Source organism: Lysinibacillus sp. UGB7 (genome assembly GCF_049058285.1).
In the GTDB taxonomy this organism is placed as follows: Bacteria; Bacillota; Bacilli; order Bacillales_A; family Planococcaceae; genus Lysinibacillus; species Lysinibacillus sphaericus_B.
In genome coordinates, this window is the sequence record NZ_JBMGUV010000021.1 from 1 (window position 1) to 57,671 (window position 57,671).

Genomic DNA, 57,671 nt, shown 5'->3' on the forward strand with positions numbered 1-57,671 from the left:
TATTGTACGATTGGAGTTTTTTTTTTGTCCATAGCTAAAAGCTTTCCGGAACCCCCCGCATAGCAGGGGGTTTTCAAAGAATACAAAAAAACCGTCTGTCAAAAATGACAAACGGTTTTAAAATCATGACATTAAAAATTAAGCATGGATCTCATGATTTTTCATGAATTTTTGTAGTGTTTCGTAGAAAGCATCGAATGTCGGAATATCCATTTGTTGTTGTGAATCAGACAGTGCTACAGATGGATCTGGATGCACCTCTGCCATTACACCATCTGCACCGATAGCAATTGCTGCCTTCGCACATGGTAATAATAAATCACGTCGACCAGTTGAATGCGTTACATCTACAAATACCGGTAAATGCGTTTCTTGTTTTAAAATTGGTACAGCTGAGATATCTAATGTATTACGTGTCGCTTTTTCGTACGTACGAATACCACGTTCACAAAGGATGATGTTTTCATTTCCTTTAGACATAATATACTCTGCTGCATGAATGAACTCATCAATTGTTGCCGCTAACCCACGTTTTAAAAGGACAGGCTTGTTCGTTGCACCCGCTGCTTTTAATAATTCGAAGTTTTGCATATTACGTGCACCAATTTGGATAACATCAATATATTCTAGTGCTTCTTCTAAATGACCTGGTGTGACAATTTCAGTAATTACACCTAAACCATATTCTTCAGATACACGTTTTAAAATCTTAAGTCCTTCTAAACCAAGACCTTGGAAGTCATATGGAGAAGTACGCGGTTTATATGCACCACCGCGAATAAGTTTTTCGCCTTTCGCCTTAATAGACTCTGCTACAGCGGCTACTTGTTCGTATGATTCAACAGCACAAGGACCGAATACAAAAGATGGTTTTCCTTTGCCAATTAGTTCACCGTTGATATTTATAATTGTATCTTCTGATTTTTTCTTACGAGATACAAGTAATTCTTTCTTTTTATCTGCCTCTAATTGTTTTAGTGCTGTTTTGAAGATTTGTTTAAAAATATAATCAACCGTCATTTGGTTTAATGGTCCGTTGTTATGTTCTTTAATCAGATCAAGCATGTGTCGTTCACGCAGTGGATCATAACGATTCACACCTTGTTTTTCTTTAATTTTACCGATTTCATCTACTACTGCTGCACGTTCGTTAATTAGACGAAGAATTTCTAAGTTTAATCCGTCAATTTGACTACGTAAGCTTTCTAAATCTTTCTGGCTCATGCTTCTTGCTCCTCTCCCATGACAGACACTTTCAGAACTCTGAAATGTATGTTACATTTTTAGATATTAGCATTATTATAATCAATGTTGTTCAGAATGTCACGCATTTTTAATTTAGCGCTTCAACTCGCTAAATTATTTTGAGATATATCAAGGAAGGAAGCGATTACATTGAGTTCAAAATTATTTGCGCTTGATATCGGTACACGTTCTGTTGTCGGCATTATTTTAGTAGAAAATAACGACCATTATCACGTACAGGATATTTTAGTAAAAGAGCATAAAGAGCGGGCCATGGTGGATGGTCAAATACATAATGTCATGTATGTGGCAGACTTAATCAATGAAATTAAACATGAGCTGGAAGAACAGCATGGTCCTTTAACAAAGGTGAATGTAGCTGCTGCCGGTCGTTCATTAAAAACTGAACAAGCGAGTGTGACAATTAGTATACGCAATCGGCCTATTTTTACAGAAGAAGATATTAGCCGTTTAGAATTACAAGCCGTTCAACAGGCACAACAGCAACTTTTACAGCAGAAAGAGGATGCAAAAACGAGCCACTATTACTGTGTAGGCTATTCTGTCCTTTATTATCGACTTGATGGTGAGGAAATTGGTAGTCTTCTCGATCAGCAAGGCGACGAGGCACAAATCGAAGTGATTGCAACCTTCTTACCACGCGTAGTGGTGGAATCTCTCATTGCAGCACTAAAACGCGCCAATTTAGAAATGGAAGCACTCACACTAGAGCCGATTGCTGCCATCAATGTGCTAATTCCGCCAACGATGCGTCGCCTTAATGTTGCGCTCGTCGATATTGGCGCTGGGACATCTGATATTGCGATTACTGATAAAAGTACAGTTGTGGCCTATGGAATGGTGCCAACAGCAGGTGATGAAATTACGGAAGCCCTTAGTGACCATTATTTACTAGACTTCCCAGTAGCAGAAACGGCTAAGCGTCAACTACAAACTGAAGACGAAATATTAATTCAAGATATATTAGGCTTTGATCAATATTTTGCAAAAGCCGAGGTGTTAAAAGCCATTGAACCTGCTGTTAAACAACTTGCAAAAGCCATTGGGGAAGAAATCTTACGTCTCAACAATCGAACTGCCCCAAAAGCAGTCATGCTTGTAGGCGGAGGGAGTTTAACTCCAGATCTTACAACAGAACTTGGTCTTGTGCTCGATTTGCCTACAAATCGTATTGCGGTACGTGGTGTTGACGCAATACAAAACTTAACAAAAGAAGAACATATAAAGCCTTCACCTGAATTAGTCACACCTATTGGTATTGCAATTGCCGCAAAGAAAATGCCCATCCAATATATGAGTTTAACTGTTAATGAGCAAGTTGTACGCCTATTTGAGTTAAAGGAAATGACAGTTGGAGACGCATTTTTAGCTGCCAACATTCGTGCCAAACAATTGTATGGCAAGCCCGGTCATGGTTTATCGGTAAGTGTCAATGGACAGGATATTTTCATACCAGGTGGCCACGGACAACCAGCACAAATTTTAGTTAATGGTCAACAGGCCTCAACTAAAACCACTATTAAAACGAGCGATGCAATCCAATTGATAGAAGGTCAGGACGGTCAAACTGCACAAGCGACAGTTCGAGATATTGTTGATGATGCAGCGATCAAAACAGTTACCATTCATGATACAAAGTATGTTATTGAACCAAAAATTACTGTCAATGGTGCACCAGCATCACTCGATAGCGTATTAAATGATCGTGACGTTATTGCCTTTGAAATTGCTGAGACAGTCGAAAACGTATTTAAATTTACAAATAATTGGGATTTACTAAAACGATTTGAATCTTATTATATTCATGTTGACGGTAAGCCACTGTATTTACCAGAGTTTTCGCCCTCTTTATTGATAAATGATAAACCATGCAAATTGTCATATGCAGTCCATAATGGCGATGTTATTAAATTCCAGCAACAAGCATTACCGACTGTTCAACGAATCGCTGATCAGATGAATATTTTACTCGAGGATAAAATCATTATTCATTTTCAAAAAGAAATTTTAGAGCTACATAAGACGGCCCATGAAGTGTTTGTCAATCAAGTTATCATACCAGCACTTTCTACAGTGCCAAATGGAGCAACAATTTCGTTTAAAGAGAAAGATCAAAGTCGTTGGATTTATCAAGATGTGTTTCGTTTCTCAAGCTGGCAACTCCCAACTACATTTAAGGGCAACTTTACGATCCTCCGAAATGGTCAGCCCGCAAGTTTTGACACGGAAATCTTCGGTGGTGATAAATTAGAAATATTACTTGAAGAAGCTCACCTATCATTGTAATGAAAAAAGGGATACCATACGTCTTTGTTATGACGTACGGTACCCCTTTTTAGTTAAATTTATGCACGAACTTCCTCAGCTTTATCTTCAACAGCCTGTTCTACAGCGTCTTCTGCTTTGGCATCTGACTTATCGGTGAAGTCTTCAAGTGGCTCTTCACCCTCAAACGAAACAGTACCATCGTCAAAAACAGTTGGCACCTTTGCAGATTTCAATGTTTTTACTTTTTCTACCAATTGTGTAGATTGCTCTTGAATTTGTTTTGATAACTGAACAGTTTTATCTTTAGCTGTTAATGATAAATCCGCACTCTTATCTTTTAAGTTAACAGCTTGTACAGCCACATCACTACGTAAATCTTTGCCTGGTTTCGGAGCTAGTAATAAGCCTGCAGCAGCCCCTACAATACCTCCAACTAATGCGCCAATGACAAAATCTTTCATGTTCACACGCTCCTCTTCATAGATTGATTCTTGTGAATGATAAAGCTGTGGCAATGAACTTTCTAATTGTTGTTCTTTCACTTCATTAAAATTCGGTTTTTGAGTTGTCATGCTACAATTCCTCCCCATTTATCTATTGCGCCTTGGCGTATTTATGCCAGCATTTCTTGTGTCCGACAAATAAACATACGCATGAGGCTTTATTTTTATTCAGATAGCAGGTAAATGCCATCCAAATAATAATTATTTTTTACGACCCCATTTTCTTTTCGGCTTGTCCTCATATATTGTTTCGTAAGAATATGGGTCTTCTTGCACAACTTCTTGAGCTTGATCGATTATTTTACGCTTCTTCCACTTATCTGCAATGCCCATTGCAACATTACTCCATTGAACAACCTGTGCAATTTTTTCTTCATTTTGCTCAATATTTTTTGAGATAGATGAAGTAATTTGCTGTACCGAAGTATTTAAACCGTTCACAGAGTCCCCAATTCCTTTGACTGCATGAACAACAGAATTTAACTGTTTAGATTTATCTTGAATATCCTCAGCTAAGCTATTTGTTTTGGATAATAAAGAAGTCGTTTCGCGTGTAATACCTTCCATTTGTCCCTCGATGCCACTTAAAGTACCCGCTAAACTATTAAGAATCGATTTGAGTGAAAATAACGTCATACCGATGCTCACACATAAAACTAAAAAACCGATCGCCGCAATAATTGCAGCAATATACAAAATAACTTCCATACAAAGACCTCCCGCTAGTAAGAATTACATTACTATTACTTTCCCTATCTTCGACAAAAAAAACTGAATTCCTTCTCATTTTTGAGAAAAAACAGCTTATCCCTTGCGGATTAAGCTGTTTCGTTGTTCTATCATTACGGCTAGAAGTAATTTTGTCACTTTTAGAAGCAGGGACTGTTACTTGTGCCGATACGTTACACTATCCTATTGCCATATAAAACTGTTGTGAATCATTTTAGCAATTTTTCAAAAGCATCTTGGAATTTATGGACATCCCCAGCACCCATAAATAAAAATACAGCGCCTTCATGCTTCATTAACACATCAATGCCTTCCGTAGTAATCACAGCACTTCCCTCAATCAGTGAAGCTAAATCTTGAATTGAAAGGGCACCTTGTGTCTCTCTTGCCGAACCGAATATATCACATAAATAGGCTGTGTCTGCAAGGCTCAAACTATCAGCAAAGTCTTGTAAAAATGCTTGTGTACGTGTAAATGTGTGCGGTTGGAAAATAGCTACAAGTTCACGTTCAGGAAACTTTTGACGAGCTGATTGGATCGTCGCACGAATTTCTGTTGGATGGTGTGCGTAATCATCTATTAATACATTATTGCCAATATTCGTTTCTGTGAAACGTCTTTTTACACCTTTATATGTGTTCAGACGCTCTTGAATAATCTCTGGTGAGATACCTTCATATTGACAAAGTGTAATGACAGCTAAAGTATTTAATACCGCGTGATCACCAAATAACGGAATAAAGAAAGTGCTATAAAACTCATTACGAACAAAAACATCAAATGTTGTACCCTCTGTTGTTTTTTCGACATTACGTGCTTCAAAATCATTTTCAGCACCAAATCCATAATAAACAACAGGTACTTTCGCTTGAATACGTTGAAGATGTTCATCATCACCACATGCAATGATGGCATTTTTCACTTGTAATGCAAGTGATTGGAAAGCTGAATATACATCTTCTATGTTTGCAAAATAATCTGGATGATCAAAATCAATATTAGTCATTACTGCGTAATCCGGATTATACGCTAAAAAGTGTCGACGGTATTCACATGCTTCCATCACAAAGAAGGCTGCATCCTCATGTCCAGCACCTGTACCATCACCGATTAAATAGGATGTTGGTTTATAGCCACCTACAACATGGGCCATTAAACCCGTAGTAGATGTTTTACCATGTGCACCCGTAATTGCAATTGATGTGTAATTTCCAATATAATCGCCTAAAAACTTGTGATAACGAATAATTTCAACACCGATTTCACGCGCACGCACTAATTCAGGATGTTCGTCAGGAAAGGCATTTCCCGCAATTACCGTCATACCTTGTTTAATATTATCTGCATCAAATGTAAAAATTGGAATATTACGATCACGTAACGGTTGCTCCGTGAAAAAATACTTATCAATGTCTGAGCCCTGTACTTGTTCACCAGCATCGAATAAGATTTGTGCAAGTGAACTCATGCCAGAACCTTTAATGCCTGTGAAATGAAAAACTGTCATTAATTAAACCCCCCGGGAAATACTAAATCCCATCTATCATCTATTAAGGTGTAGCATATTTTTTATGCTCCAAATATTAGGTATTAATACCTTTTCAAGCACGAAAAAATACGTACTAATCAAAACATCTTGTCTATTATAGCACTATTTATGCACAAGGATAAATGTGCAACTTTTCTAAAAAAACTAAATTTGACGAAAGTCAGATAATCTAGACGAAAACACTGCGATTATTATTCAAACATAGCAATTAAATCTTGCTCGGTAATATAACTTTCACGCGGTTTACTACCTCTTGCCTCTGACACAAAACCATGAGATTCTAACATATCAATTAACCGTGCAGCACGGTTATAACCGATATGATACTTACGTTGAATTAGGGACGTAGAGGCTCCACCTTGTTCATAAACAAATCGACATACATCTTCAAATAGATCATCTTGCTCTGCGGAAACTTCAATTTTCTTTAAAAGCTCCTCTTGATCGAAAATATAATCCGGTTCACCTTGCTCACGAACATGGTCTATGATTGCTTCTATTTCATCATCTGTCACAAATGTCCCTTGTAAACGTACTGGTGCAGACATTCCATTACCTAAATATAGCATATCGCCTCGTCCAAGTAATCTTTCCGCTCCTTGCCCATCTAATATTGTTCGCGAATCAATTTGTGAAGACACCGCGAAGGCAATACGTGTGGGGATATTTGATTTGATGAGCCCTGTAATAACGTCCACAGACGGTCTTTGTGTTGCAACAATTAAATGAATACCACAAGCACGTGCCTTTTGGGCAATACGACAAATGGCCTCCTCCACATCTGCAGGAGACATCATCATTAAATCGGCTAGCTCATCAATGACAATTAAAATATAAGGTAATTTTAAACTATGCTCATTATTTTTATCGGCTAATGCATTATAGCGTGTGATGTCACGCGCACCTGCATGCGCAAATAACTGATAACGACGCTCCATCTCCTCAACTGCCCATTTTAATGCCGCTGTTGCAGCCTTAACATCTGTAATAACCGGGCTGACCAAGTGAGGAATATGATTAAACGGAGCAAGCTCTACCATTTTGGGATCAATCAGCATAAGTTTTAACTCATGTGGTGCAGCCTTATATAATAAGCTAACTAAAATAGAATTAATACAAACTGACTTCCCTGAGCCTGTAGCTCCGGCAATTAAGCCGTGTGGCATTTTTCGTAAATCAATCGTTACTGGCTTTCCTGTTAAATCCAGCCCTAGTGCTGCTTCAAGCGGTGAATCCGAGTCGAGGAAGGAAGCACTATTTGTCACTTCTGATAATCGAACAGCTCGAGATACGCGGTTTGGAATTTCTATGCCAATTGAACTTTTACCAGGAATCGGTGCTTGAATACGGATGTCTTTTGCTGCTAATGCTAGCTTCAAATCATCAGCTAGGTTACGTATTTTACTTACCTTTGTTCCATGACTTACTGTTATTTCAAATTGCGTAACAGCTGGCCCTTGCATAATAGATTCAATTTGAGCTGATACCTGGAAATAAGAAAGAGCTTCGACTAATGTATCTCCCTGTTGTTCCATCCACTCAGTGTCTTGTGTTTTTTCCTCAGGCGGTTCTAAAAACTCTTCACCTGGTTTATGATACACTCGAACAGGTTTCAAAGGTTTAACGGCTGGCTCTTCCTTTTCAGGTAACACTTCAATCATTTGAGACTGCTCTTGTGGCATATCCTCAACTATTTCAGCATTCCCCAGAACACTTGGGATATCAATCTTTTCTTCTACAAATGCTTGAGCAGTAATTACCTTTGCATCCATTAGTGAAGTCGCTGCAATTTCATCGGCTCCTTCTACTACCTCCATCGCTGTATTTTCTACAGTTGATGGGCGGTCCATTGTTGCTACAGGCGACATTGTAATCTCTGCTACTCTTTCTAGTGCTGTATTTACAGATTCCATCTTTGGAAGAGTGAGCTCTGTTTCCTTCATCACAGACGACGAAGCAGACTCTGATACTTCTTCAGTTGACTTAACGTTTTCAGTAATATGAATAGATTCAGTTGTCTTAACGTTTTCATTATTTGGAATAGCAACAGCTGATTTAACGTTTTCATTATTTGGCATCGCTACAGCTGATTCAACGTTTTCATTATTTGGCATTGCCACAGCTGTTTCAACGTTTTCATTATTTGGCATCGCTATAGCCGATTCAACGTTTTCATTATTTGGCATCGCTACAGCCGATTCAACGTTTTCATTATTTGGCATTGCCACAGCTGTTTCAACGTTTTCATTATTTGGCATCGCTACAGCCGATTCAACGTTTTCATTATTTGGCATCGCTACAGCCGATTCAACGTTTTCATTATTTGGCATTGCCACAGCTGACTCAACGTTTTCATTATTTGGCATCGCTACCGTCCTATGAATATCATCAGAAATAAATTGTGGTGTATCCTTAAGCTGTTGGCGGTTTTGCCACTTCTCTTTATCCGTTTTTAACATTAAAACATTAAAAGGAATGCGGCTTTTTTCTTGTTTAATTGTTGCTTTATTAGCTTGCTCATCCAAAACCGCTTGCTCTGCTTCCTCATCTGCGGTCGGCTGTACAACTGTCACTTCACCAATGTGGATTGTTGAGTTTTCTATTTGTACTTGTTCCACAATAACTTCTTTCACATGAATATCAGATTCATTTGCAGAGAGTTGATCGAGAGCGAGTTCTTGCTGTACAGCTTCCTTCACTTGCTCTTCAAAACCGACTGCGAACGATGTCGTTGGCGGTACTGCCATATTAGAAAGGTCTTTTGTTTGAAGTTTTTCTTCAGCTTGAACTTCATCAAAAGTAATTGGTTGCTTCTGTGCGTCATAATCTGCATCAAATGTAATCGTTTGTTTTTTTTCAGCCTGATCTTCATTAATTGTTTTCGTTTGTTGTGGTGTAGCTTCCATATCGTTAGGCTCATTAACCCGATCAATTACATCATTTCGTGTCAGGCTAGGCACTTTTTCTACTAGTATATTTTCAATCGCCTCATTTGTTGTCGTTTCTTTTACAGTCGCAGGTGTTGAAGGTCTTTCAGCATCATTTTCTTCCATACGTTTGTTTAATAATTGCTCAATTGGGCTTGGCTTAGCGAAGCCATACACTGGAGAAGGTACATCCGTTGGTACAAAACGTTTACGATTCGGTGGTAAACTACTTTCAACAGTCGGTTCTTTCTTAGGAGGAGCAGCCTCCTTTTGAATAACCGGTTCATATTGTGCATCACGAAAAATCATCCGTGCCTTTGAACGATTCTCTTGCTCTGGCTGACTTCGTGTAATTGTCGTTCGACCTGTACGTTTTGTACGATTTTCTAAAAGCTCACGAATCCCCGAAACCTCCACATCGTAAACTCGTGAATCTACGATATGATTATGTAAATGCTTCGGTAACGATAAATCTTCAATTTGTCCATAATAAGCATCGTCCATTTGATTGAATGCCTCTTTTGGTTCATTTGATGACTCCGCTTCTTTGTCTTCAATTAATGGAAAACGAAAGGTCTTTTGCTTATTTACAGGGTTTTCTTTCAACGATTGTTGTTGCTCATGTTGTTCCTGATAGTTTTCATATTCATAGTTATCTTCATATTCATAGTCATCTCTATTTAAAATTTTATCTATTTGTTTTTTAAACCAATTCACGTTGTTTCACTCATTTCTCATACACTTCGTTTATAGCGTTGTCTATGATTTCAAAAGAGAGCCTTTTAAAAACAAAGCTACGTCTATATAAAAAAGCATACCATAAAAGTGTTATAGAAACTTGCATTTATAGGCCCAACCTTCACAAAAAAATCGTTACGCTACCAACAACATTGGTAACATAACGATTTTTGCATATATAATATACTTTTAACGAGTTGGCGCTTCAAAAGCACTGCCAATTTCCGCTTCTTCTGGTAATACTAAGATTCCTTTTTCAGACGGTGCATTTGGAATCGCTAATTCACGAGCCGAGCATAACATCCCGAATGAATCGACGCCTCGTAAATTACCTTCTTTAATGAGCATACCTGAAGGCATAACTGCTCCAACTTTGGCTACTACTACTTTCTGACCAGCTTCAACATTCGGTGCTCCACAAACAATTTGTAAGTTCTTGTCACCTACATTTACAGTACAAATACTTAACTTATCAGCATTTGGATGTTTTTCCTTTGTTTCCACATAGCCCACCACGAATTTTGGTGAAAAATCAACATCAAGACTGATTGTAGCGCCATTTTTTGTAATAGCAGCCTCTAGTTGTGCTACAAATTCTGGTGTAACTTCGACATTACCTTGAGCTTCTGTTTGTACATAATTGCTTGCATTAAATAGGTTAAAAGCTTTAATCTCTCCTGTTTGAGCTTCTTTTAAAATGGCAATATCGCCAGCACGTTCAACCACTGTTTTCACAATTGCCTCTGTCGCTAATTGCACTAATAATACGTCTCCTACATACGCTTTGTTGTAAAATACATTCATTGTTCTTCTTGCTCCTTTTTCACTCTGTTTTTCGCTAGAATAAAGATCGGTTCTAAGTCACCGTCTTCATATATAAATGATAACGACGTAATCGGTACTGTTCCGACAGTAAAGAAATGCATCGTCATCTGTGCTAATACATCATAACCTGTTTCATTACGAATATCACCTAGTATTAATACATCTTGATGAGGGACAGATATCGTCATATCCCCCTCTATTTGTCCACGCATGTCTTTTAAAAAGTTTTCATTTAAAATACGACTTGCATCATAGCCATCGTTGACATTAACAAAATAAAAGAAATTTCCAGCCACTTCATCTTTCTTATAGACTGTCGGTAACTGCTTGACCGAAAAACGTGCCATTTCACGAATCTGCTCTATTGTCAATTGCAATGCCTCTAACATTGACTCATCAATAAAGCGATATGTTTTTCCTAAATCAAGTGCATAAAAAATCCGCGTTTCTGCCGTATGTTCCGTAGTAATAAATGCATGCCCCTCTTTTGATGCTTGTGGATAGGATGTTGCACGTATCACTGGGTAAATTTGTGTAGATGTTTGGAACCCTTGTTCCATTTCCTGCTCCATTGCCGTGAAGGTTTGCTCAATTGTATAAACCACTTCATTGATTGCCACCTCTTGCTTTTCACTGTATTTCGCTATAATACCTGGTAAAGAAAGCTCCATCCCTTTGCCTATTTTTTTATGATTTAAGCGCAATTTATCATGCTTTTTATCGAATTCAAAATCAAATATTTGCTCATTTAATTGTTTTTTCAATAGAGATATTAGTTGTTCTGATTTTATTTGTTTCATCTAGTTCACGTCCTTTCTATGTGAATACGCTTCGCCGTAATGCGTCCAAATTTAGCTTTGCACTGGTAGGCCTGCACAATGGCAGACAAGATGTCAGTCATTTCAGTAAAACCACGAGACGTGGCGTATAGCCATTGCGCCTGCCGCTAGCTTTCTGGTAGCTAAGTTATTGCTCGCAAGCGGCGCAGATGGGCTACCATCCATAATAAATTTATTCCCTTTAAAATCCGCGACATCCACCAAAGGCTTAAATTTTAGCCTGTAGGTGTTTGGAAACCCACTGAATACTGAATAAAGTTCAAAATGAAACGGCTCACATGTTTGTGAACCGTCTTGTTCAAAACTATGCAATTATTTAATCTTAACCGAATGAACGATTTTCGTCATCTCATGTAGATTATCTTCAATATTTTGAGACTTTGAAATGGTTGTCATTTTTACGCCGCCGCTACTGACAACTAGCTCAAATTCATCATCTTTCTCAGTTTTAGAAATCGCTGAAAATCCGAAACTATCATCCTTCTCATAAGTATTTTCTTTAATAATTTCTTTGGAACTATCTTCTTTTAGTAAATTATAATAGAGTTTGCTGTCTGAATCTTCACTATCATTGATGAAAAGAATATAAGATTCCTTGCCCTTAGATATTAAAATATTATATTTATCTGAACTGTCCTCGATTTTAAATTTAGTTGGTAGAAACAATTGGATATGCCCAATTTTATCTGTATGTTCTTCTGGCTTCTCTGCAAAAACAGTTTCCGTTATTTTAAGTCCACTTGCAATTTGTTCATCAACAGATTGATTGCAGCCAGAAAGTCCCAAAATCAAAAGCATTAAAGTCAATGCTTGTAGCCACTTACGAGACATTTCTATCTTCCTTTCATTGCTAACTTTTTTTTATTTTAAAAAAATTTCAGTAAAGTTGCAACTACTCTGCTCCATTATCACTAGTCCGAAGACACTATTCAGCTGCTAATGTGAACAAATATTGTCCAACCAACAGCGCGACAATATGCTCAAACATAGACTGGCGGCTTACTATTCCTCGCGTAAAAATACCTACAGCACCCGCACCTTGACGAATATCCAGACGCTTTGTGTATGCTTCCATAACAGGACCAAGCTCCTTCCCAGCTATTATTTCCTGGGCAATTTCCTTTGGTAATATAATTTGTGCACCAGCAGCCGTAAAAATTGTACCATCCGCTAAAGCAAGAGACCCCCAGTTACAGATGTACATTTCACCTTCAATTTCAGTGACACCACCTTCAAGGCCAAAAGATAATGCTGCGCCAGTTGCATGCAATGAATTTTTCGCACGATTAATCGCTCCTTGTCGTGTTTCTTCTGTAGTTATAGGTTGTTCAGACACTTCAGAGGAAGCCTTGACATATGTAAAAACAGCTTTTTCAAAATATTGTTTAACGATAACTTCTACTGCTTTAGTTTTTGCTTTATTTGTTGTACCAATTGCTATGTTCATGAAAATCCCTCTTTCTATATATAGAAAGAGATGCCAATTATGGCATCTCTCATGTTTCTTTACACATTAGCTCGAATCGTCTCTAATGTCGATCGATCTGCTTTTTTCACTAACTCTACAATTAATGCTTTCGCTGCAGCATAATCATCAATATGGATAATAGCTGCTGAGGTATGAATATAGCGTGAACAAACCCCAATTACAGCACTAGGAACACCATCATTTGCAGTGTGCACACGGCCAGCATCTGTACCACCTTGTGATACAAAATATTGATATGGAATATGATTAGACTCCGCTGTATCTAAAATAAACTCACGCATTCCACGGTGCGTTACCATTGAGCGATCAAGAATGCGTAGTAACGTACCTTTACCAAGCTGACCGAATTGATTTTTATCACCAGATACATCATTTGCAGGTGAAGCATCTAAAGCAAAGAATAAATCTGGTTTAATCATATTCGCTGATACTTGAGCACCTCGAAGCCCAACCTCTTCCATCACATTTGCGCCGGAATATAAATGACAAGCTAACTTTTCATTCTTTACTTCTTTCATTAACTCAATAGCTAGTCCACAGCCATATCGGTTATCCCAAGCTTTTGCCATTATTTTTTTAGGATTGGCCATCGGTGTAAATGGACATACAGGTATGATGGATTGGCCTGGACGAACACCAATTGCAATAGCATCTTCTTTACTATCAGCTCCAACATCTATTAACATGTTTTTCATATCCATCGGCTTTGCTCGCTCAGCATCTGTTAATAAATGTGGTGGAATCGATGACACTACACCAGGAATAGGCCCATTTTTTGTAAACAATTCAACACGCTGTGCCAGCATTACTTGATTCCACCAGCCGCCCAATGTTTGAAAACGAATCATACCGTTGTCCGTAATCGATGTGACCATAAATGCCACTTCATCCATATGACCTGCTACTAAAATTTTCGGTGCATCAGCTATTTCACTATGTCTTACGCCAAAAATACCACCTAAATTATCTTGAATAATTTCATCAGAGTATTTCACTAACTCAGAACGCATGAACGCGCGTACTGCATGTTCATTGCCCGGTGCACCTGGTAACTCTGTTAATGTTTTAAATAATTGTAATGTTTCCTCATTCATGATGACTCTCTCCCCACGAAGTAGAATATTCTTCCTTGCTATTGTATCACACTTATTTCCGAAGTCGAAATATTGATATATTTCATAAAAGTCCCCCAGTATGAACGTGCATTCACTCTCTGTGCTATGATAAAATGATGTTATAGGAAAAGGAGGATAAAACCATGAAATTACGTGATTTTTTAATTGGTGTTGCAACAGGCCTAGCCGCCGCAGTCATTATTAAAGAAGCAAGTGAAAAAGTTTCTCCATATGTGCCTGCTGGACAAGTACTTGAAAACATAAAAAAAGAATTTAAAAAGGATGCACCGATCGACGGTTCGTGGATTTATATGAAAACAGATAATTTTACGAATGGTTTCATGACGATTCCTGTTTATCGTGGTGGTATTTCACGCATGTATGAGGGCGAAATGCAAACATTCGAATTCGCTGCAGACGCACGCTCTGGCGTTGTTGTAGAACTAATTGAATTATAATAGTGACACTTTAATCTTCAATTCATGCGAGATAAGCTACATTAAATATCCAATATGGCGATGCTAATGCTAAGAAATTTAATCTTTTTGCCGCATTTTCGCAGAAAAGGGGGGTGTCTCAAATGAATGAGACACCCCCTTTCAGCCTGTAGACAAACTCAAAAAATAATTGAGTTTTCTTACAGTTTTTTCAAATAGAAGGATCTATAGGAATCCGTTGATTTCCGCTAGCGGACGCCTTTCGCGGTCATGGCTTCAGTCTCCTCGTTGCTAGGCTCCTGCTGGCCTTCAACTCATGCTATTTTTTGCAGAAGTCGTCGCCTACACTCCAATCAACGAGTGTACGTCTATCAGTAAAAATTATGAACGTCGCTTTCAAAACTCAGCTACATTTCCACATTTTAAAAGAACTTGCGGTCAAGGATTATTGAGTGCTGACCATATCATTATTGATTCGATACATAGTACTACTGTCGTTAATGGGGGCTATTTGCAACTACTATAAAAGGTATTCGGAATGATCACATTCCGAATACCTTTTGTCGTCAATCTGAAAAGGGGTTGTCTCAAAAGTAAAAACAACATGCTCAGAGGTATCCAAGTATGCTATTTTTTGATGCAAAGTATAAATCCGCGTAGACCTCTGTGGGAAAAGCAAGAGCATGAGACCTAGCAGGGAGCGTTAGCAAGCGATGCGGCTCATTGCCCGGGGATTTTCACCATATAGTAAGGCGGATGTTATTGTTTGAAGGACTTTTTTAGACTTCTTCTTTTTACTCAGATAGTCCTTTATTATTGAAGTACTTTTTGTATTTTCGGTAATAGTTTAAGTTATTTAACGTTAGCTTCACCCAACGTTTCGCATTCATATCCTCATTAAAGTAAAGTGAGTTTGTATACTTTCCTTCACGAATCAATTTTTGTGCTTCCAGCTTAAGTTTTTCATTCGATGCATATTTGAATAATACTCCCTTAGGAATAATCATCCACAAATGCTTGTCCTCTACATAGGTTACTTGTTGTTCAACATTTAACATATGATCGTCCGCTACATATTTCATTAAATTATGTCCACTTGCCGTTACATAATAACTTGAGCGGCCATTGCGCAAATTAATTTCAAACAACTTATACTGTTTGTCACGTATATCGTATTTCATATCAAAATTTGCAAAACCAGTATAGCCGATATCCTCTAAGAAGAAGCGAACCTGGTCCATTAATTCTTTATCATATGTTGTGACGATTGCTGCATAACTACCAATGCCTTCTGGAGAATGCTCTTCCAAAATAGGATTGCCAAGACACATCAACTTCACTTTGCCATCTTTTCCTACATACGCATTTAATACACGCATATAAGAATCATCGCCAGGGATGAACTCTTGAATAATCATTGTATCTTGGTAAGTTGAACTATAGATTGCTTTTAAAATTGCTGTTTTTTCTGCTTCATCATGTGCTATGAAAACTTTTTTCTTTCCTGGAAATGTACAAGCCCAATATTCCACTGAGTTCGAAGCCTTTAAAATAATTGGATACTCAAACGGTGGTGTGAAGGATTGATAGTTTTCTGCTGTTACTGTTGTCGTTCCTGGATACTTAAAATTATACTTCTCACACATTTTATAGAAGTTTTCTTTTAGTAAAATTTCATCCATTAATGATTCGTCGATATATGGTACTGTAAAATGCTCCTGTAATGCTGGTTTGTTTTTGATGATTAGTTTTGCATAATCATCACCACAAGCAAGTAGCAGTAAATTTTTATCAGCATATTTTTTTGCCACTTCTGCCAGTGCAGGTGCAAATACGTCCTGTTCATTTAGACGATCGATTTCTTGAAAATTAAGAATATGGCTATCCTGTGTAGCTGTTAAATGTGAACGTCCTAATACAAGTGGTTTAATGCCGTATGCTTCGTAAAACGCGCGTGCCATGCCATATGCATTCATATCTGATCCTAATAGTACTGGTAAAAATGGTTGCTCAGTTGCCATTGTTATTTCAACTCTCTTTTGTGTTTTAGTATAGCTTTTAGTGTATCATATTTTCTAAAATGTTCACGAAAAAAAAGCCCCAAAAGATTTTTCCCAAAGCATTGACCATCCTCGTCGCATCGTAACGTTTGGTTTTTGATTGTTCCGCTTCCCTGTAGGAATAGCATGCACTTTACACACCAAACCAAAATAATTTCCTAAAATAGCTACAATATCTAAACGTCTATTACGTCCTACTACTAGCTTTTTAAACAAAAAAAAACGCATGAACCCAAAAAAGTTCACACGTTCTAGTCATTAGAATGTAATAACAGCTTGTCTACTGCGTTCTAACTTATCTACAATTTCCTTGCCCGTTGTATCCCATTTAATCATGCGGTAATAAGCATCATGATAGAAAATAAATCCGTAGCTATTTTCTAATGCTTCTTTCATCATGCGTTCTTTGGCAAATATACTTGTCATTGGATAATCGTCATATGCTAACACCCATAACGGATTTTGGTGAGCATGTGTTGGCATAATATCCGCCATATGCAGTAGTACTTCTCCATTTTGTGTTAATTTAATTATAGCATGTCCATCACTATGGCCACCTGTATGAATCATTTCGATACCTGGCGTTACTTGTAAAGTGCCCTCATAGGTTTCTACTAAGTGCTGTACTGGCTCCCAGTTTTCTTTCCAATAGGTGTTTTTCGAACGGATATTTGGCTCACACATTTCATCCCATTCAATCTTCGTCACATAGATTTTTGCATTTGGGAATGTAGGTACTAAAACATCATCTTCCCACTGTGTTAAACCACCCGCATGATCGAAATGTAAATGTGTCATTAATACAACATCAATATCTGCAGTTGTTAAACCAAGTTCTTGTAAACTATCAGCCAATGTCGATTCTTCAGTTACACCATAGTTTCGCAATTGTTTTTCATTTAATTTGTTAAAACCAACACCCGCATCAATAATATAGTTTTTACCTTCATATTGAATTAAGATAGGCTCTGTCGGCAATTCCACTTGATTTTTTTCATTTACTGGATATTTACGTGACCAAAGTGGCTTTGGTACAACACCAAACATTGCACCACCATCAAGGCAAGTGACACCCCCGTTTAGCCATGATAATGACATATTGTGAAACTGTAATCGATCCATCCATACTCCCCCTAGAAAACTATTTTGTTATGAATTGTGATTCTAGACGATAAATTGGTTGCCCCTTAGCAGAAAATTTCTGCTCATATTCTGTCATAATATTATCCTCTGGCATCTTCGCATGTAGGTCGAGTGATACATACTTCAATAACATGCCATATTCAGACATACTAACTAACGAATACTCAAACAAGCCACGGTTGTCCGTTTTAAAATGGATTTCCCCATTATCAACTAAAATCGACTCATATAATTTCAAAAAACCCTCATGCGTTAGACGACGCTTTGCATGGCGAAGTTTAGGCCAAGGATCTGAGAAATTCAAATACACTCGTGCTACATCGTTTTTTTGGAAAAATTTATATAAATCCGCGCCATTTACTTTTAATAAACGTAAATTTGCTGGAGATTTAGCCTCTAAAATATTTTCTAGTGCACAAACGATCACACTATCATACAGCTCAATACCAATATAATTGATATGTGGGTTCTGCAAAGCCATCCCTGTCACAAATTGCCCTTTCCCTGTACCAACCTCAATATGCAGTGGGTTGTCATTGCCAAAAACCGCCTGCCAATTTCCTTTAAAGTCTTCAGGATTTGGTATGATCACCTCTGGATGACTTGTAATCATGTCCTCTGCCCAAGGCTTATTTCTTAATCTCAATTTTCTTCCTCATTTCCTTCTAGGTAATTATTAATTTTTTATAGTATAACGTAAAAACAGTCATTTCGCATAAAATTATTGTGAAATGACGTTTCTTCCATTATCAAAAGTTATTATATTCCAAGCATCTTGTTGGACCGCACAATGAATAATTGTACCCTGTTCAATCTCACCTATATAGTTCCCATCTGTATGACTATCAATCTTGTCAGAGTCCAAGATAATCTCAAATTGATTGTTTTGCAAAAAAGTAATTTCTTTAAACTTCGTATGCTTTTCAAAAAAAACAGTGGCAAAAACAAATAGTAATTTCAAACGGGAAATACCATAGACAATCGTCACTTCAATTTTTCCATCATCGGGTTTAGAGCGTGGTGAAATTTTCATGCCGCCGCCAAAATAAGGATGATTACTCATGGCAACAAACCACGCCTGCTTAAAATGCCGTTCTTCATTTTTTGTACGTACCGTCACATTAAAACGCTCAAAACTAAATAATCCCCTCACAACAGCTGCAGCATAGGAGAGTTTGCCAAGTCCTATTTTATTGAGATAATATTTAAGGCGTGACTTATTAATCTGCTTTGTAACATATGCATCGAAACCAATACCTGCATTATTTACAAACAGCTCATTTTGCATTGTTCCAAACTGAATCATGCCAATATCCATCGAAATTCCGACTAATTCAGACCGTAAATAAGTCTCAATTTGTTTAGCATTTCGAAATATTGGAAAATATCGTGCGAAATCATTACCTGAGCCCGCCCTTACAACGCCAATAACAATAGAGTCAATATGTACGACACCACTGACAACTTCATGTATCGTGCCATCCCCACCGACAATGACAATGAGCTTTTTTGTTTGTGCCCCTCGTGCCCATTGCCTCGCAATTTCTAGTCCATGCCCTTCATATTCTGTGAAGGCAACTGCATAGTTTATGGTTAATTGTTGTTGAAGACGGTGCCAAACTTTCTTCCCTTTACCATTGCCAGCTGCCTCATTAACAATAAATAATACATTCATATGTTAATCCTCAGCGGATGGTTGCGATGTCTGTTGCCAAATATCACGATTAAAGGACGTTGTTTGCACATTATTTAAAATCGTTTGCGCTGCGCGAATTTGCATATGCTTCATAGGAGAGGATACTTTTTTCAAATGCTGCATCCATTCCCCATAATTGCGATGATCTACAAATTGTATACTATAGGATGATCCGGGATAGTCAAAATAGCCATTACGTGTTAACACAACTTTTCGAATGGGCATATCTATGTTATCTTGCTGAAATAACTGTGTTAAAACCGATTCCATACGACTTAAATTAATCATAGGATTGAGTATTTTAAAATCCTTTGTTCCTACCTTCTTGACCCAAAATCGTTCGCTACTGCCTACATACACCGCTTGATTTTCTGCTTCAAGCACTGTAATACAAATACATTCGGTTGGTGACATTAAAACAACATCAAGTTCAATCGGGGCTTTTCGCACCTGTAAAATAGGATAATAAAACACTAAATAATTATCCGGCAAATTTTGCAATAAAGTTCGTAATAAAGAGTCACGCATAAATCGAGGATCCACATACGATTTTTCTCGTAGCGTTGAGCTGGCCCACTTCATTTGGAAATGAAAAAACTGATCTATGAACATCCGCTTCAATTCGTGAATAGACTGCGGTGCATACACTATTTTCGGCTCAAATGTTAAGGTCGTTTCTTCTTCTGGAATAATATCTTCCTCATTTGCAAATTCATTTGTTACTTCTACCTGCTCACTATCTTCTTTTATATCTTCCTTCTGACGACCAGCAAAGATTTTTTTAATTAACGAGAAGCGTAGTTTCTCTTCAAATGGCTCATTTTCTGTGTCATTGTCGACATGCTGCCACTCACTAATTTCTTCTCCTGACTCCCATTGACGTTTGACACGTTCCCATTGGCTTTTTTTTAACCGTACAAATTGTGTTGGATATCTAGCCAAATCAATTTGATAACGTGAAACATAATCTTGTATTTTCACTAATTGTGCCATTTAAAGGTCACTCCAATCTTACTGCCCATGTAAATCATTATCATTTTTATTTTACATGACGTTTCAGGAGAAAACATCCATATTTTGCTCTATAAAAAAAGAACTACTCTAAAACCTTGGTTGATCATCAAGGTTTGAGTAGCTCTTTTTAACGACTTGTGCTTATTTAGCTTCGATTGAAATTGGTAATTTCGCCTCAAATGCTTTTTGTAATTTACGTGTCCATTCACCAGGAACACCTGCACCAATTTTATGGCCATCTACATCGATAACTGGTGTCACTTCTGAAGATACAGATGACACAATGATTTCATCCATTGTTAATAGGTCGCCTTTTGTCATTGGCTCTTCAATAACTGGTAAACCAATTTCTACTGCACATTTTAAAATAACTTGACGTGTAATACCGTTTAAGATGTAGTTATTTGCTGGGTGCGTGTAAAGTTTACCAGCTTTAATACCATAAACATTGGCAGACGAGCATTCTGTTACCGTTTCACCGCGGTGTAAAATCGCTTCGTAGCAACCTTTTTCAGATGCTTCTTGTTTCGCAAGTACAGCGCCAAGTAAATTTAAAGATTTGATGTCACAACGTAACCAGCGAATATCTTCCACTAATGTTGCTTTTACACCCTTTTCAAAATTTTCGATTGAACGCTCTCCAGCTTTCACATTACCTGTTAATACAGCTGGTACACTCGCATCCGGGAAGATATGGTTACGAGAATTTGTACCACGAGTAATTTGAAAATAAACATGACCTGTGTCTAAGTTATTTTTTTCAATTAGATCGTGTAATAATTTGTGTAACACGTCTTTTGTATAAGGAATGACAAGACGAATTTTATCGGCACTGGCATAGAAACGATCAATGTGTTCTTGTGCTGTGAACATATTTCCGTTATATACTTTGATTACTTCATAAATACCGTCACCAAATTGGTAACCACGGTCTTCTGGTGATACTACAATAGATCCTTCTTCAACGATTTGATCATTCAATAATGAGTATGCCATGTTCATTCATCCTTTTCATTTTTGAGTTATTTTTGCCCTGCAAGTTCAACAATTGCTTCTGCATAAATAGCTGCAGCTTTCACTAAGTTTTCAACGATAACGTATTCATCTGCACGATGCGCTACATCCGGCTCGCCAGGGAAGAGCATACCGAATGCCACACCTTTTTTCATTACGCGCGCATAGGTACCACCACCAGTTGATAGTAATGGTGTTTCGTAATCACCTGTATGACGTCGATAAACACCAGCTAGCGCTTGAATTAAAGGTTCATCTTCACTCACATAATGAGGTTTTGAGTCATCTTGAATATCCAGGGAGAATCCTTTTTCTGCAGCTAAGCGTTGCGCTTCTGTCATTTTTTCATCAAATGGATATGATACAGAATAGCGCATACTAATGACCAGGTTGCTACCTTTCGTCACATCATAGGTTACAATACCAGGATTTAATGTCGTTTTACCTGACATTTCGTCCTCAAACTGTAAGGCAAGGGCGTGGCCATAATGGTCATGATGAAATACGTTTGTTATAAAGTCAACAAATTGCTTACTTAGCTCTGTTGTCAGCTCTTGTTGTAAAAACGCTGCAAGATAAACAGCCGCATTGACGCCTTTTTCAGGTTCCATTGCATGAGCTGATTTCCCTTTGATAGTTATTATATAGTGAGAACCATCCATTAATAAAGAGCCTTCTAGCTGATTTTTGCTTAAAAATGTTTGAAAATTCTGTTCCAATTGTGAAGAAACGAATTGAATTGTCGCTTCAGCATAATCTGGTACCATATTTGGGCGCTTCCCAGCATTAAATAGTAATAGTTGCTCTTTTATTGCATCCCCCATTTTATTTTGAGAGAACACAAGCTCTGCAATGCCCTTTTCAGCATTAATGAGCGGGAAATCTGCATCCGGTGCAAAACCGATTGTTGGCATTTCCTCATGTTTAAAGTAGTGGTCGACACAGCGGAAGCCTGTCTCTTCATCCGTACCAATAATCATACGTATACGTTTATTTAGTTGAATGCCTGCATCATTTACGAGCTTCATTGCCATCCAAGCTGCGATCGTTGGGCCTTTATCGTCAATTGCACCACGGGCAAATAGCTTACCATCTGCAACCGTGCCGCTAAAAGGCGGGTATGTCCAGTTCGCTTCATTACCAACTGGCACAACATCTACATGACATAAGATACCGAGTAAATCCTCACCTTCACCCATCTGTATATGGCCAGCATAATTATCAACATTTTTCGTCTCTAGTCCTTCAGATTGACCTTTTGCTAATAACCATTCAAGAGCCTTTAACGGTCCTTCACCAAAAGGTACTTCTGTAGTTGTTGATGTTTCATCCAGTACACTATTAATTTGCACAAGCTCCTGTAGCTCATGTACTAATTCATCTTGTCTTTCCTTTGCAGCCTGTAACCAATCCATTACATGTACCTCCTCGAAAATATAATAAGATTATTCTACTCTTTACACCAAAAATTACAATCAATTGGCTACTGATCATTTATATATTTATCTAACACTACCACATATAGCATCTATTTCACTAATTCCCACAAAATACAGTATAAATTTTGTGTATGATTTGTAAATTTCAATCGTATTCACTAGAAAAACAGCTAGTTTTTTTATATAATAAAGTTATCAGAATAATCGTTCTGAACATCAAATTAGAAAAGGGGATGTCTAAGGCAGCAACTTAAGAGCCTAAGTGCACTCCGCACATATTGTCGTCCGCTAGTCTTTGCCAAGAGAATTAAGATGAAGGAGTGGTTCATTTATGAAACCAACTACTGATCGAATGCTTAATCGTATTAAAGACGTGTACATGTTTATTTTAGACAAAGGAACCGTGTCTACACAGGATTTAGTCGAAGAGTTTAGCATCACTCCTCGCACCGTTCAAAGAGATTTGAACGTGTTAGCCTTTAACGATTTGGTGATGAGTCCAAGTCGAGGCAAATGGACAACGACGAGTAAAAAAGTAAAAATGACGTCTTAGTTTTTACGCCTAAAGCGTAAAGCATTCTTGTATGAGAAAAGGAATGACCTTTCGTCGGGGTCATTCTTTTTTTGGCCTATTTACAGTCTCTTTACAATCCGTTACACTCGTAACATTCTACATGTTGAGAGGAGGATTTTGTGTGAAACTGTCCAAGTTGTTTCACCCGCTTGTATGGATTATTTTAGGTGGAACTGTTTTTACGCGCATTGCAAGCTTTATGGCGATGCCTTTTTTAGCTATTTATCTACATAATGAAATTGACGCTACACCTTTACAGATTGGACTGACGATCGGAATTGCTCCATTAATTTCCACAGTAGGGGGCTTCTTTGGAGGTTATTTAACAGATCGTTTCGGTAGGAAAAGTGTTATTTTGCTAACAATTCTCGTCTGGAGCATCGTTTTCTTCGGTTTCGCTACTGCTCATACTATTTGGCTCTTTGTCGCATTAAACGCCTTAAATGGTTTATGTCGTTCATTTTTTGAGCCCTCGACACAAGCGCTAATGATTGACTTCACGCCAGCCGACAAACGAAAAAGACTATTTTCATTGCGCTATACAGCTATTAATATAGCAGCAGTTATAGGTCCTGTTATTGGTGTATATATTGCTAAATTATCTAGTCCCAGCATCCCATTCATACTGACAGGTGCCATGTATATCGTTTATGCCATATTTTTATTTTTCGTGTTGAATCGCTATTCAATGCAGCAACAAAAAGCAGCAACGCCAACAAAGATCTTACAAACCTTCACGATTCTCTTAACAAATCGTGTGCTCCTTAGCTTTATTTCTGGTGCGATATTAATAAATATTGGGTACTCCCAATTTGATTCAACACTTCCTCAATTAATTGAGTTGAAAATTGAAGATGGTGCCAAACTCTATTCCTTACTTATTTCATTGAATGCTGCGGTTGTCTTATTACTGCAGTTACCGATTAGTATCCTATCGGAGCGTTTTTCATCGAGAGCAACACTTCTTGTAGGTATTCTTTTCTTTGCAGTTGGTCTTATATTATTTGGCGTCTCAAATAATTATCCATTTTTTATAGCAGCGATGATAATATTTACAATCGGTGAAATTTTCACCTTCCCTACAATGAATGTCATGATTGATGACATTGCACCAGATACACAAAAGGCAACTTATTTAGGGGCTTCACAATTTAAAAATTTAGGTGGCTTTATAGGTCCAATCATTGGTGGTTGGCTGCTCACTCATTATATTGATGCTATGTTTACTGTTATTGCTATTCTTGTTCTATGTAGTTCTTTGTTTTACAAAGCGAAATCTGGGCGTTCTACCTCATAAAATAGAAATGCAAAAATCCGCTTACTTTCCACGGGCAAATTGTGAGATATTACTTGGCTCACCCCCTGCTGGAACGTAGCGAATTTTTTGTTCATAATTAATATTTTAAAAAATAAACTTCACGGTTTGCCGATGCGAACTAACTGACCAAGTAGATACAATACTTCCTATACTTTCTCTTAATATAGGATTGTTATTGCCCTGCAGCAACCTCGTTATATTTTGAGTATCGGTCTTTCCCTGCGTTCTTCGACTGATATAGTGCTTTATCTGCTCTTTCAAATAAGCTCATTTCAGATTCATTCATTTCTTCACAAATTGCTCCTCCCATACTAACTGACAGAACAGACCAACTTTGTATGTTAACATTATCATTTTTTATTTTACGAATTTTCTCCAAGATAGAATTTGCTAATTGTTCCAATTGATTCTCTTCGGTATCGTATAAGACAATTGCAAACTCATCTCCCCCAAACCTTACAACGAATCCTTTATTTTTCACCTCTTGATTTAAAATTTCTGCTGTTTTAATAAGTATTCTATCACCTTCTGCATGACCAAATTGATCATTTACTTGCTTAAAATTATCTAAATCAATTAGTAATAAACCAGGCTTATTCATTTTTCTTTTTTTCAATATGTTGTCCATCTTGCTAATATAGGTGGCGCGATTGTATACATTCGTCAGTGCGTCATAGGTTGCTAAGTGCATTGTTTTTGAAAGCAAGCGATTGATCACTAACAGCAGGATCAAGGAAGTACTCAATGCAATCATAAGCAGTAGCCAAAACTGTTGCGTATTTTTCGCTAGCGCGATTAACTCCGTTTGATTATCGTATTTCACATAGACAACCCGTCTTGTAGATTCTCCGCGTGCTGTCTCAGCCTCATATGGTAAAAAACGATACGTCTCAATATAACCATTTTTTAATTTTATTCGATATTCTGTTGACTTCATCGTTTGTTTGGCCAGCTTATAATGATCCTGAAACGTTTGCGATTGATCTTTCACCGTAGTCCTGGCAGAATTTGAGTTAGCAAAAAAAACGCCTCCAGCACTAATTGTGTGCACTTCCAACAAGTCATGATATTGTTCAATCAAATAGTGTGCGGTTTTTTCAAAATTGAAAGTTTGATAAACAGGGCAATCATTTAATTGGATACCCAACTCTAGCAAGTATTTTTTGTCGGGTGTTGCTAAGTAGCTAAATTTCCGATATCCTCCTGTTGTCGTGGAAACATCAATACCATCTATGTAAATTTCTCCACTCTCTCTTCGCTCATCCAATAAAGCAGAAAAGCGGTTACAACAAGTCTTGAAACTCAACCCTTTATCTTCTGTAAATGTCGTATAAATAACGGTATTTGTTTGATCCAATATGTATATGTCCATATCATGTTTTTTTTTCATTTGCTGTAAATCCCATGTTGCTATGTTTGGATTTTTTTCATAATATAAGGCTAATGCTCGTAGCTCTTGCTCCATCTTATCAGAAATATTATTGTCAAAATAAAAATGTGCATTATCTACAGTTTGCATATCAGTAAGAATATGATTTTCAATTAATGTTCGATTAATGGCTTGCTGTTTTTCAATATCTGCCACTAGAATTTCCCTGTTGACGTAAGAAATAACGACAACAAGTATTAAGGCAAAGGCAATTAAAGACAGTAATAATTTTAAACGCAGTTTTTTCATTCAGTTATCCTCTAGTCATTTTCCTATCATTTTTTCTGAACATTGAACATTAATCATACCATAAATTAATTAAAAACCTTTTATTGATATATCATATTATACAGTTATTGGGATAAATATGTATTTAAAAACCCCGACACTATATAGTATAGTATCGAGGTATTGTTTAATCTGTATTTTGCAAGGAAGCTAACTCCTCAATAGTCAGCTCACGATATGCACCTAACTCTAAGCTTTCATCTAATTTTAAGCTTCCCATCGAAAGGCGTTTTAAATAAGTGACATGTTTACCAACCGCTTCAAACATACGTTTCACCTGATGGAATTTGCCTTCTTGAATCGTTAACTCGATTTCCGATTGCTGAGCAGACTTTAAAATAACGAGCTTACCAGGTTTTGTTATATAGCCATCGTCTAACTCAACACCACGCGCAAAAGCCTCACCGTCGGCCCCTGTTACAATACCTTCTATAAGTGCATAATACACCTTTGGTACATGTTTTTTAGGAGACAATAAATTATGAGCTAAAACACCGTCATTTGTCAGCAGTAATAAGCCTTCTGTATCTTTGTCTAAACGACCAACTGGAAATGGTTGAAAATGCTGGTGTAGTGGCTCTAATAAATCAATGACCGTTTCATCCCGTAAATCTTCTGTCGCAGAAATAACCCCTGGCGGCTTATTCATCATATAGTAAACAAACTCTGTATATAGTACACGTTCACCAAAAACAGAGACATCTTGCTTTTCTGGGTCAACATGCATTGCCGCATCCTTAACATACGTGCCATCAACCGACACCGCTTTTTGCTTCAGGAGCTGCTTCACTTCCTTACGGGAGCCGTAACCCATGTTTGCCAGTAACTTATCTAAACGCATAATTCCTCCTATTTAAAACCCAGTTTGCTTGTAATTCGTGTCAATCGTTCACCAAGAAGTTTTTGTGCTAAGCCAATTCGTAACGATAAAAAACCATAAACTGAAATACCCACTGTAGCACAAATAACAGAATAAACTAACGCTGAAAATTTGCCGTCAACTGGTCCCATGATTAGCTCTAAAAGTTTATGAACGATTAATACACTTACTGCCATCGCCACTGTTAAAAGAGAAATTAGGATGACACGACGTATCACCATTTCTGATTTATAGTTAAGCGTTTTCTTAAGTACTAAAACATTTATCATTATAGATGCACTATAACCAATTGCTGTTGCAAGTATAGCACCATCGGCTTCCAACCAACGAATCAGCGGAATGTTAAGTGCGAGCTTTACAAAAATCCCCGAAAGTAAACTGAAGACTATCCACTTTTGGAAGTCGATACCTTGTAAAAGTGCCGCTGTTACTTGGAACAATGCAAATAAAATAGCAACAGGTGCATAATGCGCTAAAATATTTGCACCCATTTCACTTTCTGAATAGAGCATAAAGTAAATTTCATTCGCTAATAATGAAATCCCAACAACCGCTGGCAATGTTATGAAAATTAATAATTGATATGTTTTATCCATCGCATGACGTAACGATAAATACTCACCTTGTGTAAAGTATTTCGTTATGGTTGGCACTAAAGCCATTGAAAAACCAGTTGCTAGCATAACAGGGATTATGACAACTTTATGTGTCGTAAAGTTAATCATTGATAAGTACTTATCTGTCACTTCCGCTAAGCCAATAGAAGCCATCGCGCCGTTAAAAGTTAGCATATCTACTAACTGAAATAATGGGTTAGCTATTCCAACAAACACCATTGGTATCGAATACGTAATGACTTCCTTATAAATATCCGTCATTGGCAATTGCGTAGAAGTTACACTTTGACTACGCAGCATATTAAATTCTGGCTGATATTTTTTCCAGTAATAATACAGAACGATTAAGCCACCGATTGCACCAATAAACGCTGCAAATACTGCAAAAGAAATAGCGGTTTGCGGTTTTCCATTAAAGACAACTACGACTAAGAACGAACCACCTAATAACACTACAATTCGCACAATTTGCTCCACTAATTGCGAAATTGCTGTAGGTTGCATTTTATCATAACCTTGAAAGAAGCCTCGCCATAAACTCATGAACGGAACAACAATTAGCGCAAAGCTAACCCAGCGAATGACAGAAGCAATCTGCTCGACTGAAAATGCCTGTTCATCACTTTTGATGACAAGCCCCGCAATTGGCGTCGCCAATAAAAAGAGCGCTATAAATGATGCAAGGCCTGTTATCAACATCACAAGTATACCCGACTTCATGAGCTTACGACCTGACTGATAATCACCCATTGCATTATATTTAGAGACAAACTTGGATACAGCGATAGGAGCACCAGAGATGGCTACTGCCAGCATAATCGAATAGGGAATGTATGCATATTGGTACAGCGCGATATTTTCCTCGCCAACAATCGCATAAAACGGAAAAATATATATTAATCCGAGAACCTTTGATAAAAACATCCCCATTGTTAATATCGCAGTACCTTTCATTAAATTGGACATCTTATCCATCCATTCATTGTAAAATCAAACGTTTTTGTAAAGCGCTAAGCATATTTTTAAAAGACAAAAAAAGTAAACCATCTGTTATCTTAACATATTATTGGAAAACAAACGCATAATACATCGAAATATTTTAGTGAATTACAACTCAGCCAACAACCTTAGGCTCAGTTGATGTCCTTCAGATGCAGGTAGCCTTATCTGCTAAAAAAATAGCGGTTCAAAAAATCATGATGACTTTTTGAACAGCTACTTCTCTATTACATATCCACGAAAAATTGTTTATACCACACTAAAAACACATAGGCTGTCCAAATATAGCGACCACGATTAGCTTTCCCCTCGTAGTGCTCATCTAAATAACCAACTAATTGCTTAGTATCGAAAAACTCATTAGCAAAGTCAGTTGTAAACATGTCTTTCACCATATTGTAGTATTTTTCCTCACGCAACCAGTGGCGGATTGGTACTGGGAATCCAAGCTTTGGACGTTTTGCCCATTCCTCAGGTAATTCCTGGTGCGCTGCTTGTCGAAGAACATATTTCGTATCAATATCATTTACTCGATATCTTGATGGAATGTTTTTCGCCAATTCCATCACTTCTTTATCTAAAAATGGTACACGCAATTCAATCGAATGCGCCATACTCATTTTATCTGCCTTTAACAAAATATCACCAGGCATCCAGAGGTTTAAATCTAAATACTGCATTTTTGTTACATCATCGTCACCTGGTACTTCGTCATAAATACGTTTTGTAATAGTTTGAACAGATGGGCCGTTTTTGTAATCAGGTTTTAGCACATTTAATGCATCACCCTCATCCCAAACGACAGCTTCCCCGATGAAGCGCTCCTCCACCGTTTGCCCACCTTTTACCATAAAATGTGTATACTGGTTTTTGGGTAGCATCTCTGCTACACCACGTAACGCTTTACGAATTCCAAAAGGTACTTTTTCATATTGTTGCATTCTGCCTGAATTCTGGTACCAAGAGTAGCCACCAAAAATTTCATCCGCGCCTTCACCTGAAAGTACAACTGTTACATCCTTCGATGCTAGCTCAGATAGGAAGTAAAGTGGTACAGAAGATGGGTTTGACTGTGGCTCATCCATATGCCACTGAATCTTCGGTAATGCCTCAAAACATTCATCTGCAGAAATATATTTGCGTTCGTTTTGAATGTTTAATGTATCTGATAAATCTTTTGCTAAGTTTGTTTCATTGAACATATCTTCATAATCAGAAAATCCAACAGAGAAAGATTTGTCTGGGCGTAGCAATGCTGTAATATAACTAGAGTCAATCCCACCAGATAGGAAAGAACCAACTTTCACATCACTAATTTGATGCGCTTCAACAGATTCTTTCACCGTTGTGCGTATGTCTTCCACATATTTTTCAATCGTCGCTTCTTTTGCATGGAATTTTTTATCCCAATATTGCACAATTTGCTTTTGACCACTTTTAATAAGCATGTAGTGTGCAGGTGGTAACTTGTACACACCTTTAAAGAATGTTTCATCCATTGAAGAATACTGGAATGTTAAATAAGGGCGTAGGGCATTTTTATTTAATTCCTTAATGAATGCTGGGTGTGGTAAAAACGATTTTATCTCTGACCCGAAAATGAATGTGCCATCAGTCGTGTTTTCTGAATAATACAATGGTTTAATACCAAAGCCATCACGAGCGATGAATTGCAAATCATTCTTTTTATCCCATATACAGAATGCGAACATACCACGAAGTTGTTTTACAAAGTCAACGCCATACTCAACATAACCGTAAATAATTACTTCACTATCAGATTGTGTTTTAAACGTGTGACCTTTTGCAATTAGATCTGCACGTAGATCTTGGAAGTTGAAAATTTCTCCATTAAATACGAGTACGATATTGCCATCCGCACTGTATAGTGGCTGATTTGCCACATCCGATAAGTCGATAATGCTTAAACGACGGAAGCCCAACGTTACTTTATCGTCACTATGAATGCCACCGCTATCTGGACCGCGGTGAATAATAGTATTCATCATATTTTCAATTGTTTGGTGATGATCAATCACATTTGTTCCATTAATATATCCTATAAATCCGCACATCTATTTTTTCACCTCATAATTTAGTGCATAACCTCTATCATCATAGCACGAAAAAGCGTTCATTTCATGCTGTCATTGCAGATAAAGTGAAATTTTCATCGACGGGGTTTGCTCCACCGATTATTAATTAAACCTATCAGGTACTTACGTGCGCTTATCTTTCGTACTAATTCTAGAAATCTTAGGGCACGTTAGTACGGAATAGAAAATTATAAAACACTTTCGTTTAATTTTCAATGTAAAGAAGCCACCCTCTATATAGACTTCATGTATAATAGGAAAGATTCCTAAAAAGAAAAGAAAGTGAGTTCACATATATGTATGATGTTATCGTAATTGGTGGCGGGCCTTCTGGTTTAATGGCTGCCATTGCCGCTGGAGAGCGTAAAAAGAAAGTATTACTACTTGAAAAAGGCACAAAGCTCGGCAAAAAATTGGCCATCTCTGGTGGTGGTCGTTGTAATGTCACGAACCGACTGCCTGTAGAAGAAATCGTTAAGCATATTCCAGGAAATGGCCGTTTTTTATATAGTCCATTCACTGTTTATAATAATGAGGATATCATCGCCTTTTTTGAAGAGCTAGGTGTTGCTTTAAAGGAAGAGGATCATGGACGTATGTTCCCTGTTTCTAATCGCGCACAAGACGTGGTGGATGCCCTTATTCGAAGAATGCAACGCCTACACATTGAAGTCCGTCTTCACACACCTGTCAGCAAGCTACTGATGGACGATGAAAAAATTCTAGGTGTACGCCTAGCAGATGGCACCGAAATTCGTAGTGCTGCTGTAGTCGTAGCAGTTGGTGGTAAAGCAGTACCACAAACAGGTTCAACTGGAGATGGCTATCCGTGGGCCGAGCGTGCAGGGCATACGGTGACAACACTATTCCCTACAGAGGTGCCCGTTTTATCGAAAGAAGAATTTATTCAAAATCGTGAACTTCAAGGATTAGCTCTCCGTGATGTAGCCGTTTCAGTGCTCAATAAAAAAGGCAAGGTGCTCGTCACCCATCAAATGGACATGCTCTTTACACATTTCGGACTAAGTGGACCTGCAGTATTACGTTGTAGCCAATTTGTCGTCAAGGAACTAATGAAAACAGGTTATGACCCTGTCACATTGCGTATTCAAACACTTGTTGATGACAATGAAGAAACCTGTCTGCAATATTTAAACAAACTTGTGAAAGAAGAGCCAAAAAAAGCTGTGAAAAATGTTTGGAAAGGGATTGCCCCTGAACGTTGGTTACTTTTTTTATGTGAACGTGCCGGTATAGATGAACAATTAACAGGCATTGAATTATCGCAAGAAAAAATACGCAACTTGGCACGACTACTCGTCAACTTCACCATGACAGTTAGCGGTACACAATCACTAGAAAAAGCATTTGTTACTGGTGGTGGTATATCCGTTAAGGAAATAGAACCGAAAACAATGGCCTCAAAGAAGAAAGCTGGTTTATATTTCTGCGGAGAAATCCTTGACATTCACGGCTATACAGGTGGCTACAATATTACGTCTGCACTTGTTACGGGACGTATAGCAGGCATGAACGCCGCTTTATAATGTCGCGAAAGATACGACCGGAAAAACAACTGAATAACTCTTAACTCACATTTTCAAAATTACGGACATGCTCTAGACAGTAGATAAACTCAAAAAATTGAGTTTGTTTACTGTCTTTTTTCTTTTAAACATAGAAGCCTCTATAGGAACCCGTTGATTTCCGCTACGGCGGGCGCTTTTCGCGGGCATGGCTTCTGGCTCCTCGTCGCTACACTCCTGCGGGGCCTTCAACTCATGCTATTCCCGTAGAAGTCGCCGCCTGCGCTCCAATCAACTCGTGTACGTCTATCAATGAATGTCGAAAAATAGTAATACTGAACGACATCCATTAGAAATGCTGACATCGGAAAATCATTGTACGTCCTATTTAGGTGTATCATGTGGAAGAAGCCGATTATTTACGTCATCAAAGTGACATGAAACAAATCTATGCACGTCGCATAGAAACGATTGAACGTTTATTTACGTTACGAAGGAAAAGCATGGTATGCGTTGGACAACCTTACGAGGGATTTAAAAATTGGATATGCAGGCTACACTTACTTTTTCTGCCATAAATTTAAAGAAACTAGCTAATTGGACATGGCAAAGTCCAAAAGTGGTAGAAAATAGTTGAGCGTAGCGTACTACCTTCGTTATTAGGGGCTATTTGTAACTACTATTTCTGAAAGGAAATTCTGAAAAATCACGTTCCGAATACCTTTTGTCATTTTTTATGTTCAAAAATCAGCGATACGCCATATTCGTTTCGATTTCTTTGATGGTTTGACGCATTAGAGCAATTACCAAAGACATATTGAATAAACGTCATTTTAAAGACAACGACGGGATCAATACTTGGACCTCTGTAAGATGAATATAGATTTTCAACTTATGGATAGGATAGATATATGTAGACGTTGATTGGAAAGAAGGAAGGTGACTCCTGGAGGAAAAGCGGGGAAGTCGTGATCCTTGACTGTACAAAGCGAGGGAAGCTGCTCGACCCCGCCCTTAGTGGAAATCGACGGCTTTATCTAAATTTATGGTAAAAGAAAAAAGACTATAGGTTAACTCTAATAATGTCGAGTTTGTCTATAGTCTGTAGTGTGTCCGGCTTTTCAGACACGCTCTTTTAACTTTCGCTCGTAGTATAGACTTCTTCAAATGGCTGAATAATGACAAAGCCTTCGCCTGTGAATGCCATTTGAATCGATTCGCCACTTCCACGTCCAATAAACGTCCGGAAGCTAATATCTGTTTTAAATTCGGGTGTTAAGTTGCCAGACCATGCAACAGTAGCATGTGGATCAGTATAAACTGTTTCACCTGGCTTCACTAACAAGGTTAACGGTTCGAAATGTGTCGTAATCGCTACTTTCCCTCTTCCTTTTAACGTTACATTAAATAAACCACCTGACATTATTCCTGCCATTTTACGCATCAAATGAATATCCCAATCGATATTCGGCTCAAATGCCAGTAAATCATTACCGTTTACACAAATGCTTTCATCCTGTAAATCAAAGATCGTAACTTTTTTACCTTGATCGGCTAAATACAGACGTCCACGACCTTTTGCTTTCATCAATTGCGTGCCTTCGCCTGTTAAGGCCTTTTTAAACATTTTACTAAGTCCGTGCTCCATAACACGCTCTCGCTCAAATTTAATGTCTCCTATGTAAGAGATCATTGCCCCCATCTTCGACCACACTTCACCATCTAAATTAACTTCTAATACACGTTCTGTTTCTAACTCAAAAAAATCGTTGACGTTGTCATCTTGTTGCGTTTTGTTAATAAAGTCATTTAATGAAAATTTACCCATATCATTTACCCCTCCTATATATACTTTATATACGTTCAACGTTTCGAAAAGATTCAAACTTTACAGCCATAAGTTAGTTGAGATAATCGCTTAAGTCTCCACTTTGCTTCAAGCGTATTTTGATGAATAGCACCTTTTTTAGTAGGCAACCAATAGACTCCTTCTATGTCAACACTTTATGCTTTTCCATTACTTTTCGCAGTATTGCTACGTTCACAATGATATCGTAGCAAAATTTCTCTTTTAGTAACGAAATCACTTTATTTTCCATAATGTTGTTGACATCAAATAGTCACTGTTATATGTTAGACGAAGATTAATCGAGTGTTATATAACAACCGCTACTAAAAAAAAACCGCATCAGTGTCATGTGCGAAATGACACTAATACGGTCTATACATTCAAGTGCAAATTGAAAGTATTAATTATTGTGTAGCAGAGACTTCTCCAACATTTTGTGATGCTGCTTTTAAAGCTGTACGTTTGCGTACATCTGCACGTAAAGTAAGCGAAATAATAAATGAAATTGCAATTAAACCTGCAAATACATAGAATACTGGAATATAACTTCCATAAGAGTTTTTAATTGTGCTCACTAAAAGTGGACCAAAAATCCCACCTAATGACCAAGTTGTTAATAAGTAACCATGAATAACACCAAGTTGCTTCGTTCCAAATAAATCACTTGCGAATGCTGGTAAATTTGAGAAGCCACCACCATAACAACTAACAACTAAGAAAATAAGAGCTTGGAAAATGATGACATTAGTTGTGTGTGGTAACACGATAAATGCGATTAATTGTGCCGTAAAGAAAATAACGAAAACGTTCGAGCGACCAATATAGTCTGACACGGCAGCCCAAATTAAACGGCCCCCACCATTGAATAACCCCATAACACCTACCATTGCTGCGGCACCCGCAACTGATAAACCAACGATTTCCTGTGCCATCGGAGATGCTACAGAAATCATCATAATACCTGCAGTTACATTCACTAAATGCATTGACCAAAGCATCCAGAAATGCTTTGTTTTCACTGCTTCTCGCGCTGTCATAACTGCTAAATCTGTTTTTACTACATTTTTGCCTTTTTCTGCTGCTGCTTTCATGTTAGCAGGCATATACCCAGGTTTCGGTGGTGCAATATATAAAGCCCCTAAAATCATTAACGTGAAGTAACTTGCTCCTAAAATAAAGTACGTCGTAGAAATGCCAACTGCTTCCATTAAGTTAGCTGCCACTGGTGCTGTAATAAGTGCACCTGATCCAAATCCTAACACAGCCATCCCAGTTGCTAAACCACGGCGGTCTGGGAACCATTTTACTAATGTCGATACAGGGGCGATATAACCAATACCCATACCTAATCCACTAAGCACACCGTATGTTAACCAGTATAATGGCACTGAATCCATTGAAATAGCAACACCTGCTCCAGCTTGTCCTGCTCCAAATAACACGGCAGCTACCATAGCTGATTTACGTGGACCCATTTTTTCTACTAAACTACCAAATAACGCCGCTGAAAAACCAGCAAGCCCCATCATAATAGTAAAGGCAACCGTTACTTTCGTTTCGCTCCATCCCATTTCTGTAACAATTGGTAGCTTGTATACACTGTATGCATAAGCCCCACCAATCGAAAGGTGAATAGCGATTGCAGATAATGCAATTAACCATCTATTTTTATTCATAAATTCTCATTTCTCCCCTCTTTTGCTACCTGTGAAGATTTTATGAACTTCCATGTAAAACAATTTACCACTTAGAATTATTCAAATGCAAGATGTTTTTCTAAAAAATATTATTTCTCCAAAAAGTTTTTTAGAAATATCTATATATTTTTCATACCTCAATCCTTACGGCGCCTAAGTAAAAAGTCGTTTATAAAACAAATTCCACAACATTTTTTAGCTAATATTATTTTTCTACTCTATTATCTAACCACACACAAACTATTTCAAAATAATTAATTTTGTGCATATTTTCACATTTAAGTGTTATTCTCTACTATTTCCTGTTAATAGTAAATTTTATAAAGCACCTCCTCAAAGAAAGAGAGCAATATCCATCATCCAGAAATATCGAGAATGAAAGAGAAATTTAAAACTTTAACAAGCAAAAATTCTTTGCGCAAAAAGATTTAATAGAGCCAAACGATACTCAGATTATTCCTTTTAATGTATTTAATAGTAAAAAAATAAAATACATTCAATGTATATTTCCTTTTTTTAACTAAATAAACTCTTATTTTTTATTATTCAAATATACATTTTTAATGTGTACTAGATATTCATTCATACAACATCACCATATTCTATTAGAATCTTTAAACCTTCGCCAATAATTCCAATAAGAATTGTAAATCTTTATTGTTATAGTACACATGTATAATTCAGACAAAATGGCCAATATTGTATTACAACAATCTATTCTTTTATGGTAATTTATAATAGAATGCAGGTCCTAGTTTAAACGCCAATAGACAAGGTAGCATAACTACGCAATCCATTTATTTGCATAAAGGAGAAAGAGGTGGTGAATTTAATAGAAGGAGTTTTGCCATTCCTTTTACATGCCTATGAAAAATATTTCTTTACGTCTAAAAATGTTTATATTTTCGTTCATTATTGTCATCTTTTCTATTGCCACCAGTGGCGCTATTATGATTCATAATCTTGCCGGTGCTTTTGAAAAAGAATTTGGTGCACGTGCCATCGCCATCGCGAGAACTGTCTCACAACTTACAGAGGTTCAAAATAATGTGGGAAAACATCAAGGGTTTGACATCATCCAGCCAATTGCTGAACGTATTCGCTTAACAACTGATGTCGATTATATTGTGATTATCGATATGAACCGAATCCGTTACTCCCACCCGTCTGAGAGTAAGCTCGGCACAGTATTTGAAGGTGGAGACGAAATAGAAGCTTTCTCGCAACACGAATACATATCAAAGGCGCGTGGCGTACTTGGTTACTCCATTCGTGCGTTCGTACCAATTATGAATGAAGAAGGTACAAAACAAGTTGGTGTTATTACAGTAGGCTTACTCGCACCAAAATGGTATAACCTTCTAGATGAATACCAACTGGATATATTAGTATCTCTTTTTTGGGGTTTAGCCATAGGATTAGGAGGTTCTGTTTGGGTTTCCAATCATTTAAAACGTCAAACATTTAACTTAGAACCTTATGAAATCGCCCGACTTGTAGAAGAACGCTCCGGCATTATTCAAGCCATGGATATTGGGATATTAGCAACTGATGAAAGTGGAAATGTCACATTTATAAACAGATTAGCAAGACAATACACACATTTCTTCAGTCAAAAAGTTTCTAGAAAAACACTATTTAAAGATACTTGGCTTGCAGAGGATGTTATTCAGCAGCACGAAGTATATCGCCCTCTGCTGATGTATGAACAAATGTATTTGGTACGCACATTTCCGATTCGTATTTTTGAGCAAAATGCAGGCTATCTCATTATGTTAACAGACCGAAAAGAAGCGAATATGCTAGCCGAAGAATTAACTGGCATTAAAATTCTCGTCGATTCTTTACGAGCTCAGCAACATGAATACATGAACCGACTCCACAGTAATGCAGGATTAATTCAACTCGAACGTAATGATGATGCTTTAAGTCTCATTATTGATGAAATAACAGATGAAGAGAAAATCATTCAAAGCTTACATGATAAAATTCATGACTATTCCATACAGGGGTTATTGCTCGGCAAATATTCTAGAGCGAAAGAACTCGGCGTAGAGCTTACAATTGACGAAGATTGTAACCTTGCTGATTTTATGAGTGGTTTATCAGGTGGAGATATGGTAACAATCATCGGCAATCTATTGGACAATGCGATGGAAGCCTGTCTCGAAAGCCCTCATAAAGATGTTCATTTAACGTTAATCGGGGATAAGCCTCATTTATTTATAGAAGTACAGGATAGTGGGAAAGGCATTGAGGGTATGCCACAACGAATTTTTGATTACGGCTTTAGTACAAAGAAAAAGGACGGGCATGGTATTGGACTTGCACTTGTCAAACAAATTGTGGAATCAAACAAAGGTATTATCCAAGTTGAATCAACTGTCCATATTGGCACAATAATTACTATTATAGTGGGGGTGAATGAAGAGAAATGAGTAATCTTTCAGTATTTATCGTAGAAGATGATCCAATGGTACTTGAAGTAAATAAAGGATTTCTGAATAAAATGAATGGTTTTCAGTTTATAGGTGAATCAGTCAATGGACGTGACGCTTATGAAAAAATTATTGCAAAAAAACCAAATCTTATTTTACTCGATATGTTTTTACCAGATATGACAGGAATGGAATTATTTCTAAAGCTTCGCGCTGAACGTATTCCATCAGATATTATTATGATTACCGCCGCCAGAGACGCGCCAACTGTACAAGAGTCTCTCCGACTTGGTGCAATCGATTACCTCATCAAACCTTTTCGTTTTGAACGCTTTGAAAAGGCTTTGCAACAATATAAAAATTCAACAAAAAAGTTACTAAAAACAAACGCTGTAAACCAAGAGGATATCGATAAATGGCTTGGCATTCAGCAGGCATCTTTTGAATTACCAAAAGGCTTAAACAATATTACTATGCAACAAATTTTAGATTATTTAATGGCACATAGAGTCTCTATTACTTCTGAACAACTTGCTCGCGGCGGCGCTAGCCCATATAAGTGAAGAGATTGAAAGTCAATCGATGGGGCTCGCCACCTCACTTTATATTTCAAGTAATGCACTTGGTGGAACAATTGGTCGCTTTGTCATGGGCTCAGTGACGGAACGTTACTCTTGGGAGACAGCGTTTTTATCACTTGCGTTACTTGGTTTCATCATTTTTGTGATCGTCTGTATAGCACTCCCAAAATCTAAGCATTTTGCACAACACGCACGTACTATAAAAAAAGATCTACATGGTTTTTGGAGTCATTTAAATAATCCAAATCTGCTGAAGTTATTTGGATTGGGATTATTTTACAAATATCATTTACAGGAATGTGGACTTTTATTTCGTTTCATTTAATAGAACCACCCTTCTCTCTTTCATTAAAAACGATATCTTTCATTTTTTTAGCCTATAGTCTAGGTATAATCGGTTCACCAATAAGTGCAATTGCAGAGAAAATGGCTATCAACTGCATAAAAACTTTTGGCGTGCTTCTATTAGTAAGCGGAATAACGCTAACGTTAAGCCAATCGCTTGTCATCATTATTTTTTGTTTATGTATTGAGTGTTTAGGCTTCTTCACTGCCCATGCATTAACATTAGCAACGGTTAGTCGTACCGCAATTCATCAAAAGGGGGAGCGCTTCCAGCTTATATCTCGTTTCTTATTATATTGGGGTCACTTGTGGGAGTACATTGCTTAGTCCCATATGGGGATTTTATCAATGGCAAGGCATCGTGTTTATCACGATAATTCTGCTATTCTGCCCATTATTTATGTATTTTTTTTACTTCAAATAAGGAAAAAATTAATGCCGATTAATCGAACCCATGCTTCACAAATTTAGTCGAAGAAGTGTCTCAAATCACTTTTGAGACACCGCTGACTGGAGGAAAGCGAAGAAGATTTTCAACATAAGTAGACAGCTTGATTGTTTGAAGGTTTTAGACGGCACCTTCTTCGTACGAACACTCGAATTGTCAAAAATCCTAAGTTCGATAATCACTCAGTTTCATCTTTTATTTTTGGGGCCAGAAACTCCACTTTCCTAGTAATACGATAATGACTTAGCTATGATTCACCAAATTATCTAATATTATTTCCTCTAGGACATACAGCTTTCTATCGGATTGGTTTGTTTCAACCTTTGCATGTACAATGAAAATGAATGTACAACTACCCTTCATTTGCTAAATCATTACTATAATTACAATTAAAAATAATATACCTATTAACCAGCCTACTATAGATATCAAATGCTCTTTTAATTGATGCCCAAATAGACGATTAATGGTTAAACTTATCAACACGCTAACGATTATTGTCATTACAATAACAGGCTTAAATAACATCCATCCTTTGGAAATAAATAAGTAGATGACAAAAAACATAAATACGGAGAAAATTACTTCCACTCTTTTATGTGTCATATTTGCATATCGATTTTTTCTTTTTATCCCCAATTTTCTGCGCATTATATACTCTACTATAGCAAGCGTTAGCAAGAATATTACAAGTAATGTCAACAGCGTGGATTTACTGCTTGTATCACCTCCTATTAATGTCATCATATTTTCCGCCACATCTCCCTCTACAACATAAAACAAATCTGTCTTCATATCGATAAAGCCAATCCCTGTTTCATAGGTTTTCATTTTTAGCTGTAGTATTTGACCGTGTTCGAATTCTATATAAATATCCTGGAAACTACCTGTAAAACTCATCTCTCCCACACCCAAACTGGCCTGCTCTAACATGTCATGCAGTAACTGTATATCTGCTGGAGCTTTGAAGTTTTCTTGCAGGACATTCCAAGCATATTTCTGTGCTGCAAATGTAAATCGGTCATTATTTTTTATTACCGTAAATTTTTTAATTTGAGACGGTTGTTTCATCACCTCGTCTAAATGTGCAATTGTTTGTAGTTCTTCAGTTCTTGTCCAAGGCCCAACTAGTATAAAGAGGAACAAAATAGTCAACGTAGCAATTAGTACAGCCGGATATTGCCAATTTACACCTTTACTAGAAGGTTTCGTCGTCTGTTGTAATATCTTCTCTTTTAGATTTTGTGAAAATTGTCCTTCTTTTCCTAGTTCACGATTTAGTTTGTCCTTAAAACCTGTCATCAACTAGCACCTCCCAATCGCCTCGTTCGAGTTTCCCTTGTAGCATTTGTCTCGCTCGACGTAACCTTGTTTTTACAGTATTGTCACTACAACCAAGCATATCAGCTATTTCACGCACCTTAAGTTCCTGATAATAATAAAGAATTAACACCTCTCTATAAACCATCGATAGTTCAAACAGGGCCGCTCTCAAAGTTTTCCGCTCATCCGCTTCCATCAAATCCATTTCAGGCGTTCGCTTGCTTGCCCCAATAGGCAACTTCTCAAATAATAAATGTCGTTTATTTTTCCAACTTCGTAAATAATCATGACTTTTATGTACTGTAATTTTCACTAAATATGTTTTTAGCGAAGCTCTTTGCTCAAAGCGATTCTGTTGACGATAATAGGCGATAAATACATCTTGTACGATTTCTTCTGCAATTGCCCAGTCTTTTACATATAAATAAGCTACCCGAAGACAATATTCACCGTGTTCATCCATAATGGTAGCTAAATGCTCACTCAAACAAACACCCCCTTTTTCTTCCATCCACTCTATAGTCGTAAGGAATCTTCACTTGGTTTCAGTATAATGAAAAAAACGCCCAAGTATTGGACATTTTGTACATATCAATGTGTATTGACAATAATCGATTTAACGAATTGGCGAATGGATCCATTTTGCTTCAGCATACTTTTCGAGTATATTTCCCTTATTATGCTGTACATTTCTAGTTGTTCATGTTTCTTGATTTGATTCTTTGTCGTGATGGTTCATCATCTTAACAATTTACTTTAGTACGTGTTAGATAATATTTAGTTGATTGGAACGGAGGGCGATGACTCCTGCCAGAAAAGCGGGACAGACAAGATCCTGGACTGAGCATAGCGAGGGAAGCGGCTTGGCCCCGTCCGCAGAAAGCGTTCGCCCATAGGTGGGCATCAACGGTTTTATCTATATTTATTGGGTCAGATTACTCAGGAATTGTTGAATACCAATGAAAATAAAATATTACATATGTAAGCTTATCTATTAATTACACTTACAAAGTAAAAAAACCGAATAATACGCTTATCATAAGCATATTACTCGGATCTCCATAAATTCTTTATTTTACTACGATGTTCACAAGCTTACCTGGAATAACAATTACTTTTACTAAGTTTTTGCCTGCCATATATTCTTGTACTTTGTCGTCTGCTAGTGCTACTTTTTCAATCTCTTCTTTCGAAGCATCTTTTGATACAATAATTTTCGCACGCACTTTACCTGCTACTTGCACAGCTACTTCTACTTCGTCATCCACTAATTTTGATTCGTCGTATGCTGGCCATTCTTCGTACGAAATTGACCCTTCGTGTCCAAGCAATTGCCATAATTCTTCTGCAACGTGAGGAACGATTGGTGCAAGCAACTTCACAAAGCCTTCAACGTAAGCCATTGGCACTACATCTGCTTTATAGCAATCATTAATGTATACCATCATTTGTGAGATAGCTGTATTAAAGCGCATACCTTCGTAATCCTCTGTCACTTTTTTCACAGTTTGGTGGTATGACTTTTCAAGCGACTTATCATCAGAAACTTGAACCTTTGCGGCTAATGTTCCTTGTTCTTCATTCACAAATAGACGCCAAATGCGGTCTAAGAAACGACGAGCACCATCTAATCCATTCGTCGACCACGCAACAGAAGCCTCTAGAGGACCCATAAACATTTCATAAAGACGTAATGTATCTGCGCCGTGAGAAGCAATGATTTCATCTGGATTCACAACATTGCCTTTTGATTTAGACATTTTTTCGTTACCTTCACCAAGAATCATTCCTTGGTTGAATAACTTTTGGAATGGTTCTTTCGTGTGTACCACACCTAAATCGTATAGAACTTTATGCCAGAAGCGTGCGTATAGTAAATGCAGTACCGCATGTTCCGCTCCACCAACATAAATATCAACTGGTAACCAGCGCTTTAGTAACTCTGGGTCTGCAATTGCTTCTGTATTGTTCGGATCGATATAGCGAAGGAAATACCAACTTGAACCTGCCCATTGTGGCATTGTATTCGTTTCACGACGCCCCTTCTTACCTGTTTCAGGATCTACAACATTGACCCAATCTGAAATATTGGCCAGTGGTGATTCACCTGTACCAGAAGGACGAATATTTTCCGTTTTCGGTAGCACTAATGGTAATTCACATTCTGGTACTGGCGTCGTTGTACCATCTTCCCAATGAATCATTGGAATTGGCTCACCCCAATAACGCTGACGAGAGAATAACCAATCACGCAGACGATAAGAAATTTTCTTCTCACCCACACCTTTTTCCTCTAACCATTCGATTGCTTTGGCAATGGCCTCAACTTTATCAAGACCATCTAGGAAACCAGAGTTAATATGCTTACCGTCGCCAGTGAATGCTTCATTTTCGACGTCTCCACCTTCAAGCACTGCTTTGATGTCTAAACCAAATTCTTTGGCAAATTCATAGTCACGCTCATCATGTGCAGGAACCGCCATAATTGCACCTGTACCGTAAGTAGCAAGTACATAGTCTGCAATCCAAATTGGCATTTTATGACCGTTTACTGGGTTTACTGCATAAGCGCCAGTGAAAACACCTGTTTTTTCTTTCGCTAAATCTGTACGTTCAAGGTCAGATTTTAATTTTACTTTATCTAGATATGCTTCGACCGCTTCTTTTTGGTCAGCAGTTGTAATTTGTGCTACTAATTTATGTTCTGGTGCAAGTACTGCGTAAGTGGCACCGAATAATGTGTCTGGACGAGTTGTGAAGACTGTAAAGTTTTTGTCTGTCCCATCGATGTCAAATGTTACTTCTGCCCCTTCTGAACGACCAATCCAGTTGCGTTGCATATCTTTAATTGATTCTGGCCAGTCTACTTCTTCTAAGTCATCGATTAAGCGGTCTGCATAAGCAGTAATTTTTAGCATCCATTGCTTCATTGGACGACGTTCTACTGGATGACCACCGCGCTCTGATTTCCCATCAATGACTTCTTCGTTTGCAAGTACTGTGCCTAATGCTGGGCACCAGTTTACAGCTACTTCATCTATATACGCTAAACCTTTTTTGTAAAGTTGAATGAAAATCCATTGTGTCCATTTGTAGTATTCAGGATCCGTTGTGTTAATTTCTCGATCCCAGTCATAGCTAAAGCCTAATTCTTGGATTTGACGCTTGAATGTAGCAATATTTTTTGCAGTAAATTCAGCTGGGTCATTTCCTGTATCTAGTGCATATTGTTCTGCTGGCAATCCAAATGCATCCCAGCCCATAGGGTGTAGAACATTATAGCCTTGCATACGCTTGAAACGTGATAGGATATCTGTTGCTGTATAACCTTCTGGATGCCCTACATGAAGACCTGCGCCAGATGGATATGGGAACATGTCTAATGCATAAAATTTCGGTTTAACCGTTTCATTTTCTGTTTTAAATGTTTTGTTGTCAGCCCAATATTGCTGCCATTTTTTTTCGACTTGTTGATGAATAAAAGTCACGTAAATTCCTCCTTATATATGTGCATTGTTTACTTACTGTTATAATTGACAAAATATTTAAAAAATAAAAAAACTCGCCCCTTCCTTTGTTAGAAAGGGACGAGAGAGTTCTTTATCTCCCGCGGTACCACCCAAATTAGTGATCACACTCGGCTCAAGCTTCCTTAACGCGGAAGGAACGGCGCACGTGGATTTCACGCGAGCAGACTCAGCAGGCGAGTTCAATTTGCTTTCTTGCTAGCTTCCACCAACCGCTAGCTCTCTAAAAAGAAAAACAAATTTACTATTCCTCATCACTGTCTTTACATGTATTGCATTTATTCTAATGGAAAGTTCTGAAAAGCACAAGTGCCTTTTTGGTGCCTGGCACGCACACAATTTACACACAATTAGCAAAAAAATTTTTTCAGGGCATTTTTCATAGAGATTTCACAAATTAACAATGTTTTTCGGTCATCAAAATGAAAATATTACTTATCTAAAGATATCTGCATATTTGACGCGCTTTGTAATCATTTTTATGCTAAAGAAAAATACTTAGAAGGGAAGGTCTTATGGCTAGAAAAAAACGTCAGTGGTCACCAAATCATTACAATCATGTAGTGATGCGTGGCAACAATCGCCAAACTATTTTTAACAACGCTGCTGATTACCAAGCGTTTTTTCGTGTACTGCAATATGCCCATCAAAAATATCCATTTAGCATCGTCGCTTATTGCATTATGACTAACCACTATCATTTACTTATTCGTTCACCTGAAGTGCCACTAGGAAAAGTGATGGCTATCATCAATCGTCGATACAGTGATTACTTCAATAAAAAATATCAATATACAGGTCAGCTTTACGAACGGCGATATTTCGCAGAGCTTGTTCCCTCTCCTATAGGCTTGCTCACCGTAAGTCGCTACATCCATCGCAATCCCATCACAACAAAGACACCCATTGTTGAAAAAATGGAGTACTATCCATACAGTTCCTATCACCACTATAAGCACAATAAACCGTCACCCTACTCATTTCTTGATACAACCTTACTAAGAACCTATTTGCCTCAAAGCTCACAGTCCTATTGCCAGTATTGTGAGAAAGAACAAATCGAGCAATTGTTGCACTGAACATAAAAAGCTCCGTACGAGGATTTCCATCATACGGAGCTTTTTGAATTGTAGTAAATTGTCAGAATTATGTGCGTGCCAGGCACTTCTCAGCACATTCACGAAATGCAAAATGCTTGCACCCTATACATTTATTTTCATCCAAATAACATAGGGCTTGGTTAATGGCTACCCCTGTATGTGGATAGAAATTTTCTTCACCAATTTTTTCATACAGGCCATTTCGCTGAAGTGCCACTTTCAATTCCTCTTGCACACCCGTGACTAAAACAGTGCCACCTTGCTTTGTGAAACTTTCCACTATATTGCTAAAATATGATTCACCTGTAGAATCCATAAAGGGCACTTTACTCATACGTAAGATTAAAACTTTTGGCTGACCATGAATGTCATGTGAAATCGTTTGCTCAAAAGTTTGAGCGGCTCCAAAAAATAATGGACCTTCAATTGTATATATACTAATTTGCGGACAATCATGTTGTTCATTAACAACATTTGGTTGCACCTTGCCACTCGATGTCGAATGATCGGGTAAAACCTTTGATACAACAAGCTTCTCGCTCATACGTTTTGCAAATAATACGACTGCCAAAACAAGACCCACTTCAACTGCTAGTGTCAAACTCGTAAAAACAGTTAGTAAGAATGTAATGATTAGGACAAGTGAGTCGCCCGATTTCAGTTTTACAATATGTGCAAAATGTTTTTGTTCACTCATATTCCAAGCAACAACCATTAAAACAGGTGCCATACTTGCCAATGGAATATGCGAGGCATAAGGGGCTAATAACAATAAAGTCACTAATACAAACACACCGTGAATAATACCCGACACTGGTGATGCTGCACCCGTTTTAATATTGGTAGCTGTACGAGCAATTGCGCCAGTTGCAGGAATACCTCCAAACAAAGGCGTCACAATATTAGCAATCCCTTGTCCAACGAGCTCCCGATTGCTATTATGTTTGCTATTTGTCATACCGTCCGCTACTACTGCTGATAATAGTGATTCAATCCCCCCGAGCATGGCAATGACAAATGCTGGGCCTATTAATAATTGAATACGCTCAAATGTAATTTCAGGAATTGAAAAATTCGGTAAGGTATTCGGTATTTGACCATAAGCTGTGGCAATTGTGGCAACTTGACCTGAGAAAAAAAACGTTGCGATAACTGTAGAAACAACAATTCCAGCCAAAGCTCCTGGTACCTTTGGTAAAATCTTTGGTGTTACGAGAATTATCAAGAGACAAATGATGGCTACTAAAATACTATTAAAATTCGTAGTGCCCAGATGTATGACAAGTTCTTTAATGTTAGCTATAAAATATTCGTGCCGTTCAATACCCGTGAGTCCTAAAAAATTTGCAATTTGACCTGTAAAGATAATTACTGCAATGCCAGCAGTGAACCCTATTGTTACAGGACGCGGAATATATTTTATTAGCGAGCCTAACTTAAAAATCCCCATTAAACATAATATGACACCGGCCATCAATCCAGCTATTAATAGATTTTCATAGCCATAGGTCAGAACAATCCCTAAAAGAATAGGGACAAAAGCGCCTGTAGGTCCACCTATTTGATATTTCGAACCACCAAATATCGATATGAGTATCCCTGCAATACATGCCGTATAAATTCCATACTCCGGCTTTACACCAGAGGCAATAGCAAACGACATCGCCAGAGGTATGGCAACAATACCGACAATAATACCTGACAGTAAATCTTTTTTAAAAAGACTAACAGAATATCCTTCAAGTCGCCCTGTAAACAGTGACTTCATAGTAAATCTTCCCTTCGAAATAATAAATTTCATCGAATCAAGTTAGCAAGATATACCTTTACTTTAATTTCAGGATACTTTCTAAGTCGAAAATAGATACATCTCTTATTTAATGTCATCGTTATTTTCACTGACGGTCATTTCTTCTAATCTTGAAATTGTATTGATTAAATGATTGTTAAAAATTTTCTTTGCAACGTCTAGTAATTCAATAATCATTGGATCACTCAAAGAATAGTAAACTTTTTTGCCCTCTTTCATGCCATATACAATATTCTTCGACCGTAAGACACTCAGCTGCTGGGAAACGGCTGAGCCTTCTTTCTCAAGACAGCTTTGAATCTCATTCACACTTTTCTTACCATCAACCAATAATTCAAGAATTCTTATGCGTAATGGATGTGCTAAAGCTTTAAAGAAATCAGCTTTAAATTGTTGTAAGCCTTCTTCCACGTAGATCCCCCCATTATGACTGTACTTTGCGACTAGGCTTTTTACGTTTACATATTCAAATATTTGAATATGTATGATTGTAATCTTTAACCCAATCAATTTCAACTACAAAATAAAAAAAACGAACAAAAAATCTGCTTCAGCACATTTTTCATTCGTTTTAAATCCATTTTCTGTATTTATTAATCTATTATCAAATTATCTCTTTTTAACGGACGATCATACAAGAGGCATGGAATAATGGCAATTAAAACAATGAAGACTAATATTGATACGAGTGCAATCATGCCGAACTGATCAACCATAATGCCACCGAATAAAGGTCCAATCATACGACCGCCAGTTGCTGCACTATTCATAATTCCCTGATAGAAGCCTTGTCGCCCTTTTGGTGCAAGCTGGTTAGCAATAGTCGGTAAGGCTGGTGTATAGAACATTTCACCGAATGTTAATACAACCATTGCCGCAGCAAACATTTTAAAGTCACTGGCAAATGCAATAATTCCAAAAGAAATTGCGATAAGGATAACCCCAAATACTAGTTGTGTTTTTAACTTATCTTCCCAACGTTTTACCAGTGGCGCGATTAAAGGTTGCCCAATAACAATTAGTAAGCCATTAATTGTCCAAAGTAAACTATATTGCTTTAAGCCAAGACCTAGATCCTGTGTATATGAAGAAATCGTCGCACTCCATTGAGAGTAGGCAAGCCAACATAACACGGATGATGAACTAAGTATTAATAATGCGTAGAATGGTGCTTTATTTGTTATTCGCTTACTTTCACTCACTACATTTTTAGGAGCAATGCTTCTCGCATCTAACCCTTTAAAAGTTACTAATGCTATAAAGAAGAACAAAATATACATCCCTAAATTCACCATAAACACATAGTCAAATCTATAATCAGCGACAATACCTGCGAGGGCAGGACCTACTGCCACACCTAAATTTTGTGCTAAGTAGATTGAATTAAACGCCTTACGACCTCCCTCGGGCCAAGCCGCTCCTGCTAATGCGAACATCCCCGGAAATACAATACCACCGCTAAAACCAAGAATCGTTAAGAACCACACATAATGCGGCCATCCATGCCAAATGGTTAGACCAATTAGGGAAATAATCGTCAACACAATGCCTAACATAATTGACTTATAGCCACCTATTCTATCAAATAAGTAACCGCCTAGTAGATTGCCTAACACACCAGCAGCTGAATTCAACATCAAAACAAAGCCAGCCATGGCAAGAGACTTTCCTAAATAATCATGCATATATATGGCATTTAAAGGCCATAAAAAAGAGTTGCCCGTTGTGTTCACAAGCATCCCGATAATTAAAAACCAAACCCTTTTTGGCATATCATGACCTCCATTATTTCGCTACTCTAAATAGTTAGTTTATGCTGAAAAATGAAATTGTACAAGGAAAATAAATTTACCTCGCCTTCATAAAGTGAAACTTCATCATTGGGGGTTTGCTTCATTTTAAAACAGTCTTAGCAACCGTTAGTACGGGATACAATCATTACTTCATGACGGAAACGTGCACACGTGATAAAATATACTGTTAGAGGAGTGAAATACATGACAGAAACAAACTTTCCTTTTCCTTCTGAGGGGAAAAGATACTATACATGGAATCGCTATTTACGCGATCAGTTTGGCCACAAAGTTTTTAAAGTAGCGCTTGATGCAGGTTTTGACTGTCCAAACCGTGACGGCACAGTAGCATTTGGTGGCTGTACATTTTGTAGTGCTGCAGGTTCAGGTGACTTTGCAGGAAACAAAGTGGATCCAATCGATGTACAATTTGCTGAAATTCGAGACAAAATGCATCAAAAATGGAAGGATGGTCAGTACATGGCTTACTTCCAAGCCTACACAAATACCCATGCCCCCCTTCCTGTATTAAAAGAGAAATTTGAAGCTGCATTAGCACAAGAAGGCGTAGTTGGGCTATCGATTGCGACACGCCCAGACTGCCTGCCAGATGATGTGGTTGAATATTTAGCAGAGCTAAACGAACGTACGTATTTATGGATTGAACTTGGCCTTCAAACTGTGCACGAAAAAACAGCAAACCTTATTAACCGCGCCCATGATTATGCCACATATGTAGAGGGTGTAGAAAAGCTTCGTAAACATGGTATTCGTGTTTGCTCCCATATTATTAACGGACTTCCTCTTGAGGACTATGACATGATGATGGAGACCGCTCGTGAAGTGGCAAAGCTCGATGTCCAAGGCATTAAAATTCATTTACTGCATTTATTAAAGGGTACGCCGATGGTGAAACAATATGAAAAAGGAATGCTAGAATTTTTAGATCAGGATGTTTATACGAAGCTAGTAGCAGATCAGTTAGAACTTTTGCCACCAAACATGGTGATACATCGCATAACAGGTGATGGACCGATTGATTTAATGATTGGACCAATGTGGAGTGTTAATAAATGGGAAGTATTAAATGGCATTGATGCAGAGCTAGAGAGACGTGGAAGCTGGCAAGGAAAGTTTTTTAAGGCTGAGGTTACAAAATGAAGCTACAACGTGTTTTACAATATGCCCAGCAGCTATTAACAGAAGCTATTGAAGATGGTGATACTGTTGTGGACGCAACTGCTGGTAACGGACATGATACTTTATTTTTAGCGCAACTCGTAGGTGATGACGGACAAGTATTTGCCTTTGATGTGCAAAAAAGCGCTGTCGATGCAACACTCCATCGGCTTCTAGACAATGCGTTAGAACACCGCGCCCTTGTTTTACACACTGGACATGAACACGTAGCAAAACATGTTCAAAAACCAGTTGCCGCCGCTATTTTTAATCTTGGCTATTTACCTGGCAGTGATCACGACATCATTACAAAACCTAATACAACAATCTTAGCGCTTACAGATTTACTTCAACTACTTAAAATTGGCGGTCTTATCGTCCTTGTCGTTTACCATGGTCATCCTGGTGGCAAGGAAGAACGCAATGCCGTTATAGATTACGTCAGTCATTTACCGCAAAAATATGTACATGTGTTAAAATACGAATTTCTAAACCAACAAAATGATCCACCCTTTATCATTGCAATAGAAAAAATGAAAGAGCTACCTGCCGAATAAAAAATGAGGCTGGGACAAAACAACTCACCTCAAAAATGAAAAACCTCGAAAATTTTACGATTAGTAAAATCTTCGAGGCTTTGTTTTTTTAGTCTACTTCGTAGTCATTTTTCTCCGCTACGGCGACGCTTTAAGCGGGAGTCGCCGCCTTCGCTCCGAACAACTATTGAAACACTTCTATTTCAATTAAATCTATTCATAATTTTAGGCATAAAAAAAGGACTTCTTCTGATAAAATTTAGTACCCCTACAAAAATTAACACAGAAAGAAGTGTCCTTATGTTTAAAGATTATAACATGAATCAACTCTTTTTACCGTTAGATCTTGACGTGGAGCCGGTTTTCGGATTCTTGAAGGCTAATTTAGGTTTCACTCGATTTTCTGTCCGTGGAAAATCGAAAGCTGAGAACGAAATCGGCCTTGCATTAATGGCCGTAAATTTAAGAAAATATGCGGTACGAGGATAATCCTCCACTACATATTGTCAAAATCAAACACAAAAATCGAGATTGCTTCATGCAATCTCGATTTTTTACGTGAACTGAAACTATTTATGTCCCAGCCTCGTTTTTTATTATTTATTTTTACGTTTTTCATTGTAGTCTATCCAGAAATCTGCACCTTTTATACCTAGTTTACGAGGATCGAAGACAGGGTCTTTTCCTTCTTTTTTCTGTTTCTCATAATCTTTTAATGCGACAATAGCAGGTTTCATAATGATTAAAATGGCAATAACGTTAACCCACACCATTAAACCTAAACCAACATCCCCCATAGCCCACGCAAGATCGGATGTACGAACAGTACCATAGAAAGCTGCTACTAAAATCGCAAGTTTAGCTAACCAAATAAAAATCTTTTCAGTTTTCCCCTTGAATAAGTAGGCCACATTTGTTTCTGCAATATAGTAATAAGCCATAATTGTCGTAAATGCAAAGAAGAATAAAGCAATCGCTACGAACGGTGCTCCAAAACCTGGTAGTGAGGATTCAACCGCGTATTGTGTATATGCAGCACCTTCTTTAATACTTTTCGCAAACGTCATTTGTTCTTCTCCAGATAGACCATTTTGATTGAATTCACCAATATGAATATACGGATCAGTACCTTCAGCAGCCTTTTCATCTTGTACATTATACATACCAGTAAATAAAATCATAAATGCAGTAGCCGAACAAATTAGTAATGTATCAATGTACACAGAAGCCGCTTGCACGATACCTTGTTTAGCAGGGTGTGAAACTTCTGCTGCAGCTGCTGGATGCGCTCCAGTTCCCTGACCAGCTTCATTTGAATAAATACCACGTTTAACGCCCCAAGCAATAGCTGAGCCAATAATTCCACCAAAGACTTCCTGAGCACCAAAAGCACTTGAGAAAATTAATGCAAATACAGTAGGCACTTCTGAAATATTCATAACAATAATGATGATGGCCATAATAATATAAGCTAACGCCATAAATGGTACTATTACTTGCGCAGCATTTGCAATCGATTTAACACCACCGATAATAATTGCACCTAATAACACTACGATAATAAGTCCAGTCATCCATGTTTCTATGCCAAATGCGTTTTCAACAGCACCAGCAATCGCATTTGATTGCACACCTGGCATTAATATTAACATTGCGATTAATGCAGCAATCGCAAAAATAATGGCAAACCATTTTTGGCCCATTCCTTTTTCAATATAAAAGGCTGGCCCTCCACGATATTCCGTTTCTTTCTCTTCTTTATAAATCTGAGCCAATGTCGACTCAACATATGCAGTGGCAGCACCGATGAAAGCAATTGCCCACATCCAAAATACTGCTCCAGGTCCCCCCATCCCGATTGCCGTAGCAGTACCGGCAATATTACCTGTACCTACACGACCTGATAATGCAATTGACATTGCCTGGAAAGATGATATCCCTTTATCAGACTTTTCTCCTTTAAACATTAAGACAAACATATCTTTAATGTGACGAACTTGTAGGAACCGCGTAATAATTGAGAAAAATAGTCCGATTAACAAAATACCATAAATAAACCATGGTCCCCATAGAATATCATTGAGTTTTCCAACAATTGCTTCCATTAAATCCCCCCAAATTTTGAATGTCCTTTCATTTAGACATTATAGTATTACACTTTTCAGAAAATTACAACATTATATTCAAGTAACTATAGTCTAAAGAACCATTACTCTTTTTAGAGGGAACTCATCTATTCAATTATATAACCAATCCTACGAAGAGCATTATTAACAAAATCGCGTATATAGACAAATATCTCTTCACGTTCTACCTCGTGAAATAAATTATGATAGCATTTGTCCCATTCTTTAAATTGAAATTCGGTGAATTCCTGCTGATGTAACCAGTTACGCGTCTGTCTCGTTTCAGTAATGCCATCCTTTTCTCCAGTCATAATAAGCATGGGCATATTCGGAAATTCCGCCTTAGACATCATGACCAAATTACGCATCATTTGTTGTAGCTCACGATACCATTTAACCGATACGACTGATTTAAACGGAAAATCATCTTTCATCTCATTTCTACCTTCAACATTACGGGTCAATTTATCAAATGTAATATCATGTGTCATTTTGACATTTGCCGTTAAAGCACTTAGACTTGTTAAAGCATTTGGCAGTTTTCCAGGCAATAGCTTCAAATTCAGCCATGGTGAAGTTAAAATAATGCCTGCGCATTCGTATTTTCTTTTGTACATTGTATGTAATACTAATGTCGCACCTAATCCATGCCCTATTAAAAATACTGGTAAATTATATGAAAAAGCATTTTCAATTACATTTCTTGTATATTTATTATATTCTTTAAAGTCTTCATCATGGACTCGTGATTGCTTTGATTTTGTTCCATGATTTGGTAAATCCCCCATGACTACGTGGAAGCCTTCCATTCTAAGTTTTTCAATAAGCCATGCATACCAGCGATGATTTTCATAAGCACCATGAAGAATAGCAATCACAGCTTTCGCATGTCCATCAGCTTCCCATTTCCACATTCACATAGTCCTCCTAAAAAATAGTTACACAATGATTATAACTAAGTATTTTGCACATTTTAATTTTATATTTCCAATAAGTTGCGTATTTGATACGATAATATTACATCAAAGAAAGAAAAGAGGCGATTTCTATGATCTATCCATTTAAAGATAAAACACCAATAATCGATCCATCTGTTTTTATTGCCGACTATGCGACCATTACGGGCGACGTTACAATAGGTGCTGAAACGACAATTTGGTTTAATACTGTTATTCGAGGTGATGTATCTCCTACAATTATTGGTAAACGTGTAAGTATTCAAGACCTTTGTTGCTTACATCAAAGTCCAAAATATCCTTTGATTATCGAAGATGAAGTAACAGTTGGGCACCAAGTCACTTTACATAGCTGTACGATTCGAAAAAACGCCTTGATTGGGATGGGCTCAATTATTTTAGATGGAGCAGAAATCGGAGAGGGTGCTTTTATTGGTGCAGGTAGTCTTGTACCTCCAGGTAAAGTCATTCCTCCTAATAGCTTAGCATTAGGACGTCCGGCAAAAGTTGTACGTGAATTAAACGCCGAAGATATAGAAGATATGGAACGCATCGTGCGAGAATACGCAGAAAAAGGACAGTATTACAAATCCTTGCAAAAATGACTTCTAATGAAAAAGAAAGGGTCTAAGAATATTCTTAGTCCCCTTTCATGTAACGAAAGTGTATCTTTATGAAAACATAACTAGGCATTTTTGAAAAGCGACTTATAGACTAGCTTTTTCTTTTAATGCGTCAGCCTTATCTGTGTTTTCCCAAGGCACGTTTAAATCTGTTCGACCAAAGTGACCGTAGGCTGCTGTTTGTTTGTAAATTGGGCGACGTAAGTCAAGCATTTTAATGATACCAGCTGGACGTAAATCAAATAACTCACGTACCCATTTAACGATTTCGCTTTCTTTTACTTTCCCCGTACCGAACGTGTCCACTGCGATGGATACTGGCTGTGCTACACCAATAGCATAGGCAAGCTGTACTTCAACACGCTCTGCTAAGCCGGCTGCAACAATATTTTTTGCAACGTAACGTGCAGCATATGCTGCTGAACGGTCCACTTTTGTAGCGTCTTTACCAGAAAATGCGCCACCACCATGTCGCGCGTAGCCACCGTATGTATCAACGATGATTTTACGACCAGTAAGACCTGCATCACCTTTTGGTCCACCAATTACGAAGCGTCCTGTTGGGTTGATAAAATATTTTGTATTGGCATCTAGTAATTCACTTGGAACCACTGGCGCAATTACTAATGCTTTTAAATCAGCTTGAATTTGTTCAAGTGTCGCTTCTTCATCATGCTGCGTTGAAATAACAATGGTATCTACACGAACTGGAACATTATTTTCATCATATTCAATCGTCACTTGTGTTTTACCATCAGGACGTAAATATGCTAGTTCACCTGATTTACGAACTTCTGTTAAACGACGAGACAATTTATGCGCTAAACTAATAGGTAATGGCATAAGTTCAGGCGTTTCGTTACATGCGTAACCAAACATTAAGCCTTGGTCACCTGCTCCAATCGCTTCGATGTCTGCATCTGTCATAGAACCTTCACGTGCTTCTAATGCTTGGTCAACACCTAACGCTATATCAGGTGACTGCTCACCAATTGCTACTAGAACAGCTAAGTTTTCAGCATCAAAACCATATTTCCCACGTGTATAGCCGATCTCAGCGACTGTATCGCGGACAATACCTTTAATATCTACATAAGTAGAAGTAGTAATTTCTCCTGCTACTAGTACTAAGCCTGTTGTTACAGTTGTTTCACACGCTACACGTGCATTTGGATCTTCTGCTAAAATGGCATCTAAAATGGCATCCGAAATTTGATCACAAATTTTATCTGGATGTCCTTCTGTTACACTCTCTGATGTAAACAGTCGACGGTTTGTCATTTGGTTTTCCTCCTATTACTCTTACAAATAGTATTTGCGAAATTAATACGGTACTCATTACCCATGTCAAGTTCGCTCCTAAAGGATTGAACTCCAAGCCGTTGCTGCTTTTAACACGAGGATTTCGAAAGATCCGTCATTATAATAAGGAAAGAAGTGCACATACTTACCTTTACATTCATTTTTATCAATAAAAAAATCCTTTTCTCACGTGTACTTTACATGAGGAAAGGAATAATGACTTCGTAACCTTTCACTCTTATCGTTCAAGGGCTGTCCCCTTGCATCAGGTTGGCACCAACGCATGTCGTGAAATCGTTCATGCAGGTTGCCGGGTTTCACAGGGCCTGACCCTCCACCAGCTCGGGATAAGAGTATCCGTTCAATTTCTCATCTTACGTAAAAGGTCAACCGTTGTCAATCGTTTTATGTCGTTTTATTGAAAAGTAATAAAATCGCAAAAATAATTTCTGAATTAGTATAGATTATTTAAGCGAATGTGTTATACTATTTTTGAAATTAAGAAAAACTCCCTCAAACACAAGGGAATACTATAAAAAAGGATGGTATTTAATCGATGAATTCAGTAGAAATTTCAAACGAACTGAAGGAATTATTAAGCGGCGGGAACATTAACGTTCAACTTTCAGTACCACAATTAGTTGAAAAAGCTACATCTCGTGGTGAAGCAATGTTAACAGTAGATGGCGCAGTGCGTGCGGAAACTGGTAAATACACTGGTCGTTCACCTAAAGATAAATATATGGTAGAAGAAGCAGATACACAAGATAAAATTGATTGGGGAAAAGTAAACCAACCCATTTCGTCTGAAGTATTTGACAACTTATATGTAAAAGTAATCAAGTATTTAAAAGAACGTGACGAATTATTCGTATTCAAAGGATTTGCTGGTGCTGACAAAGACTCTCAACTAGGCATCCAAGTAATTAATGAATACGCTTGGCACAATCTTTTCGGTCATCAATTATTTATCCGTCCAACAAAAGAAGAATTAGCTTCTCATGTTGCTGACTTCACAGTTATTTCAGCTCCTAACTTCAAAGCAGATCCTGCAGTCGATGGTACAGCTTCTGAAACTTTCATCATAGTCTCTCTAGAAAAGAAAATCATCCTTATCGGTGGTACTGAGTATGCTGGTGAAATGAAAAAATCTATTTTCGGTATTATGAACTACTTATTACCAGAACAAGGTATCCTGTCAATGCACTGTTCAGCAAACGTTGGTGAAGCTGGCGATGTAGCATTATTCTTTGGCTTAT

46 protein-coding genes, 3 pseudogenes, 1 riboswitch and 1 other annotated feature (1 of these 51 running past the window's edge) are annotated in these 57,671 nt (G+C 37.7%); of the genes and pseudogenes, 16 read left to right on the forward strand and 33 right to left on the reverse strand.

Features of this window, described 5'->3' with window-relative positions; genetic code table 11:
• Positions 1-138: 138 nt before the first annotated feature.
• Entirely contained in the window at positions 139-1,224 is a 1,086-nt protein-coding gene (locus tag ACOMCU_RS17865) for a bifunctional 3-deoxy-7-phosphoheptulonate synthase/chorismate mutase (RefSeq protein ID WP_010860227.1), read from the reverse strand.
• Between the two features lie 171 nt (positions 1,225-1,395).
• Here ACOMCU_RS17865 and ACOMCU_RS17870 point away from each other — a divergent pair, with 171 nt between their 5' ends.
• Complete coding sequence (locus ACOMCU_RS17870; protein WP_421050911.1) at positions 1,396-3,552, forward strand: cell division protein; 2,157 nt, start codon at positions 1,396-1,398, stop codon at positions 3,550-3,552.
• Positions 3,553-3,611: 59 nt separating this feature from the next.
• Here the strand turns inward: ACOMCU_RS17870 and ACOMCU_RS17875 are convergent, their stop codons facing one another.
• The 9 genes from ACOMCU_RS17875 to ACOMCU_RS17915 all read right to left on the reverse strand — a co-directional run bounded on the left by ACOMCU_RS17875 (position 3,612) and on the right by ACOMCU_RS17915 (position 14,228).
• Positions 3,612-4,106 (reverse strand): YtxH domain-containing protein, encoded by a 495-nt coding sequence (locus tag ACOMCU_RS17875; RefSeq protein ID WP_036130671.1) that lies wholly within the window; start codon positions 4,104-4,106, stop codon positions 3,612-3,614.
• Between the two features lie 132 nt (positions 4,107-4,238).
• Positions 4,239-4,745: a DUF948 domain-containing protein gene (locus tag ACOMCU_RS17880; RefSeq protein ID WP_010860230.1), complete on the reverse strand. Its 507-nt coding sequence runs from the start codon at positions 4,743-4,745 to the stop codon at positions 4,239-4,241.
• Positions 4,746-4,975: 230 nt separating this feature from the next.
• Positions 4,976-6,274 (reverse strand): UDP-N-acetylmuramate--L-alanine ligase, encoded by a 1,299-nt coding sequence (gene murC / locus ACOMCU_RS17885; RefSeq protein ID WP_010860231.1) that lies wholly within the window; start codon positions 6,272-6,274, stop codon positions 4,976-4,978.
• Between the two features lie 233 nt (positions 6,275-6,507).
• Positions 6,508-9,960 carry a DNA translocase FtsK gene (locus ACOMCU_RS17890; protein ID WP_421050912.1) on the reverse strand — a complete coding sequence of 1,151 codons (3,453 nt, stop codon included), beginning with the start codon at positions 9,958-9,960 and terminating at the stop codon, positions 6,508-6,510.
• A 210-nt stretch (positions 9,961-10,170) separates the two neighbouring features.
• Positions 10,171-10,785, reverse strand: coding sequence for a YtpR family tRNA-binding protein (gene ytpR, locus ACOMCU_RS17895; protein WP_010860233.1), 615 nt, complete (start codon positions 10,783-10,785; stop codon positions 10,171-10,173).
• Positions 10,782-11,606, reverse strand: a complete 825-nt coding sequence (locus tag ACOMCU_RS17900) for a DUF1444 domain-containing protein (protein ID WP_421050913.1) — start codon at positions 11,604-11,606, stop codon at positions 10,782-10,784. The genes ytpR and ACOMCU_RS17900 overlap by 4 nt, the downstream gene beginning before the upstream one ends.
• A 351-nt stretch (positions 11,607-11,957) precedes the next feature.
• On the reverse strand, positions 11,958-12,476 hold the full coding sequence (locus tag ACOMCU_RS17905) for a hypothetical protein (RefSeq protein WP_421050914.1): 519 nt from the start codon (positions 12,474-12,476) through the stop codon (positions 11,958-11,960).
• Between the two features lie 94 nt (positions 12,477-12,570).
• Positions 12,571-13,092 (reverse strand): DUF84 family protein, encoded by a 522-nt coding sequence (locus ACOMCU_RS17910; protein WP_010860235.1) that lies wholly within the window; start codon positions 13,090-13,092, stop codon positions 12,571-12,573.
• Positions 13,093-13,151: 59 nt separating this feature from the next.
• Entirely contained in the window at positions 13,152-14,228 is a 1,077-nt protein-coding gene (locus ACOMCU_RS17915) for a M42 family metallopeptidase (protein WP_421050915.1), read from the reverse strand.
• A gap of 164 nt (positions 14,229-14,392) precedes the next feature.
• On the opposite strand from ACOMCU_RS17915, the gene ACOMCU_RS17920 reads away from it, so the two are divergent.
• Positions 14,393-14,707: a hypothetical protein gene (locus tag ACOMCU_RS17920; protein ID WP_010860237.1), complete on the forward strand. Its 315-nt coding sequence runs from the start codon at positions 14,393-14,395 to the stop codon at positions 14,705-14,707.
• Between the two features lie 773 nt (positions 14,708-15,480).
• Here the strand turns inward: ACOMCU_RS17920 and ACOMCU_RS17925 are convergent.
• From ACOMCU_RS17925 to pepV, 7 genes are all read right to left on the reverse strand, one after another.
• Entirely contained in the window at positions 15,481-16,707 is a 1,227-nt protein-coding gene (locus ACOMCU_RS17925; RefSeq protein WP_421050916.1) for an ATP-grasp domain-containing protein, read from the reverse strand.
• Between the two features lie 297 nt (positions 16,708-17,004).
• Entirely contained in the window at positions 17,005-17,868 is an 864-nt protein-coding gene (locus tag ACOMCU_RS17930; protein ID WP_421050917.1) for a YtnP family quorum-quenching lactonase, read from the reverse strand.
• A 19-nt stretch (positions 17,869-17,887) separates the two neighbouring features.
• Positions 17,888-18,535 (reverse strand): tRNA (guanosine(46)-N7)-methyltransferase TrmB, encoded by a 648-nt coding sequence (trmB, locus tag ACOMCU_RS17935; protein WP_010860240.1) that lies wholly within the window; start codon positions 18,533-18,535, stop codon positions 17,888-17,890.
• A 75-nt stretch (positions 18,536-18,610) separates the two neighbouring features.
• Complete coding sequence (locus ACOMCU_RS17940) at positions 18,611-19,564, reverse strand: diacylglycerol/lipid kinase family protein (RefSeq protein ID WP_421050918.1); 954 nt, start codon at positions 19,562-19,564, stop codon at positions 18,611-18,613.
• Between the two features lie 3 nt (positions 19,565-19,567).
• Entirely contained in the window at positions 19,568-20,578 is a 1,011-nt protein-coding gene (locus ACOMCU_RS17945; protein WP_421050920.1) for a nuclease-related domain-containing protein, read from the reverse strand.
• 162 nt (positions 20,579-20,740) lie between these two features.
• Complete coding sequence (gene dat / locus ACOMCU_RS17950; protein ID WP_421050921.1) at positions 20,741-21,595, reverse strand: D-amino-acid transaminase; 855 nt, start codon at positions 21,593-21,595, stop codon at positions 20,741-20,743.
• Between the two features lie 26 nt (positions 21,596-21,621).
• Positions 21,622-23,028: a dipeptidase PepV gene (gene pepV / locus ACOMCU_RS17955; RefSeq protein WP_010860243.1), complete on the reverse strand. Its 1,407-nt coding sequence runs from the start codon at positions 23,026-23,028 to the stop codon at positions 21,622-21,624.
• A 355-nt stretch (positions 23,029-23,383) separates the two neighbouring features.
• Here pepV and ACOMCU_RS17960 point away from each other — a divergent pair, with 355 nt between their 5' ends.
• Together ACOMCU_RS17960 and ACOMCU_RS17965 are read left to right on the forward strand one after the other, a co-directional pair.
• Positions 23,384-23,605, forward strand: a complete 222-nt coding sequence (locus ACOMCU_RS17960; RefSeq protein WP_010860244.1) for a DeoR family transcriptional regulator — start codon at positions 23,384-23,386, stop codon at positions 23,603-23,605.
• A gap of 142 nt (positions 23,606-23,747) precedes the next feature.
• Positions 23,748-24,923, forward strand: a complete 1,176-nt coding sequence (locus ACOMCU_RS17965) for an MDR family MFS transporter (protein WP_010860245.1) — start codon at positions 23,748-23,750, stop codon at positions 24,921-24,923.
• Between the two features lie 193 nt (positions 24,924-25,116).
• Here ACOMCU_RS17965 and ACOMCU_RS17970 read toward each other — a convergent pair whose 3' ends face one another.
• From ACOMCU_RS17970 to asnB, 4 genes are all read right to left on the reverse strand, one after another.
• Positions 25,117-26,622, reverse strand: a complete 1,506-nt coding sequence (locus ACOMCU_RS17970) for a GGDEF domain-containing protein (RefSeq protein WP_010860246.1) — start codon at positions 26,620-26,622, stop codon at positions 25,117-25,119.
• A gap of 166 nt (positions 26,623-26,788) precedes the next feature.
• Positions 26,789-27,502: a pseudouridine synthase gene (locus tag ACOMCU_RS17975; protein WP_421050922.1), complete on the reverse strand. Its 714-nt coding sequence runs from the start codon at positions 27,500-27,502 to the stop codon at positions 26,789-26,791.
• Between the two features lie 8 nt (positions 27,503-27,510).
• Positions 27,511-29,124: a putative polysaccharide biosynthesis protein gene (locus ACOMCU_RS17980; RefSeq protein WP_036130691.1), complete on the reverse strand. Its 1,614-nt coding sequence runs from the start codon at positions 29,122-29,124 to the stop codon at positions 27,511-27,513.
• Between the two features lie 260 nt (positions 29,125-29,384).
• Positions 29,385-31,232: an asparagine synthase (glutamine-hydrolyzing) gene (asnB, locus tag ACOMCU_RS17985; RefSeq protein ID WP_421050923.1), complete on the reverse strand. Its 1,848-nt coding sequence runs from the start codon at positions 31,230-31,232 to the stop codon at positions 29,385-29,387.
• A 317-nt stretch (positions 31,233-31,549) separates the two neighbouring features.
• On the opposite strand from asnB, the gene ACOMCU_RS17990 reads away from it, so the two are divergent.
• Together ACOMCU_RS17990 and ACOMCU_RS17995 are read left to right on the forward strand one after the other, a co-directional pair.
• Positions 31,550-32,800, forward strand: a complete 1,251-nt coding sequence (locus ACOMCU_RS17990) for an NAD(P)/FAD-dependent oxidoreductase (RefSeq protein WP_421050925.1) — start codon at positions 31,550-31,552, stop codon at positions 32,798-32,800.
• 377 nt (positions 32,801-33,177) lie between these two features.
• Positions 33,178-33,416: pseudogene (locus tag ACOMCU_RS17995) on the forward strand (transposase); the annotation flags it as partial.
• A gap of 113 nt (positions 33,417-33,529) precedes the next feature.
• On the opposite strand, the pseudogene ACOMCU_RS18000 reads toward ACOMCU_RS17995, so the two are convergent.
• The 3 genes and pseudogenes from ACOMCU_RS18000 to ACOMCU_RS18010 form a co-directional block, all read right to left on the reverse strand.
• Positions 33,530-33,671 (reverse strand): annotated as a pseudogene (locus ACOMCU_RS18000) (transposase); the annotation flags it as partial.
• Between the two features lie 243 nt (positions 33,672-33,914).
• A complete protein-coding gene (locus ACOMCU_RS18005; RefSeq protein WP_010860251.1) occupies positions 33,915-34,607 on the reverse strand; it encodes an AIM24 family protein in 693 nt (230 codons plus the stop codon).
• Between the two features lie 425 nt (positions 34,608-35,032).
• Positions 35,033-36,304, reverse strand: coding sequence for an L-lactate MFS transporter (locus ACOMCU_RS18010; RefSeq protein WP_010860252.1), 1,272 nt, complete (start codon positions 36,302-36,304; stop codon positions 35,033-35,035).
• A gap of 971 nt (positions 36,305-37,275) precedes the next feature.
• Between ACOMCU_RS18010 and ACOMCU_RS18015 the strand changes: the two genes are divergently transcribed.
• From ACOMCU_RS18015 to ACOMCU_RS18030, 4 genes are read left to right on the forward strand one after another with little or no spacing between them, the layout of a single operon-like run.
• Positions 37,276-38,763, forward strand: a complete 1,488-nt coding sequence (locus ACOMCU_RS18015; protein ID WP_421050926.1) for an ATP-binding protein — start codon at positions 37,276-37,278, stop codon at positions 38,761-38,763.
• Complete coding sequence (locus ACOMCU_RS18020; protein WP_421050928.1) at positions 38,760-39,326, forward strand: response regulator; 567 nt, start codon at positions 38,760-38,762, stop codon at positions 39,324-39,326. The genes ACOMCU_RS18015 and ACOMCU_RS18020 overlap by 4 nt, the downstream gene beginning before the upstream one ends.
• Before the next feature lie 19 nt (positions 39,327-39,345).
• A complete protein-coding gene (locus ACOMCU_RS18025) occupies positions 39,346-39,669 on the forward strand; it encodes an MFS transporter (protein ID WP_421050929.1) in 324 nt (107 codons plus the stop codon).
• Positions 39,642-40,016: a hypothetical protein gene (locus ACOMCU_RS18030; protein WP_421050930.1), complete on the forward strand. Its 375-nt coding sequence runs from the start codon at positions 39,642-39,644 to the stop codon at positions 40,014-40,016. The genes ACOMCU_RS18025 and ACOMCU_RS18030 overlap by 28 nt, the downstream gene beginning before the upstream one ends.
• 487 nt (positions 40,017-40,503) lie before the next feature.
• Here the strand turns inward: ACOMCU_RS18030 and ACOMCU_RS18035 are convergent, their stop codons facing one another.
• The 3 genes from ACOMCU_RS18035 to leuS all read right to left on the reverse strand — a co-directional run bounded on the left by ACOMCU_RS18035 (position 40,504) and on the right by leuS (position 44,948).
• On the reverse strand, positions 40,504-41,439 hold the full coding sequence (locus ACOMCU_RS18035) for a hypothetical protein (protein ID WP_421050931.1): 936 nt from the start codon (positions 41,437-41,439) through the stop codon (positions 40,504-40,506).
• Positions 41,426-41,947 (reverse strand): sigma-70 family RNA polymerase sigma factor, encoded by a 522-nt coding sequence (locus ACOMCU_RS18040; RefSeq protein WP_051112156.1) that lies wholly within the window; start codon positions 41,945-41,947, stop codon positions 41,426-41,428. The genes ACOMCU_RS18035 and ACOMCU_RS18040 overlap by 14 nt, the downstream gene beginning before the upstream one ends.
• A gap of 583 nt (positions 41,948-42,530) precedes the next feature.
• Positions 42,531-44,948: a leucine--tRNA ligase gene (gene leuS, locus ACOMCU_RS18045; protein WP_010860260.1), complete on the reverse strand. Its 2,418-nt coding sequence runs from the start codon at positions 44,946-44,948 to the stop codon at positions 42,531-42,533.
• Positions 44,949-45,040: 92 nt separating this feature from the next.
• Positions 45,041-45,254: a binding site (T-box leader), on the reverse strand.
• A 248-nt stretch (positions 45,255-45,502) separates the two neighbouring features.
• On the opposite strand from leuS, the gene ACOMCU_RS18050 reads away from it, so the two are divergent.
• Positions 45,503-46,066, forward strand: coding sequence for a transposase (locus ACOMCU_RS18050; protein ID WP_421050933.1), 564 nt, complete (start codon positions 45,503-45,505; stop codon positions 46,064-46,066).
• Between the two features lie 67 nt (positions 46,067-46,133).
• On the opposite strand, the gene ACOMCU_RS18055 is transcribed toward ACOMCU_RS18050, so the two are convergent.
• The 3 genes from ACOMCU_RS18055 to ACOMCU_RS18065 form a co-directional block, all read right to left on the reverse strand.
• The gene (locus ACOMCU_RS18055; RefSeq protein ID WP_010860262.1) at positions 46,134-47,855 is read right to left on the reverse strand and encodes a SulP family inorganic anion transporter; all 1,722 of its coding nucleotides are present in this window, start codon (positions 47,853-47,855) and stop codon (positions 46,134-46,136) included.
• A 105-nt stretch (positions 47,856-47,960) separates the two neighbouring features.
• The gene (locus ACOMCU_RS18060) at positions 47,961-48,308 is read right to left on the reverse strand and encodes an ArsR/SmtB family transcription factor (protein ID WP_010860263.1); all 348 of its coding nucleotides are present in this window, start codon (positions 48,306-48,308) and stop codon (positions 47,961-47,963) included.
• Positions 48,309-48,490: 182 nt separating this feature from the next.
• Complete coding sequence (locus ACOMCU_RS18065; protein ID WP_036130712.1) at positions 48,491-49,669, reverse strand: MDR family MFS transporter; 1,179 nt, start codon at positions 49,667-49,669, stop codon at positions 48,491-48,493.
• Between the two features lie 225 nt (positions 49,670-49,894).
• Between ACOMCU_RS18065 and ACOMCU_RS18070 the strand changes: the two genes are divergently transcribed.
• The 3 genes and pseudogenes from ACOMCU_RS18070 to ACOMCU_RS18080 form a co-directional block, all read left to right on the forward strand.
• Complete coding sequence (locus ACOMCU_RS18070) at positions 49,895-50,851, forward strand: TIGR01212 family radical SAM protein (protein WP_421050934.1); 957 nt, start codon at positions 49,895-49,897, stop codon at positions 50,849-50,851.
• Positions 50,848-51,426, forward strand: coding sequence for a class I SAM-dependent methyltransferase (locus ACOMCU_RS18075; protein ID WP_421050935.1), 579 nt, complete (start codon positions 50,848-50,850; stop codon positions 51,424-51,426). Before ACOMCU_RS18070 ends, ACOMCU_RS18075 begins: the two co-directional genes overlap by 4 nt.
• Before the next feature lie 324 nt (positions 51,427-51,750).
• Positions 51,751-51,894, forward strand: a pseudogene (locus ACOMCU_RS18080) (transposase); the annotation flags it as partial.
• 107 nt (positions 51,895-52,001) lie between these two features.
• On the opposite strand, the gene ACOMCU_RS18085 reads toward ACOMCU_RS18080, so the two are convergent.
• On the reverse strand, positions 52,002-53,510 hold the full coding sequence (locus tag ACOMCU_RS18085) for an alanine/glycine:cation symporter family protein (RefSeq protein WP_421050937.1): 1,509 nt from the start codon (positions 53,508-53,510) through the stop codon (positions 52,002-52,004).
• 128 nt (positions 53,511-53,638) lie between these two features.
• A complete protein-coding gene (locus ACOMCU_RS18090; protein WP_010860268.1) occupies positions 53,639-54,445 on the reverse strand; it encodes an alpha/beta hydrolase in 807 nt (268 codons plus the stop codon).
• 134 nt (positions 54,446-54,579) lie between these two features.
• On the opposite strand from ACOMCU_RS18090, the gene ACOMCU_RS18095 reads away from it, so the two are divergent.
• Entirely contained in the window at positions 54,580-55,092 is a 513-nt protein-coding gene (locus tag ACOMCU_RS18095) for a gamma carbonic anhydrase family protein (RefSeq protein ID WP_010860269.1), read from the forward strand.
• A 102-nt stretch (positions 55,093-55,194) separates the two neighbouring features.
• Here the strand turns inward: ACOMCU_RS18095 and metK are convergent, their stop codons facing one another.
• Positions 55,195-56,391 carry a methionine adenosyltransferase gene (metK, locus tag ACOMCU_RS18100; RefSeq protein ID WP_421050939.1) on the reverse strand — a complete coding sequence of 399 codons (1,197 nt, stop codon included), beginning with the start codon at positions 56,389-56,391 and terminating at the stop codon, positions 55,195-55,197.
• A gap of 256 nt (positions 56,392-56,647) precedes the next feature.
• Positions 56,648-56,766, reverse strand: a riboswitch (SAM riboswitch).
• A 202-nt stretch (positions 56,767-56,968) separates the two neighbouring features.
• Here metK and pckA point away from each other — a divergent pair.
• Positions 56,969-57,671: the 5' end (the start) of a phosphoenolpyruvate carboxykinase (ATP) gene (gene pckA / locus ACOMCU_RS18105; RefSeq protein WP_010860271.1), read on the forward strand. Its footprint extends 884 nt past the window's final position; the window shows 703 of its 1,587 coding nt (coding positions 1-703); its start codon is at positions 56,969-56,971; its stop codon lies off the right edge, out of view.

Bases quoted from the DNA above. Each gene is read 5' to 3' on its own strand.
- ACOMCU_RS17865 (WP_010860227.1), bottom strand. From the start codon at position 1,224: ATGAGCCAGAAAGATTTAGAAAGCTTACGTAGTCAAATTGACGGATTA.
- ACOMCU_RS17875 (WP_036130671.1), bottom strand. From the start codon at position 4,106: ATGACAACTCAAAAACCGAATTTTAATGAAGTGAAAGAACAACAATTA.
- ACOMCU_RS17880 (WP_010860230.1), bottom strand. From the start codon at position 4,745: ATGGAAGTTATTTTGTATATTGCTGCAATTATTGCGGCGATCGGTTTT.
- murC (WP_010860231.1), bottom strand. From the start codon at position 6,274: ATGACAGTTTTTCATTTCACAGGCATTAAAGGTTCTGGCATGAGTTCA.
- ytpR (WP_010860233.1), bottom strand. From the start codon at position 10,785: ATGAATGTATTTTACAACAAAGCGTATGTAGGAGACGTATTATTAGTG.
- ACOMCU_RS17900 (WP_421050913.1), bottom strand. From the start codon at position 11,606: ATGAAACAAATAAAATCAGAACAACTAATATCTCTATTGAAAAAACAA.
- ACOMCU_RS17905 (WP_421050914.1), bottom strand. From the start codon at position 12,476: ATGTCTCGTAAGTGGCTACAAGCATTGACTTTAATGCTTTTGATTTTG.
- ACOMCU_RS17910 (WP_010860235.1), bottom strand. From the start codon at position 13,092: ATGAACATAGCAATTGGTACAACAAATAAAGCAAAAACTAAAGCAGTA.
- ACOMCU_RS17915 (WP_421050915.1), bottom strand. From the start codon at position 14,228: ATGAATGAGGAAACATTACAATTATTTAAAACATTAACAGAGTTACCA.
- ACOMCU_RS17920 (WP_010860237.1), top strand. From the start codon at position 14,393: ATGAAATTACGTGATTTTTTAATTGGTGTTGCAACAGGCCTAGCCGCC.
- ACOMCU_RS17925 (WP_421050916.1), bottom strand. From the start codon at position 16,707: ATGGCAACTGAGCAACCATTTTTACCAGTACTATTAGGATCAGATATG.
- ACOMCU_RS17930 (WP_421050917.1), bottom strand. From the start codon at position 17,868: ATGGATCGATTACAGTTTCACAATATGTCATTATCATGGCTAAACGGG.
- ACOMCU_RS17940 (WP_421050918.1), bottom strand. From the start codon at position 19,564: ATGAATGTATTATTTATTGTTAATGAGGCAGCTGGCAATGGTAAAGGG.
- ACOMCU_RS17945 (WP_421050920.1), bottom strand. From the start codon at position 20,578: ATGGCACAATTAGTGAAAATACAAGATTATGTTTCACGTTATCAAATT.
- dat (WP_421050921.1), bottom strand. From the start codon at position 21,595: ATGGCATACTCATTATTGAATGATCAAATCGTTGAAGAAGGATCTATT.
- pepV (WP_010860243.1), bottom strand. From the start codon at position 23,028: ATGGATTGGTTACAGGCTGCAAAGGAAAGACAAGATGAATTAGTACAT.
- ACOMCU_RS17960 (WP_010860244.1), top strand. From the start codon at position 23,384: ATGAAACCAACTACTGATCGAATGCTTAATCGTATTAAAGACGTGTAC.
- ACOMCU_RS17970 (WP_010860246.1), bottom strand. From the start codon at position 26,622: ATGAAAAAACTGCGTTTAAAATTATTACTGTCTTTAATTGCCTTTGCC.
- ACOMCU_RS17975 (WP_421050922.1), bottom strand. From the start codon at position 27,502: ATGCGTTTAGATAAGTTACTGGCAAACATGGGTTACGGCTCCCGTAAG.
- ACOMCU_RS17980 (WP_036130691.1), bottom strand. From the start codon at position 29,124: ATGTCCAATTTAATGAAAGGTACTGCGATATTAACAATGGGGATGTTT.
- asnB (WP_421050923.1), bottom strand. From the start codon at position 31,232: ATGTGCGGATTTATAGGATATATTAATGGAACAAATGTGATTGATCAT.
- ACOMCU_RS17990 (WP_421050925.1), top strand. From the start codon at position 31,550: ATGTATGATGTTATCGTAATTGGTGGCGGGCCTTCTGGTTTAATGGCT.
- ACOMCU_RS18005 (WP_010860251.1), bottom strand. From the start codon at position 34,607: ATGGGTAAATTTTCATTAAATGACTTTATTAACAAAACGCAACAAGAT.
- ACOMCU_RS18010 (WP_010860252.1), bottom strand. From the start codon at position 36,304: ATGAATAAAAATAGATGGTTAATTGCATTATCTGCAATCGCTATTCAC.
- ACOMCU_RS18015 (WP_421050926.1), top strand. From the start codon at position 37,276: ATGATTCATAATCTTGCCGGTGCTTTTGAAAAAGAATTTGGTGCACGT.
- ACOMCU_RS18020 (WP_421050928.1), top strand. From the start codon at position 38,760: ATGAGTAATCTTTCAGTATTTATCGTAGAAGATGATCCAATGGTACTT.
- ACOMCU_RS18025 (WP_421050929.1), top strand. From the start codon at position 39,346: ATGGGGCTCGCCACCTCACTTTATATTTCAAGTAATGCACTTGGTGGA.
- ACOMCU_RS18030 (WP_421050930.1), top strand. From the start codon at position 39,642: ATGTGGACTTTTATTTCGTTTCATTTAATAGAACCACCCTTCTCTCTT.
- ACOMCU_RS18035 (WP_421050931.1), bottom strand. From the start codon at position 41,439: ATGACAGGTTTTAAGGACAAACTAAATCGTGAACTAGGAAAAGAAGGA.
- ACOMCU_RS18050 (WP_421050933.1), top strand. From the start codon at position 45,503: ATGGCTAGAAAAAAACGTCAGTGGTCACCAAATCATTACAATCATGTA.
- ACOMCU_RS18055 (WP_010860262.1), bottom strand. From the start codon at position 47,855: ATGAAGTCACTGTTTACAGGGCGACTTGAAGGATATTCTGTTAGTCTT.
- ACOMCU_RS18065 (WP_036130712.1), bottom strand. From the start codon at position 49,669: ATGCCAAAAAGGGTTTGGTTTTTAATTATCGGGATGCTTGTGAACACA.
- ACOMCU_RS18070 (WP_421050934.1), top strand. From the start codon at position 49,895: ATGACAGAAACAAACTTTCCTTTTCCTTCTGAGGGGAAAAGATACTAT.
- ACOMCU_RS18075 (WP_421050935.1), top strand. From the start codon at position 50,848: ATGAAGCTACAACGTGTTTTACAATATGCCCAGCAGCTATTAACAGAA.
- ACOMCU_RS18085 (WP_421050937.1), bottom strand. From the start codon at position 53,510: ATGGAAGCAATTGTTGGAAAACTCAATGATATTCTATGGGGACCATGG.
- ACOMCU_RS18090 (WP_010860268.1), bottom strand. From the start codon at position 54,445: ATGTGGAAATGGGAAGCTGATGGACATGCGAAAGCTGTGATTGCTATT.
- ACOMCU_RS18095 (WP_010860269.1), top strand. From the start codon at position 54,580: ATGATCTATCCATTTAAAGATAAAACACCAATAATCGATCCATCTGTT.
- metK (WP_421050939.1), bottom strand. From the start codon at position 56,391: ATGACAAACCGTCGACTGTTTACATCAGAGAGTGTAACAGAAGGACAT.